At 64.9% G+C, this 56,675-nt stretch carries 53 protein-coding genes and 1 pseudogene; 25 read left to right on the top strand and 29 right to left on the bottom strand.

The genetic code is table 11. From position 1 onward, the window contains the following. Positions 1-134 precede the first annotated feature (134 nt). On the top strand, positions 135-1,640 hold the full coding sequence (locus tag ASF32_RS18765; protein ID WP_056431855.1) for an exopolysaccharide biosynthesis polyprenyl glycosylphosphotransferase: 1,506 nt from the start codon (positions 135-137) through the stop codon (positions 1,638-1,640). Between the two features lie 18 nt (positions 1,641-1,658). Here the strand turns inward: ASF32_RS18765 and ASF32_RS18760 are convergent, their stop codons facing one another. Beyond that, positions 1,659-2,153 (bottom strand): Fur family transcriptional regulator, encoded by a 495-nt coding sequence (locus tag ASF32_RS18760; RefSeq protein WP_056431852.1) that lies wholly within the window; start codon positions 2,151-2,153, stop codon positions 1,659-1,661. A gap of 134 nt (positions 2,154-2,287) precedes the next feature. Here ASF32_RS18760 and ASF32_RS26925 point away from each other — a divergent pair, with 134 nt between their 5' ends. Genes ASF32_RS26925 through ASF32_RS18750 form a run of 3 tightly spaced genes read left to right on the top strand, consistent with a single transcriptional unit; the run spans position 2,288 to position 4,148 of the window. After that, positions 2,288-2,419, top strand: a complete 132-nt coding sequence (locus ASF32_RS26925) for a hypothetical protein (protein WP_280136573.1) — start codon at positions 2,288-2,290, stop codon at positions 2,417-2,419. 2 nt (positions 2,420-2,421) lie between these two features. Beyond that, positions 2,422-3,285: an ABC transporter ATP-binding protein gene (locus ASF32_RS18755; RefSeq protein ID WP_056431849.1), complete on the top strand. Its 864-nt coding sequence runs from the start codon at positions 2,422-2,424 to the stop codon at positions 3,283-3,285. Between the two features lie 38 nt (positions 3,286-3,323). Beyond that, on the top strand, positions 3,324-4,148 hold the full coding sequence (locus tag ASF32_RS18750; protein WP_192216006.1) for a metal ABC transporter permease: 825 nt from the start codon (positions 3,324-3,326) through the stop codon (positions 4,146-4,148). A gap of 56 nt (positions 4,149-4,204) precedes the next feature. On the opposite strand, the gene ASF32_RS18745 is transcribed toward ASF32_RS18750, so the two are convergent. Continuing rightward, the gene (locus ASF32_RS18745; protein WP_280136572.1) at positions 4,205-4,807 is read right to left on the bottom strand and encodes an exopolysaccharide biosynthesis protein; all 603 of its coding nucleotides are present in this window, start codon (positions 4,805-4,807) and stop codon (positions 4,205-4,207) included. Positions 4,808-5,201: 394 nt separating this feature from the next. On the opposite strand from ASF32_RS18745, the gene bcsS reads away from it, so the two are divergent. Further along, positions 5,202-5,897, top strand: a complete 696-nt coding sequence (gene bcsS, locus ASF32_RS18740) for a cellulose biosynthesis protein BcsS (protein ID WP_200919188.1) — start codon at positions 5,202-5,204, stop codon at positions 5,895-5,897. 3 nt (positions 5,898-5,900) lie between these two features. On the opposite strand, the gene ASF32_RS18735 is transcribed toward bcsS, so the two are convergent. Next, positions 5,901-7,451 carry a cryptochrome/photolyase family protein gene (locus tag ASF32_RS18735; protein ID WP_056431839.1) on the bottom strand — a complete coding sequence of 517 codons (1,551 nt, stop codon included), beginning with the start codon at positions 7,449-7,451 and terminating at the stop codon, positions 5,901-5,903. After that, positions 7,448-8,182, bottom strand: coding sequence for an SDR family oxidoreductase (locus ASF32_RS18730; protein ID WP_056432393.1), 735 nt, complete (start codon positions 8,180-8,182; stop codon positions 7,448-7,450). Before ASF32_RS18730 ends, ASF32_RS18735 begins: the two co-directional genes overlap by 4 nt. A gap of 114 nt (positions 8,183-8,296) precedes the next feature. Here ASF32_RS18730 and ASF32_RS18725 point away from each other — a divergent pair, with 114 nt between their 5' ends. Together ASF32_RS18725 and ASF32_RS24815 are read left to right on the top strand one after the other, a co-directional pair. Beyond that, positions 8,297-9,163 (top strand): formyltransferase family protein, encoded by an 867-nt coding sequence (locus ASF32_RS18725; RefSeq protein WP_056431836.1) that lies wholly within the window; start codon positions 8,297-8,299, stop codon positions 9,161-9,163. 12 nt (positions 9,164-9,175) lie between these two features. After that, positions 9,176-9,337, top strand: coding sequence for a DUF2256 domain-containing protein (locus tag ASF32_RS24815; protein WP_200919186.1), 162 nt, complete (start codon positions 9,176-9,178; stop codon positions 9,335-9,337). On the opposite strand, the gene ASF32_RS18720 is transcribed toward ASF32_RS24815, so the two are convergent. Genes ASF32_RS18720 through ASF32_RS18705 form a run of 4 tightly spaced genes read right to left on the bottom strand, consistent with a single transcriptional unit; the run spans position 9,338 to position 12,010 of the window. Beyond that, positions 9,338-9,931, bottom strand: a complete 594-nt coding sequence (locus tag ASF32_RS18720) for a nucleotidyltransferase family protein (protein ID WP_056431833.1) — start codon at positions 9,929-9,931, stop codon at positions 9,338-9,340. Further along, on the bottom strand, positions 9,924-10,964 hold the full coding sequence (locus tag ASF32_RS18715) for a molybdopterin-binding protein (protein WP_056431831.1): 1,041 nt from the start codon (positions 10,962-10,964) through the stop codon (positions 9,924-9,926). The genes ASF32_RS18720 and ASF32_RS18715 overlap by 8 nt, the downstream gene beginning before the upstream one ends. Further along, entirely contained in the window at positions 10,961-11,677 is a 717-nt protein-coding gene (locus tag ASF32_RS18710) for an XdhC family protein (protein WP_056431828.1), read from the bottom strand. Before ASF32_RS18710 ends, ASF32_RS18715 begins: the two co-directional genes overlap by 4 nt. A gap of 9 nt (positions 11,678-11,686) precedes the next feature. Next, positions 11,687-12,010: an XdhC family protein gene (locus ASF32_RS18705; RefSeq protein WP_056432390.1), complete on the bottom strand. Its 324-nt coding sequence runs from the start codon at positions 12,008-12,010 to the stop codon at positions 11,687-11,689. Positions 12,011-12,275: 265 nt separating this feature from the next. Here ASF32_RS18705 and ASF32_RS18700 point away from each other — a divergent pair, with 265 nt between their 5' ends. Next, a complete protein-coding gene (locus tag ASF32_RS18700) occupies positions 12,276-13,421 on the top strand; it encodes a branched-chain amino acid ABC transporter substrate-binding protein (protein WP_056431825.1) in 1,146 nt (381 codons plus the stop codon). Between the two features lie 323 nt (positions 13,422-13,744). Then, entirely contained in the window at positions 13,745-14,017 is a 273-nt protein-coding gene (infA, locus tag ASF32_RS18695) for a translation initiation factor IF-1 (RefSeq protein WP_018045296.1), read from the top strand. Between the two features lie 175 nt (positions 14,018-14,192). Here the strand turns inward: infA and parC are convergent, their stop codons facing one another. Beyond that, positions 14,193-16,445, bottom strand: a complete 2,253-nt coding sequence (gene parC / locus ASF32_RS18690; protein WP_056431822.1) for a DNA topoisomerase IV subunit A — start codon at positions 16,443-16,445, stop codon at positions 14,193-14,195. Between the two features lie 53 nt (positions 16,446-16,498). Then, a complete protein-coding gene (gene recO, locus ASF32_RS18685) occupies positions 16,499-17,239 on the bottom strand; it encodes a DNA repair protein RecO (protein ID WP_056431819.1) in 741 nt (246 codons plus the stop codon). Positions 17,240-17,453: 214 nt separating this feature from the next. Here recO and ASF32_RS18680 point away from each other — a divergent pair, with 214 nt between their 5' ends. The 4 genes from ASF32_RS18680 (at position 17,454) to putA (ending at position 23,427) form a co-directional block, all read left to right on the top strand. Continuing rightward, positions 17,454-17,822, top strand: a complete 369-nt coding sequence (locus ASF32_RS18680; protein WP_244477898.1) for a hypothetical protein — start codon at positions 17,454-17,456, stop codon at positions 17,820-17,822. Between the two features lie 69 nt (positions 17,823-17,891). Beyond that, positions 17,892-18,689 carry a hypothetical protein gene (locus ASF32_RS18675; RefSeq protein ID WP_056431812.1) on the top strand — a complete coding sequence of 266 codons (798 nt, stop codon included), beginning with the start codon at positions 17,892-17,894 and terminating at the stop codon, positions 18,687-18,689. A 59-nt stretch (positions 18,690-18,748) separates the two neighbouring features. Continuing rightward, positions 18,749-19,462 carry a gamma-glutamylcyclotransferase gene (locus tag ASF32_RS18670; RefSeq protein WP_056431809.1) on the top strand — a complete coding sequence of 238 codons (714 nt, stop codon included), beginning with the start codon at positions 18,749-18,751 and terminating at the stop codon, positions 19,460-19,462. 221 nt (positions 19,463-19,683) lie between these two features. Further along, positions 19,684-23,427, top strand: a complete 3,744-nt coding sequence (putA, locus tag ASF32_RS18665) for a bifunctional proline dehydrogenase/L-glutamate gamma-semialdehyde dehydrogenase PutA (protein ID WP_082469893.1) — start codon at positions 19,684-19,686, stop codon at positions 23,425-23,427. A 167-nt stretch (positions 23,428-23,594) separates the two neighbouring features. On the opposite strand, the gene ASF32_RS18660 is transcribed toward putA, so the two are convergent. The 3 genes from ASF32_RS18660 to ASF32_RS18650 form a co-directional block, all read right to left on the bottom strand. Next, positions 23,595-24,029 (bottom strand): MEKHLA domain-containing protein, encoded by a 435-nt coding sequence (locus tag ASF32_RS18660; RefSeq protein WP_056431803.1) that lies wholly within the window; start codon positions 24,027-24,029, stop codon positions 23,595-23,597. Between the two features lie 14 nt (positions 24,030-24,043). Next, the gene (locus tag ASF32_RS18655) at positions 24,044-24,403 is read right to left on the bottom strand and encodes a hypothetical protein (protein WP_056431800.1); all 360 of its coding nucleotides are present in this window, start codon (positions 24,401-24,403) and stop codon (positions 24,044-24,046) included. Positions 24,404-24,582: 179 nt separating this feature from the next. Further along, a complete protein-coding gene (locus ASF32_RS18650; RefSeq protein ID WP_056431797.1) occupies positions 24,583-25,353 on the bottom strand; it encodes an SDR family oxidoreductase in 771 nt (256 codons plus the stop codon). A 99-nt stretch (positions 25,354-25,452) separates the two neighbouring features. On the opposite strand from ASF32_RS18650, the gene ASF32_RS18645 reads away from it, so the two are divergent. After that, positions 25,453-25,842 (top strand): helix-turn-helix domain-containing protein, encoded by a 390-nt coding sequence (locus tag ASF32_RS18645; protein WP_056431794.1) that lies wholly within the window; start codon positions 25,453-25,455, stop codon positions 25,840-25,842. A 5-nt stretch (positions 25,843-25,847) separates the two neighbouring features. Here ASF32_RS18645 and dnaE read toward each other — a convergent pair whose 3' ends face one another. Further along, complete coding sequence (gene dnaE / locus ASF32_RS18640; protein WP_056431789.1) at positions 25,848-29,357, bottom strand: DNA polymerase III subunit alpha; 3,510 nt, start codon at positions 29,355-29,357, stop codon at positions 25,848-25,850. Between the two features lie 109 nt (positions 29,358-29,466). Next, positions 29,467-31,329 carry an ABC transporter transmembrane domain-containing protein gene (locus tag ASF32_RS18635; RefSeq protein WP_056431786.1) on the bottom strand — a complete coding sequence of 621 codons (1,863 nt, stop codon included), beginning with the start codon at positions 31,327-31,329 and terminating at the stop codon, positions 29,467-29,469. 188 nt (positions 31,330-31,517) lie between these two features. Here ASF32_RS18635 and rpmE point away from each other — a divergent pair, with 188 nt between their 5' ends. Next, entirely contained in the window at positions 31,518-31,772 is a 255-nt protein-coding gene (gene rpmE, locus ASF32_RS18630) for a 50S ribosomal protein L31 (protein ID WP_018045309.1), read from the top strand. 120 nt (positions 31,773-31,892) lie between these two features. On the opposite strand, the gene ASF32_RS18625 is transcribed toward rpmE, so the two are convergent. Together ASF32_RS18625 and ASF32_RS25605 are read right to left on the bottom strand one after the other, a co-directional pair. Then, positions 31,893-32,420 (bottom strand): DUF1465 family protein, encoded by a 528-nt coding sequence (locus ASF32_RS18625; protein WP_056431783.1) that lies wholly within the window; start codon positions 32,418-32,420, stop codon positions 31,893-31,895. A 124-nt stretch (positions 32,421-32,544) separates the two neighbouring features. Continuing rightward, positions 32,545-32,856, bottom strand: coding sequence for a hypothetical protein (locus ASF32_RS25605; RefSeq protein ID WP_156467896.1), 312 nt, complete (start codon positions 32,854-32,856; stop codon positions 32,545-32,547). A gap of 103 nt (positions 32,857-32,959) precedes the next feature. Between ASF32_RS25605 and rpmH the strand changes: the two genes are divergently transcribed. From rpmH to ASF32_RS18600, 5 genes are all read left to right on the top strand, one after another. Then, a complete protein-coding gene (gene rpmH, locus ASF32_RS18620) occupies positions 32,960-33,094 on the top strand; it encodes a 50S ribosomal protein L34 (protein WP_018045311.1) in 135 nt (44 codons plus the stop codon). Positions 33,095-33,161: 67 nt separating this feature from the next. Further along, a complete protein-coding gene (rnpA, locus tag ASF32_RS18615; protein ID WP_056431779.1) occupies positions 33,162-33,806 on the top strand; it encodes a ribonuclease P protein component in 645 nt (214 codons plus the stop codon). Next, positions 33,799-35,643 carry a membrane protein insertase YidC gene (yidC, locus tag ASF32_RS18610; RefSeq protein WP_056431776.1) on the top strand — a complete coding sequence of 615 codons (1,845 nt, stop codon included), beginning with the start codon at positions 33,799-33,801 and terminating at the stop codon, positions 35,641-35,643. Before rnpA ends, yidC begins: the two co-directional genes overlap by 8 nt. A 192-nt stretch (positions 35,644-35,835) precedes the next feature. After that, complete coding sequence (gene yihA / locus ASF32_RS18605) at positions 35,836-36,486, top strand: ribosome biogenesis GTP-binding protein YihA/YsxC (protein ID WP_056432386.1); 651 nt, start codon at positions 35,836-35,838, stop codon at positions 36,484-36,486. Further along, complete coding sequence (locus ASF32_RS18600) at positions 36,483-36,896, top strand: DUF423 domain-containing protein (RefSeq protein ID WP_056431773.1); 414 nt, start codon at positions 36,483-36,485, stop codon at positions 36,894-36,896. Before yihA ends, ASF32_RS18600 begins: the two co-directional genes overlap by 4 nt. Before the next feature lie 147 nt (positions 36,897-37,043). Here ASF32_RS18600 and ASF32_RS18595 read toward each other — a convergent pair whose 3' ends face one another. Continuing rightward, complete coding sequence (locus ASF32_RS18595) at positions 37,044-38,051, bottom strand: calcium-binding protein (RefSeq protein ID WP_082469889.1); 1,008 nt, start codon at positions 38,049-38,051, stop codon at positions 37,044-37,046. Between the two features lie 527 nt (positions 38,052-38,578). Between ASF32_RS18595 and ASF32_RS18590 the strand changes: the two genes are divergently transcribed. Continuing rightward, positions 38,579-39,166, top strand: coding sequence for a hypothetical protein (locus ASF32_RS18590; protein ID WP_056431768.1), 588 nt, complete (start codon positions 38,579-38,581; stop codon positions 39,164-39,166). Positions 39,167-39,267: 101 nt separating this feature from the next. Here the strand turns inward: ASF32_RS18590 and ASF32_RS18585 are convergent, their stop codons facing one another. Beyond that, positions 39,268-40,749: a TIGR00366 family protein gene (locus ASF32_RS18585; protein ID WP_056431765.1), complete on the bottom strand. Its 1,482-nt coding sequence runs from the start codon at positions 40,747-40,749 to the stop codon at positions 39,268-39,270. Between the two features lie 201 nt (positions 40,750-40,950). On the opposite strand from ASF32_RS18585, the gene ASF32_RS18580 reads away from it, so the two are divergent. Continuing rightward, a complete protein-coding gene (locus ASF32_RS18580; RefSeq protein WP_244477876.1) occupies positions 40,951-41,295 on the top strand; it encodes a hypothetical protein in 345 nt (114 codons plus the stop codon). Positions 41,296-41,423: 128 nt separating this feature from the next. Here the strand turns inward: ASF32_RS18580 and clpB are convergent, their stop codons facing one another. Further along, complete coding sequence (gene clpB, locus ASF32_RS18575) at positions 41,424-44,054, bottom strand: ATP-dependent chaperone ClpB (RefSeq protein WP_056431759.1); 2,631 nt, start codon at positions 44,052-44,054, stop codon at positions 41,424-41,426. Between the two features lie 201 nt (positions 44,055-44,255). Here clpB and ASF32_RS18570 point away from each other — a divergent pair, with 201 nt between their 5' ends. After that, positions 44,256-45,062 (top strand): MOSC N-terminal beta barrel domain-containing protein, encoded by an 807-nt coding sequence (locus ASF32_RS18570; RefSeq protein WP_056431757.1) that lies wholly within the window; start codon positions 44,256-44,258, stop codon positions 45,060-45,062. A gap of 30 nt (positions 45,063-45,092) precedes the next feature. On the opposite strand, the gene ASF32_RS18565 is transcribed toward ASF32_RS18570, so the two are convergent. Further along, a complete protein-coding gene (locus ASF32_RS18565) occupies positions 45,093-45,368 on the bottom strand; it encodes a hypothetical protein (protein WP_056431754.1) in 276 nt (91 codons plus the stop codon). A 196-nt stretch (positions 45,369-45,564) separates the two neighbouring features. Further along, complete coding sequence (locus tag ASF32_RS18560) at positions 45,565-45,828, bottom strand: hypothetical protein (protein ID WP_056431752.1); 264 nt, start codon at positions 45,826-45,828, stop codon at positions 45,565-45,567. Positions 45,829-46,052: 224 nt separating this feature from the next. On the opposite strand from ASF32_RS18560, the gene argB reads away from it, so the two are divergent. After that, on the top strand, positions 46,053-46,964 hold the full coding sequence (argB, locus tag ASF32_RS18555; RefSeq protein ID WP_056431748.1) for an acetylglutamate kinase: 912 nt from the start codon (positions 46,053-46,055) through the stop codon (positions 46,962-46,964). A gap of 75 nt (positions 46,965-47,039) precedes the next feature. On the opposite strand, the gene ASF32_RS18550 is transcribed toward argB, so the two are convergent. Continuing rightward, positions 47,040-47,636 carry a hypothetical protein gene (locus ASF32_RS18550; RefSeq protein ID WP_244477875.1) on the bottom strand — a complete coding sequence of 199 codons (597 nt, stop codon included), beginning with the start codon at positions 47,634-47,636 and terminating at the stop codon, positions 47,040-47,042. A gap of 630 nt (positions 47,637-48,266) precedes the next feature. Here ASF32_RS18550 and ASF32_RS24810 point away from each other — a divergent pair. Then, a complete protein-coding gene (locus ASF32_RS24810; RefSeq protein ID WP_082490471.1) occupies positions 48,267-49,544 on the top strand; it encodes a site-specific integrase in 1,278 nt (425 codons plus the stop codon). A gap of 715 nt (positions 49,545-50,259) precedes the next feature. Here ASF32_RS24810 and ASF32_RS25600 read toward each other — a convergent pair. The 6 genes and pseudogenes from ASF32_RS25600 to istA form a co-directional block, all read right to left on the bottom strand. Next, positions 50,260-50,691, bottom strand: coding sequence for a hypothetical protein (locus ASF32_RS25600; protein ID WP_156467895.1), 432 nt, complete (start codon positions 50,689-50,691; stop codon positions 50,260-50,262). Between the two features lie 16 nt (positions 50,692-50,707). Further along, positions 50,708-51,352, bottom strand: coding sequence for a hypothetical protein (locus ASF32_RS18535; protein ID WP_156467894.1), 645 nt, complete (start codon positions 51,350-51,352; stop codon positions 50,708-50,710). Positions 51,353-51,383: 31 nt separating this feature from the next. Then, on the bottom strand, positions 51,384-52,118 hold the full coding sequence (locus tag ASF32_RS25595) for a hypothetical protein (RefSeq protein ID WP_156467893.1): 735 nt from the start codon (positions 52,116-52,118) through the stop codon (positions 51,384-51,386). Continuing rightward, on the bottom strand, positions 52,106-53,629 hold the full coding sequence (locus ASF32_RS25590; protein WP_156467892.1) for a hypothetical protein: 1,524 nt from the start codon (positions 53,627-53,629) through the stop codon (positions 52,106-52,108). The genes ASF32_RS25595 and ASF32_RS25590 overlap by 13 nt, the downstream gene beginning before the upstream one ends. A 699-nt stretch (positions 53,630-54,328) precedes the next feature. Further along, positions 54,329-55,063 (bottom strand): IS21-like element helper ATPase IstB, encoded by a 735-nt coding sequence (istB, locus tag ASF32_RS18530; RefSeq protein ID WP_280136571.1) that lies wholly within the window; start codon positions 55,061-55,063, stop codon positions 54,329-54,331. 8 nt (positions 55,064-55,071) lie between these two features. After that, positions 55,072-56,559: pseudogene (istA, locus tag ASF32_RS18525) on the bottom strand (IS21 family transposase); the annotation flags it as partial. Positions 56,560-56,675 lie beyond the last annotated feature (116 nt).

Raw genomic sequence — 56,675 nt, 5'->3', positions numbered from 1 at the left:
CGGGCGAGGCGGCAGTTCCGGCACGACGCCACCGGGTCCGAGCTTTGCGGACCTGGCAGAGATAAGGTTGGCCGGACGGGATACTGACCCGTTCTGGCACGATCCTGGTCTCCCTTCGGTACACGGCGTCCCAGATGTTCCAGCAACGTCTTCCCGAAATCTACGAGAGCCTGCCGTCGGCTCAGAGCGCCCGGCGTGATGCCTGGGCGGCGGTCCTTCCGCGACGGTGGGGAGGTACGCTCCGGTTCGGCCTGTCCATGGCGTTAGCCGCCTCCGACCTCGCGGCGATCATCGTCACCGCCTATCTCGTGGAGGCGATCTACTACGAGTTCGCGTTCGACCAGCAGATCACCACGGGAATGACCGGGAGCTTCCAGCTGGGGGCCCTGGTGGCCGTCTTCGTACTTCTGACCAATCTCGTTCGCGACGAGTACAGGATCGAGACTCAGCTCACCCAAGGCCCCCATCGCCGCCGCATGGCGAGCCTCTGGCTGGCCGCCTGGGCGATCGTTCTCGTCGTCGGTTTCGCGACCAAGACCACGACCGAGTTCTCGCGCGCCACGGCCATCGGTTTCTTCCTGGCCGGTCTGCCGGCCCTCTACCTGTCCCGTCTCGTCGTCGTGGGCCTGATCCGGCAGACCACGAGCCCGAGCTCACCGTCGATCAATCGCATCCATCTCGTCGGCTTCGAAGATGACATCGCCAGCTTCCACGCCAATAACGACGCAGAAGCCCTGAACCTGCGCGTGGTCGGAACCAGCTACCTGCGGCGGGTCGATCCACGCGAGGACGCCTCGGTGCGCCAGAGCCAGATGGCGGAGGATCTCGACCTCGCGGTGTCGGTGGTGCGCTTCCTGCGGCCCGACGACGTCTTCATTCTGGTTCCCTGGACGGATGCGGCGGATATCGAGCGTTGCACCGAGGCGTTCCTGCGCGTGCCGGCCGCCCTTCACCTACGTCCCGGCTCGGTGATGGACCGTTTCCCTGATCTCAAGCTCGCGCGGGTCGGGCGGCTGTCGGGCATCAATATCGGGCGCCGGCCGCTCAGCTTCACCGAGATCGCTTTGAAACGCGGCCTCGACATGGTCCTCGCCGCCATCGCGCTGCTCCTGCTCGCACCGCTGCTGGCGTCCATTGCCCTGCTGATTAAGCTCGACAGCCCCGGGCCGGTCTTCTTTCGCCAGCGCCGCTACGGCTTCAACCAGCAGGCGTTCGGCGTGTTCAAGTTCCGCAGTATGAAGACGGAGCAGAACGCCATCTTCCGACAGGCGACCCGCCACGATTCACGGATCACCCGGATCGGCGCCATCCTTCGCCGGACGAACCTCGATGAATTGCCCCAGCTCATCAATGTCCTGATGGGGGAGATGTCCCTGGTGGGTCCGCGTCCTCACGCCCTCGCCCACGATCGCAGCTTCGAGCGGCGGATCGCCCAATATGCCCGTCGCCACAACGTGATGCCCGGCATCACCGGCTGGGCACAGGTGAACGGTCTGCGCGGCGAGACCCTGACCGATCTCGACATGGAGCGGCGTGTGAACCACGACCTGCATTACATCGACAATTGGTCGGTCTGGCTCGACATCCAGATCATGATCCAGACGGTCGTCTCGCGCAGGGCCTATCGCAACGCCCGCTGAGCCCCATGCATCGGGTCGCTATGGGCTCGGCTCACGACCGGAGCAGGAACCGCACTCGCCCTCGACTTCGAGGATTCGGCTCGACGGCTTGAAGCCGGCCTTCGCCAACGTCCTGTCGAGTTGGTCATCCACTTCCGGCGAGGTCGTCTCGTCGATGCTGCCGCAGGTCCGGCAGATTAGGAAGACGAGCCCGGCACCGTCCCCGTGCTGGTGGCCGCAGGAGACGAAAGCGTTGCGGCTGGCGATGCGGTGGACGAGGCCGTTCTCGGTGAGAAAATCGAGGGCACGGTACACCGAGACCGCGGCGACCCGGCGCCCCTGCCCGCTGAGACGCTCCGCGATGTCATAGGCGCCGAGCGGCTTCGCCTCGGACGCCACCGCCTCGAGGACGTCCCGCCGCAGCCGCGTGAATTGCAGGTCGCGCTCGGCGCAGAGACGCTCCGCCCGTGCGAGCGTGTCTGTGGCATTGCCGCAGCAGGCGGCATGCTCGTGGACGGCACTATGGTCGTGCACGCCATCCTCCCCTGATCGCCGGTCGATATGGTCCGGCACGTTGAACTGATGCGATGTTACAGTGTATCAGCACCAGAGATAGTTCGCCGCCCCCGTTCGGACAAATCTGGCCCTTTCCTGGTACCCGAACCGCTGTGACGCGTCCTCCCCAGATCAAACCCTCCCCCCGTCGTTCCCTGTTCCAGGCCGGGGCCGCCTCGCGACTGGTCCTCGCCGCGATCCTGTCCGGGCTGGTCTGGGGGGCGATCGTCTGGGCCATGGGATAACGATGACACACGCCCCCGCTCCGCCCGGCGCCATCGCCTTGCGTGGTTTGACGCTCGGCTACGATCGCCATCCCGCCGTGCATCATCTGGACGGGATTATTCCCGCCGGAGCCCTTCTCGCGCTTGTCGGTCCCAACGGCGCGGGAAAATCGACCCTGCTCAAGGGGATCGTCGGTGAAATCCGCTGCCTCGACGGACGGATCGACCGGCCCGGTGGTGTTGATGCCATCGCCTACCTGCCCCAGGCCGGCGAGATCGACCGCAGCTTTCCGTTGAGCGTCCTCGATCTGGTGGCGATGGGACGCTGGCGGCGCCTCGGCTTCTGGCGCAGCGCGCTCCCTGACCGCCGGACGCTGGTCAGCGCCCTCTCGGCCGTGGGCCTCCTCGGCTTCGAGGACCGGCTGATCGGCACCCTGTCCGGCGGTCAGTTCCAGCGCGCCCTGTTCGCGCGGCTCATCGTCCAAGACGCTCGCATCATCCTCCTCGACGAGCCGTTCACCGGGATCGACGGGCGCACCACGGCCGATCTGATCGCCCTGATCCGCGGATGGCATGGGGAGGGACGCACCATCGTCGCGGCCCTGCACGACTTGCATCAGGTCAAGGCACATTTTCCGACGACGCTGCTACTGGCCCGCGAGCCGGTGGCCTGGGGCGAGACCGGAACGGTGCTGACCCGGGAGAACCTCGCGCGCGCGCAGGCCCTGTCCGAGGCCTGGGACGAGGACGCCGCCATATGCGGGCGCGGCGACGGGCATCACCATGCACCACCCCCTTCCGAAGGCGGGGACCTGCATGATCACGCTCACGATCATCCTCATGGTCACGCGCACGATCATCGTCACGACCACGGACACGCCGCGTGATCGATCTCCTGTTCGGTCCCTTCATCGAGTTCGGCTTCATGCGCCGGGCGCTGGCCGGCTGCTTCGCCCTCTCTCTGTCGGCCCCACCGGTGGGGGTCTTCCTCATGCTGCGGCGCATGAGCCTGATGAGCGACGCCATGAGCCACGCGATCCTGCCGGGGGCGGCGGTGGGCTTCCTCGTTGCCGGCCTGTCCCTGCCGGCCATGACCATCGGGGGCCTCGCCGCCGGTCTGTTCGTGGCGCTGCTCGCCGGCATCGTCACCCGGACGACCTCGATCAAGGAAGATGCGAGTCTCGCCGCCTTCTACCTGATCTCCCTGGCGGCCGGCGTGCTGCTCGTCTCTCTGCGCGGATCGCAGATCGATCTCCTGCACATCCTGTTCGGGACGGTCCTGGCCCTCGACGATCCGGCGCTCATGCTCCTCGGCGGGATCGCCACGGTGACGCTGTTCGCCCTCGCCGCGCTCTACCGCCCCCTCGTCATGGAATGTGTCGACCCGCTGTTCCTGCGCACGGTCAGCCGTGCCGGCGGGCCGGTGCATTACGCCTTCCTCGGCCTCGTGGTGATGAACCTGGTGGGGGGCTTCCAGGCCCTCGGTACGCTGCTCGCGGTGGGACTGATGCTGCTGCCGGCGATCACCGCGCGGTTCTGGGCGGCCGACCTGTCGGGCCTGATCCCCATGGCGATGGTGGTGGCGATGGTGTCGAGCTTTGCCGGACTCACCGCCTCGTATCGCGCCGACCTGCCCACAGGGCCTGCGATCGTGCTGGCGGCGGGAAGTCTCTACCTCATCTCGCTCCTGTTCGGACCGAGGGGCGGCCTCGTCTGGCGCTTGTTCAAGCCGCGCCACCTCGAAGGCTAGCACCGGACCTCCCTGGTCCCGACCATGGGTCGGGGTCAGGGATACCTGGTCAAAGTCTACACGCTGAAGAGGCTCATGAGGCCCGAGACGATAGCGTAGACGAAGCCGGCGTTCAGAAGCACGCCGACGGCACCGACGCCGAGACCCATGACGACCAGCAGGCCATCCCGCTCGACGAGGCCAAGGCCGACGAGGCAAATGGCCAGACCGAGGGGGATCTGTCCCACAAGAGGCGCTGCCACGACCAGCGCCAGGGACAGGGTGAGGAGGATCAGCCCCACCGTCCGCATGCCGAGGCCGGTCTCGAACAGGCTCATACGCGGACGCGACCAGCGTTCCAGGCGCCGCAGCAGCGGCACCGCGCGCTTGGCGGCACGCTCAACGTCGCTCCGGGCGATCGAGCGGCTCAGGAGCGCGCGGGGCAGCCAAGGCGACGACATCCCCGCCGTGATCTGAACGGCCACGAGCAACAGCAGCAGGCCGCAGACCAGGGGGATCGGCGGGGGCATCGGCAGGCAATTTGGCAGGCCGAGGATGACGATGAGCAGGGCGAAGGCACGGTCCTTCAGCACCGCGACGATGTCGCCGATGGTCAAGCGATCCGTCTCCTGTGCCGCGAGCACCGTGAGAACTTCGGACGTTCGAGCAGCTGGTGACAAGAAACTCGGCCTTTGGCGACGGTCCTGCCGCGGGCTCTATCCTAGTCCCCGCCCGACGCCAACCGAATCAGCTTTGACCTCCATGCGGCATCGCGGGTCCACCATTGCCGATACGGACGGAACATACCGGCAGATCGAACACGGACGCCCCACAACCTAAAATCAAGCAAACAAATCCTGAAGTTTTATCAAATAGAACAAAAGCAAAACGGCGCCTGTTCCCGAATCGTATTGGGCGGTCTATGCGCACGACCCACAGTCCAATATTCACGAACCAGTACAACTTCTCATAGGATGTCGTACATTTGTCCTCCGGTAATACGGAGGGAGAAGGGACGTGGGACGACCGGCCAGATCGACGAGACGGTCACTGCATTCGGCTCATCCGATACTCATGTGCTGCGCCGCACTCTGCTGTGGCCTCGTCTCGAACCCGGCTCAATCGGAAGAGGGCTCGATCTCGGCACTGATCTTCGGCAGCCTCGATGCCGGAGCATCCCCCTTCATCACGGCGGGCGCGAAGATCACGTTCGACGGGCGCGATCGGGACGGTTTCGCTATCCTCGCAAGCGGCGGCGCAGGGGCGAGGGCCGAACGCGGCCCGACGATACGGGGCATTTCCACGGATCAGACGCGCCTTACGGCGCTCGGAGCTGTGCTCGCCGGATACCAATGGTTCCGCGATTGGGGCGTGGTCGCCGCTTTCGCTGGTCCGGAGGGAAGCATCGAAGTGGAGCGGAACGTCGTCGGCACGCTGGTTCTGCCCGACCGCTACGGCATCAGGCTGCACGGGGAGGTCTGGGCGCGGCCGACGCAAACCACTCTTCTCACCGCCACTGCGATCCTCGGCTCGACGCGCCAGAGCGCCTGGGGCCGGCTCGCCTGGGGTCATGGCCTGTGGGGGACCTATCTCGGCCCGGAGGCTACCGTCTATCTGGATGGAAGCGGCTACTCGAAGTTCGGGATCGGTGTCCACGCCACCGACTTTCGCATCGGCGACGTGAGTTTCCGCGCCTCGCTCGGCTACCAGACCGAAACCGATGGCGGGGGAAGCCCCTATGTCACCCTGGCCGTCTGGCAGCCCTGGTGAGATTCAGGGCGGGGCGGGACGCATCTCCGGGCCGGCCAGGAAGCGGGCCGCATCAGTCGTGATCTCCTCCCGTCGCTGCTCGCCCAATCCGTCGAGGGTACGGTAGGGCATCGCCATCCTCGGGTTCCCCGCCAGGCGGTCTGCATTTTCAATGAGGAAGTTCCAGTAGAGGTAGTTGAACGGGCAGGCGCTGTCGCCGGACTTGGCAGCGACGTCGTAGGTGCAGCCCCGGCAGTAATCCGACATCCGGTTGATGTAGGCACCCGAGGCCGCATACGGTTTCGAGCCCATGACGCCGCCATCCGCCCACAGGACCATGCCGTGGACGTTGGGCAACTCCACCCATTCGTAGGCATCGGCATAGACCACGAGATACCATTCCTCCACCTGCGCCGGTTCGATCCCGGCCAGCAGGGCGAAATTGCCAGTCACCATCAGCCGCTGGATGTGATGGGCGTAGGCATGGGCCCGCGTCTCGGCGACGCATTGCGCAAGGCAGTTCATGCGCGTCTTGCCCGACCAGTAGAACCAGGGCAGATCACGCTTGGCGCCGAGGGTGTTGGTCTCGGCATAGGCCGGCATCCTGGCCCAGTAGAGCCCCCGGACGTATTCGCGCCATCCGAGGATCTGGCGGATGAAGCCCTCGACGCAGTTGAGCGGCGCTGCTCCCTCGTCATAGGCGCGGGCCGCTTCCCGGCAGACCTCCCCCGCCGTGAGCAGGCCCGCATTCAGTGCCGGCGAGATCAGCGCATGGTAGAGAAACGGCGCGCCCGACTTCATCGCATCCTGGTAGTCGCCGAAACGCGGAAGACACTCGGCCAGGAAGTGCTTCAGAGCGACGACGGCGTCGGCGCGGGTGACGGGCCAGCGGAAGGCATCGAGATCGCCGAAATGCCCGGCGAACCTGTCCGCGACCAGGGCGATGACCTCGGACGTGATCGCATCGGGCGCGAAGCCCGGGCGTTCCGGGGGGCGGTGCCCGCGTGGCAATTTCTTCCGGTTGTCGTGGTCGAAGTTCCACTGGCCGCCGATCGGCTCGCCGTCCTTCATCAGGAGGCCAGTGCGCTTTCTCATGCCGCGATAGAACGTCTCCATCCGTAGGGCGTGCCGTCCCTCGGCCCAGCGCGCGAAATCCGAGCGCGGACAGAGGAAACGGTTGTCCTCGCGAAGCTCGACGGGCATCGGCAGGTCATCACGCCATCCCTGCATCATCTCCCAGACGCGCCACTCGCCGGGCTCGGTGACGACGATCCTGTCGGGTTCGTGCCGCGCGACCGCTCGCTGGAGTTCTCCGGTGAACGAGCCGGTATTGCCCGGCGCATCGAGGCGCACATAGTCGACGGTGATGCCCTCGGCCTCCAGATCGGCCGCGAAATGGCGCATCGCCGAGAACAGGAAAGCGATCTTCTGCTTGTGGTGCCGGACATAGGTCGCCTCCTCCCACACCTCGACCATGAGAACGATGTCGGAGTGCGGGTCGAGATCGGTGAGCGAGGAAACGCGGCGGTGGAGCTGATCACCGAGGACGAAGCGGAGCGTGCGTTGGTGGGTCACCCCTTCGTACGCAGGGCCGAGCGACCGCCATCCGCGCCGATGATCTGGCCGGTGATCCACCCGGCTTCCGCCGAGACGAGGAAGGCGGCGAGCGCACCGATATCGTCCGGCGTGCCCAGGCGCTGGAGGGCGTGCATGGATGCGATCCCGGCGGCCAGCGTCTCGTTGCCGGTGATCGCGGCGGCGAGCGGCGTGCGCGTCAGCGAGGGGGCGACGACGTTGATCCGGATCTGAGGGCTGAGTTCGGCGGCGAGGGACAGGGCGAGACCCTCGACCGCCCCCTTCGCCATGGCGACCGAGGCATGGGCCGGAAAGCCCTGTGCCACCGCCACGGTGGAGAACAGGACGACGCCGGCTCCTGTCTCGCCCGCACCAGCTTTCAGCGCCGGCGCCGCGGCCTGGAGAGCGAGAAGAGCGCCGAGGGCGTTGAGCTTGAAATCCGTTACCGCGTCGTCGACGGTCAGCTTGGCCAGCGGCTTCAGGTTGATCGTCCCGACCGCGTAGACGAGGCCTGCGAGCGAACCGCCCGCTTCCTGCGTCACCGTGGTGAAATGGGCGGGGTCAGTGACGTCGCCGGCCGTGAAGGTCGTGTCTCCCAGACGGGCGGCGGCGTCTTCGAGGCGCTGGGGATCCCGTGCCGCGAGATGCAGCGGGATACCGCGCTTACGCAGGGCCTGCGCCGTGGCCATGCCGATGCCGCCGGTTCCGCCGTAGATCACAACCCGGTTCATGACCGCTCCCATTCCCTGCCGGATCGGTTAGGTAAGGCGGATCATGCTGCCGTGGAGCCTGTGAGGCCCCATCCGTAGAGTCGCACGTCTCGCAACCACGCCCCGGGGATGTTCATGAAGTTTGCCTTCGCCGGCATCGATTTCCTCGGAGGCGTTTTCGAAGCGCTGGTGGAAGCCGGATGGACTCCGATCAAGCTGTTCACCCGGCCCTGCGACGGGCTCTACGATCACAACGAGGCGGTCGTGGCCCAGAGCCGCCGACATCGCATCCCGATGCAGCTTTCCCGGATCAAGCTCGCGGATCTCGATGCCCTGACGCAGACCCACGGGACGGACTGGGCCTTGGTGGTGGCCGGTTACCCCTGGCTTATCAAGGGCTGGCGCAACCGGGCCGCCTACGCCCTGAACTTCCATCCCTCGCCCCTGCCGGTGGGGCGCGGCCCCTATCCCCTGTTCAAGGCGATCACCGATGCACGCGACAGCTGGGGCGTGACGGCGCATGTGCTGGCCGAGGAGGGGTTCGATACCGGCGACATTCTCGCGCAGGAGACCTTCGCGATGGCGCCGCAGGAGACCCACGAGACCCTGTTGGCCCGATGCCAGATCGCCGCCCGGCGGCTCGCCTCGGGACCGATTGCGCGTGACCTGCCGGCGCGCTGGCAGGCAGCCCAGCCCCAGGGCGAAGGCTCCTATTGGGCCCGTGCCACCGATGCGGACAGGACCCTCGATTTCCGCACCGACGTCGAGGCGATCCTGCGGCGGATGCGGGCCTTCGGCACCATCGAGACCATTGCGCGGCTGGGCGACAACTCCATCTTCGTGGCGGCGGCGGAGGGCTGGCGCGAGCCGCACCGCCATGCGCCGGGAACGATCGTTCACCGCTACCGCCGCCACGTAGTGATCGCCGCGCGCGACGGCTTCATCCAGATCACCCGCTGGAGCCCGGTCGCCGTCGCGGATGTCGGGCAACTCGGGCGATAGGACGAAATTCCCATGTCGCGCATGCGCAAGAAGGCGGATCTGCCCACCAAGGTCTGCGCCGCCTGCGGCAAGCCCTTCGCCTGGCGCAAGAAATGGGAACGTGTCTGGGACGAGGTCCGCTACTGTTCCGACCGGTGCCGGAACGAGGCGAAGCGGTCGGGCAAGGCCTCCTGATCAAGCACCGGCGGCAGCGATCAGGGCCGTCTGCGTATCGATGTCGAAGGTGACGGCGGCATCCATCTCCCATTCGACGACGTCCGTCCGCGCCGCGAGGAGACGGCCGGCACCCTGGTCACCGGTGAGCGAGGCCAGGTCGGGTGCGAGGAGCGCGCGATTCAACAGAACCGGGTTTCCGCGCACGCCGCGATGGACCGGGACAATGGCGGCGGGCACCGGATCGGCAGCCAGGAAAGCGGCGGCCAGGGTGGCGAGGTGGGACGGCCGGACACGCGGCATGTCCCCCAGCATGACGATGATTCCATCGGGACCCGGCAGGGCGTCGAGACCGCACCGCAGGGAGGTCGACAGCCCGTCCGCATAGGCCGGGTTGTCGATGAACCGCAGGTCGAGGCCGGCAAGTGCCTGCCGGATTGCTGCGCCATGCGCGCCAATTACGACCGCCACGGGCCCGAGTTTCGCCGCGACCGCTGACTCGGCCGCGTGGCGCACGAGTGGCTTGCCGTCGAGGGTGCCGAGCATCTTCGACGCTTGGCCGAAACGCGTCCCCCGCCCGGCGGCGAGGAGGAGGATGCCGATCCGATCAGGCATCGTCCGTCATGCCCTCGTCCAGCGCGCTTTCCTCGCCTGATCTAGGCTGCGGACGGGACACGATCTCCATGAGCAGGCCTCCGACACCGAGCCCGACGATATCGGCCCGGCTGACGACGAGGCCGGCGAGAAGGCGGTGGAGAATCCAGTCGAACCCATTCTCGGCGGGCGAGCGCGCGCATCCCGGCGCACCGATGACCGGGACGTCGCCGATACGGCCGACCAGAAGCAGGTTGCCGGGATCGACGGGCATGCCGAAATGCTCCACCTCACCGCCCGCCGCCTCGATACCGGCGGGGATGACGTCGCGCCGGTCGGCGATGGCCGAAGCGCCGAACACCACGACGAGATCGGCCTCGTCGCGGGCGATGGTCTGGCGAAGGGCGGCGGCCATGGCGCCAGCCTCGTGCGACACCCGGATATCCGAGACGATCCCGGCCCCGGTCGGCGCCAGCCGGCGCTCGAGGTTGAGCAGGGTCTTGGCGATGGTGGTCTCCTTCAGCCCCGGCAACAGGGTCGAGACGACGCCGACCCGGCGACGGCGATAGGGGATGACCGTCAGTGCCTCGGGCGTCGCGATCCCACACGCGCGCTCAAGGGCGGAAGCCGAGACGGCGTAGGGGATGATCTTGACCGTCGCCACCATCTCGCCGGGGATGACAGGCCGGAAAGGAGGCAGGGTCGCCAGCGTGATCGCCGCGTCCACCCCGTTCACGGCGTCGATGACGGCGCGGTCGATCATCAGAAGGCCCGGCACCTCCGCGTGGAGATTGCAGCGTCCCGTGAAAGCGGGACTTGCCGAAAGGCCAGCCCCCGCGACCCGGCCGGCGAGGCGGGCGGCGGCCTCGTCCTCGCCGACATCGCCCGCCTCCAGGGTCACCGCCACCACACTGTCGAGGCCGGCCTCACCGAGACGGCGCGCATCCTCACTCCCGATCGGCCGCCCCTTGCGGACGATCACATCGTCGGCCCGCAGAGTATGGGCCGCGATGAGCCCCGCGGCTTGCGAGATCGCGACCGAACCGAACTTCAAGCGGGAACTCCGGGCTTGGTAGCGCGCGGATCGGCGCCGCGCAGGGTGGAGACGACCTGCGCCAGGATCGAGACGGCGATCTCGGCCGGGCTCACGGCGCCGATGTCGAGGCCGATCGGCGCCTCGATCCGCCCGATCTGTTCCGACGAGAACCCCGCCTGCGACAAGCGTTCGACCCGCGCGGCATGGGTCTTCCGCGAGCCGAGGGCACCCACATAGAAGCACTCGGCCTTCAGGGCGGCGATCAGCGCGGGATCGTCGATCTTCGGATCGTGGGTCAGGGCGGCGACGGCACAATAGCGGTCGAGGGGCGGCACGGGTCCGGCCAGGGCTTCGTCCGGCCAGAGCGGCACAAGGGAAACCTCAGGAAAACGCTCGGGGGTGGCGAAGGCCGTTCGCGGGTCGATGACGCTCACCGAAAGGTCGATCGCCGCCGCCATCAGGCACAAAGCCTGACTGATATGCACTGCCCCGATGAGGACGAGCCGGACCTTGGGAGCCTGGACTGTGAGGAAGAGCTGCCGCCCCTCCACCTCGACGAGGCCGCTCTTCCCCGAGGCGAGGCGCCGCGCCAGGATGTCGGCGAGGGGATCGGCCGGGATCTCGGCCTCGCGGACCACACGCTGGCTGCCGTCATCGAGATCGGTGATGAGCAGCGCGGCGCGGCGCGCGGCGCGCTCGACATTGAGGGCACGGAGAGAATCGAGTTGCATGGCGCCGCTTCAGTCGATGCGTTCGACGAAGACGCGGATGCGCCCGCCGCAGGACAATCCCACCCGCCAGGCGGTCTCGTCGGCAACGCCGAACTCGATCACCCGCGGCCGTCCATCGGAGATGGCATCCAGTGCCTCGGTGATGACGGCCCCCTCGACGCAGCCGCCAGAGACCGAGCCGAGGAAGTTTCCGCCCTCGTCGACGACGAGGTGGCTGCCGACCGGGCGAGGCGCGGAGCCCCAGGTCTCGACGACGGTGGCAAGCGCCACGCCGCGCCCGCTACGGCGCCACGACTCGGCCGCGTTGAGGATATCGGTTTCGGTGGAGAGCATGGGACACTCCGCGCGCTGCGCGTCTTCGAGCATGACGGCACTCACGCAACGCCGCCTCGGGGAGATAAGCTCCGGCGCGGATGGCACAATGCGGAGGCGAAGCCCATGCCATGCCTGCCGGACGTCCCATCTCCGAAACGTGCGGACAAGCACGGAGGAGGCGTCTCGTCGCCGGGGCGCACGCGCGCTTCAGGCCGCGCCAAATCCGCTGGCGCGCGCTATGAAGATCGGGCCCTCTACTCGCCAATCCTCCGGGCCCCGTTCCATGAGACCCTTTCTCCCCTCGGCCGCCGTAGCGATCCTCGCTGTGCTTGCCCTCTCACCCTCCGGCGCCGTGGCGCAGAGCGCCGCGCAGGCGCCGATCCGGATCGGGCTCTCGCTTCCCCTGACCGGGCCTGACGCCGCCTTCGGGCAGGGCCTCCGGGCCGGGGCCGAACAAGCGGTGGCGGATCTCAACCGCGCGACGGGAGCCTCGGGCCGGAAGCTCGCTCTCGTCGTTGCCGACGATGCCGGCGACGGCAAGCAGGGGCTGGCCGTCGCGCGGAAATTCGCCGCCGATCGCGTGCCCCTCGTCATCGGGCCGCTCAATGCCGCCGTGGCCGCATCGGCGCTGCCGGTCTACGAGGAAGCGGGGATCGTCGCTGTGACGGTCGGCATCGCCTGGCCCGCCTTGACCACGCGTGGGGCCTGGAACGTCTTCCGCCTCGGTGGTAGCGATGCGGAGCAGGGGCCGATCGCGGCGGGCTATCTCCTCGAGCGTTTCAGAGGGCGGCGTATCGGCCTCGTCCATGACAGGAGCACGTTCGGTCGGGGTCTCGTCGACGACGTCGCTCGCAGTCTCAAAACGAATGGACAGGCGGAGACTGCCTTCGAAAGCCTCGGCCGCGGCGACAAGGATCTCTCCGCCCTCGTCGCCCGCCTGAAGCGCGCCCGGATCGAGGTCGTTTATTTCGGTGGCCTTGCGCCGGAAGCGGGGCTGCTGATCCGTTCCCTGCGCGAAGCGGGTCTGGCCATTCCCCTCGTCGGCAGCGATGGACTGCTCGACAAGGAGTTCGCCGCCGGGGCCGGTCCCGGCGCCGAGGGGACCGTGATGACCCTTGCCCCCGAACCGCGAAAGCTGCCGGAGCCCAAGGGAGCGGCGGCCAAGCCGAGGAGTCCGGAGACCGACATGGTCGCGGCGCAGGGCTATGCGGCGGTCGAGATCCTCAGACAGGCCGTCGAGCAAACCAAATCGAATGAGGGCCGCAAAGTCGCGGCGTTCCTCCATGGCGGTGCGCCGCTGAAGACCGCCCTTGGCGAGGTCTCATTCGACGATAAAGGCCAGACCAAAGCGCCCGGCTACCAGCTGCAGGTGTGGAAGAAGACCCCCGACGGCCGTATCGACTACGCCGGCAATGTCGTGACGCCCTGATCCGGGCGAAAAGTGGCGCCTTGCCGCCAACCCGATGAGGCAGCTGTCGCCTCGGATTGGGACGAGCCGAGAGGATGACCGGGCAGTTGAAGCACCAACGAAGATTTCCCGGTCTCAGGACAGGATGTGCTTTTCTGTCGACGGGATACCGTTCACGGCGGTAAAAGCTTGCTTACGGAACGCGCGAACATTATGTCTCGCCGACGCTCGCCGGTGTTGCGCATCCGATGGGATCGGACCCGCCGCCCGCAGCGTTTTGCCGAACGGCTATGTTTTTGGTGTCCCGGAATGCCCCGTTCTGGCGTTCCGGCTGGAGAGTGTGGATGGCGAAAGAAGAGTTGATGCAGTTCGACGGTCTCGTGATCGAGATCCTGCCGGACGCACGCTACCGCGTGCAGCTCGACCAGGGCCACGAGATCGTGGCCTACACGGCCGGCAAGATGAAGAAGAACCGCATCAAGACTCTGGCGGGCGACCGTGTCACCGTCGAGATGTCGCCCTACGATCTCGAGAAGGGCCGCCTCGTGTTCCGTCACAAGGACGAGCGTTCCTCCGGTCCGCGCCCGCCGATCCGCGGCCAGTTCCGCCGCCGCTGAGCCTTACGAAAAGGCGGCCCCTGCTTCGAATATGCCGGGCCACCCGTAGGCGAAGCTATCTCCCCGAAGGTGCCGTCTCGTTTTACGAGATCGCTCCTACGGTCTTGGTCCCGGGGATCCGCTGAGCGGTCCCGGAACACCCGAGACCCCACAGAATCTCGCCCCTCCCGGACGCCTACCTCCCGAACCGCTCGAATTTCGGGAAGCTGCGGGTCATCAGAGTGCCGGCCTCGGCCCGGTGGCCCATCCACTTCTCCAGCAGTGCCGCGTTGGCGAGCCGCTCCTGACCGGCACTGTCGCGCCAGGGCAGGCCCTCGGCCAGGGTGAAGACATGGGCGTCGGTGAGCGTGCTCTGGCGGCAACGCTGCAGGCGCACCCCCTTGCCGCGCGACAGTTCCGGCAATTCCGACAACGGGAAGACCAGCAATAGCCGGTCGGCACTGCAGACGGCGACATGATCGCCGCTGCTGGCAGGCACGAGCAGCATGGCCTGGGCCGGCTCATCGAGCCCCATGATGCCCTTGCCCTTGCGGGTATTGGCCACCAGCGCGTCGGCGGGGGCCAGGAAACCGCGCCCATCCGAGCCCGCGATCAGGAGCTTGCCACCTGGCTGATACGGCAGGGCGGCGACGATCTCGGCGCCGTCGTCGAAATCCACCATCAAGCGGATCGGGTCACCGAAGCCGCGTCCGCCCGGAAGCTTCGCCGCTTCCAGGGTGAACACCTTGCCGTTAGAGGCCAGGACCAGGATCTTGGCCGTGGTCTCGCTGAGGAACGAGATCTTGAGCGCGTCATCGCCCTTGAAGGCGACGCCCGACAGATCGGCCACATGCCCCTTGAGGGCGCGGATCCAGCCCTTGGCCGAGACGATGACGGTGATCGGCTCGCGCTCCACCATGGCGGACGTGAAATCGATCCCTGCGGTGTCGGGCGGGTTCTCCAGGGTGGTGCGACGGGCTCCGATCTTGGTCTCGGGCCCGAAGGTCTTCTTCACCGCCCGGATCTGCTTGGTGATGTCCGACCATTGCATCTTTTCGGAGCCGAGCAGTTCCTCGATCCCGTCCTTCTCCTTGGTCAGCGTATCGAGTTCGCGCTTGAGCTCCATCTCCTCCAGCTTGCGCAACGAGCGCAGGCGCGTGTCGAGGATGGCGTTGGCCTGGAGTTCGGTGAGTTCGAACCGCTTCATCAGGGACGGTTTCGGCTCGTCCTCCTCGCGGATGATGCGGATCACCTCGTCGAGATCGAGATAGACGATGAGAAGGCCGCCGAGAATTTCGAGGCGGCGTTCGATCTGCCCGAGGCGGTGGCGCGAGCGGCGTTGGAGGACGACGCGGCGATGGTCGAGCCATTCGCGCAGGGCCTCGGCCAGCCCGATCACGCGCGGGACGAGACCGCCCACCAGGACGTTCATGTTGAGGGGAATGCGGGCTTCGAGTTCGGTGAGCCGGAACACGGATTCCATGAGGATCACCGGGTCGACGCTGCGCGAGCGCGGCTCCAGCACGACACGGACGTCTTCCGCCGATTCGTCGCGCACGTCCGCCAGCAGTGGCAGCTTCTTCTCCTGCAGCAACTCGGCCAGCTTCTCGATGAGCCGTGCCTTGGGAATGCCGTAGGGGATCTCGGTGACGACGATGTTCCAGGTGCCGCGCCCGGTATCCTCCTTCGCCCAACGCGCCCGCACGCGAAAACCGCCGCGCCCGGTACGGTAGGCCTCGGCGATCGACTCGGCACTGTCGATCAGAATGCCGCCGGTGGGAAAATCGGGCCCTTTCACGAAGGTGAGGAGCTGGGCCGACGTCGCCTCGCGATGGCCGATGAGATAGAGCGCCGCGTCGCAGAGTTCGGCCGCGTTGTGCGGCGGGATCGAGGTGGCCATGCCCACCGCGATGCCCTGGGAGCCGTTGGCGAGCAGGTTCGGGAAGGCCGCCGGCAGGACGATGGGCTCGTCCTTCTCCCCATTGTAGGACGGCCGGAAATCGACCGTGTCCTCGTCGATCCCGTCGAGGAGCAGGCGCGCCACCTCCGTCAGCCGCGCCTCGGTGTAGCGGTAGGCGGCGGGGCCATCTCCGTCGATATTGCCGAAATTGCCCTGGCCATCCACCAGCGGATAGCGCTGCGCGAAATCCTGTGAGAGGCGCACCAGCGCATCGTAGATCGCCTGGTCGCCGTGGGGATGGAAATCGCCCATCACGTCGCCGACGATCTTCGCGCATTTCTTGAACGCCGTGTTGGGGTCCAGGCGCAGGAGCCGCATGCCGTAGAGGATGCGCCGATGCACCGGCTTGAGGCCGTCGCGGGCATCGGGCAACGCGCGGTTCATGATGGTGGAAAGCGCATAGGCGAAGTAGCGCTCTTCGAGCGCCGACTTCAGTTCGACGCTCTCGATACCGTCGGATCCCGACGGTGGATCGAAGGGCTGGCCCATGACGAACTCCCGGGCCGGACATGGCCCATATCAGAACATAACGAGAACAGAACTTAATTGCTCTGCCTCCCCAACGCAACGAATCGCGCACGCTCCGCCGGAGGGGCGATGGCGCGGGGTCCCCAGATGTGCTGGTCGAGGAAATACCCCGTCAAGGTAAATCCATTGGCTACATCCCTCTCGTCCGGCGAGATGGAACCGCCCCGGCCCTTCTCCCGCTCGAGAAGGAAGCCCGGCAGCGCCAGCAGCCTGTCCCGGAAGGGCTCCCCGGCCGAGGCGCTGACAGCCCGCCCGGTCCTCGGCGAGACGTAGATCAGCGCATCGTTGCCACCCGTGGCCGCGCAGGCGGTGAGATCGAGGCCGAAGCCGAGCTCGGCCAGGATCGCGAGTTCGAACCGTACCATCAGGAGGGGGGCGATCACCCGGTCATCGAGATGGGCGATGAGCACGCGGGCCGCCTCGTAGAGAGCGGAATGGGAATCGCGCTCGGGCAGCAGACGCAGGAGCGCCGCCATATGGGTCACTCCGTAGAGGGCGAGCCCCGAGCCCATGAGCCGCGCCGCCGAGGATTCCAAAGGTTCCACCGCGAAGGCGCCGAGGCTCTCGTCGAGACGCGCGCGCCAGGTGAGGCGAACGTGGTTGCCGGTCTGGAGCACCGGCTGCATCCGCCGCGAACGCCCCCCATGGACGAGGCCGAGATGGCGGCCGTGGCACGCGGTCATGACTTCGAGGACGATTCCCGTCTCGCCCTGCTTGCGCAGCCCCAGCACCACGCCGTCATCGGTCCATTGCATGGCCCTCTCATTAAGGCGTGGCGGATGCGTTGGAAACGGGCCGACGGCATCGAGAAACGCGCTGGATTGTGGTGATCCATATATTCCCGCAGGGCGTGTCAAACGCTACGCTTCGGGGTCCGCCGTTAGGTGCTCCCCTCGCATGGTACTCTCCCGACATGGCATCGCCGGAAACGGCCCGTTGCTGCCGCGATCCATGGTCACTGTCGCGGCGATGGCATTCCTCGCCCTCACGCTCGCTGGATGCGGGCGACGCGAACCGGCTCCGGCTGCCCTTGCCAGCTTCACCATGCGCGAGCGGGTGGCTGCCCTGGCCCTTCGCCAGAGCGGCTTCGGTTCGATCTCGGTGATCCCGGTCCGTTTCGAGCATAGCCGCATCGCGGGACCGTTCCAGGACGATGGACGCACGCTCTACTGTGTGTCCGCCAGGATGATGGGCCGCCGCTTCCTCAAGGGTGAAAAAGCCAAGGTCGTCATTCGGGAGGAGGCCGGCAAGCTCAGCATCCTCGAGGATGTCGAGGAGGTCTGCGAGGGCCACCGGACGGAGCCGTTCAAGGAGCTGGAGGCGCTGGGGAACAGATAAGGATGTATGTTCTCCGGCAATGGCCGATGCAGTAACACGCGAGAAAATACCTGAAAGAACGATCTAGAAATGAAAGCCAAGCACGGCCTCCGGTTTCTAATCCTGCTGTTACTCTCCGTCCCCTCGCTAACGGCGGGAAACATCGTCGCCGTGGCACATACCCCTTACATGACGCAGACGGAGCGATTGACGCTGCCCGATGGCGAGCAGGGTGAAATCAGGCTCCTTCACGGAGATGGAATCCTCTTTTCTGATTCTGTTCGTCTTCTCGTTCTCGATGGCCGGGGGCGACCGTTAGCGCGCAGCGGCAAGTACTCCCTGATCTCCCTGATTTGCGACGGCACACCAAGATCCTGCCGAGGCTACGTCCACGATACAGCAGGGGTTCTGACGATTGATCCGTCTTCGTTCAGGTCGGCAGACACGACATTGCCGAGCGCGAGCGTCGAAGGCGACGACTTCATGTGGAGCATGGAATCGGGGAACGAGAGTTGGGGATTCGCGGCACGCATGGCGTCGCCCAGCGAGATCGTGTTTCGCGAGTCTGCATTCATCATGGAGCATCCGTATCTCCATGGCTCAGTGATGGGCCTTGGATGCCTCACGGCAGTCCTGGCATTCGTGGGCACCTGGCGTCCGACACATCGCAGCCGCTGGCTACACACTCTCTGGGCTTTCAGCATCCTGTTGCGCGCTATGACTGCGGCACTGGTTCTTTATCTGATATTCGCTCTTTTCGTCGTCATTCCACTCAGCCTTGTGTCGACGCTGCTAAGCTTCACCGTCGGTATTGCTATCGTCCTGGGAATACGAAAACATTGGGGTCGATCCGCATTGATCGTACCGGTTAGCAGCGTCCCGCCCTGAACGCATACGATCAAGGTGGCGGCTTGCTCCGACCGGCCGGTGATGCTCCGATACCAACCATGCGGCATCGCCCCCTTTCGCTGACCCTCGACCTCATCGCCCGTGCCCATCCGACTTCGGTCGCCGACGATGCGAGCGCCCTGCATCTCATCAGCGATCTCGACCTCGCGCCCGGCCTCGACAGGATGCTCCGGCACCGGCCGACGGAGGACGGGCTCTGGGTGTTCGGCTACGGTTCACTGATCTGGCAGCCGGAATTCGCCGTGGCCGAGCGGTGCGTCGGCACGGTGAGAGGCTATCACCGGCGCTTTTGCCTGCTGCAGCGGCGGTTTCGCGGGAGCCGCGAACGGCCGGGCCTCGTCCTTGCCCTCGACCGGGGCGGCATCTGCCGCGGAATCGTGTTTCGCCTGAGGGGATCGGATCCGGCCGCGACCCTGATGCCGGTCTGGCGCCGGGAGATGCGCGGCGGAGGCTATGCGGGACGCTGGGTCGTCGTCGAAACCGCGGCCGGGCCGGTCACCGCCCTGACCTTCGTCGTCAACCGCGCCAGCGACCGCTACACCGGGCGCCTCGCGGAGGAGGAGATCGCCGACCGGATCGCCACCGGCGCAGGGCATCTCGGCCCGAGTGCGGAATATCTGTTCCGCACGGCACAGGCCTGCGCGGATGCCGGCATTCTCGACGACCATCTCTGGCGGTTGCAGCATCTCGTGGCCGAGCGCCTGGAGGCCGCATATCGACAGCAAGCGGAGCTGCGCGTCGCCACGCGGTAACGGGTCCCTCCTTCCCGCATCGCTGATTTCGAGGTGGAAGAGAGGGCCGGCGACCCGCCCGGAAACTACGCAGGTGCGGCCTCGTTGGTCTGCATCGGCAAGGTCGCTCCGCACAGGTGTGCACGGGCGAATTCCGGTGCATCTTCCTTCGAGGAGATGCCGGATATCGGTGATCGCCCGGGGGCAGCAGCGGGAAGGCTTCGACCCATGAGCCTCATACCATGAGCAAATGCCCACCTCCGACGCCGCTGCCGCCCGATCGTAGGCTGGCTTTCTCTGAATTCGAGGGTCCCGCCGCGCCGCTCGGAGCGCTCCGAGCCAGGGTCCGCGCCGCCCATCGCCGTTCCGAATCCCAATGCGTCGCCTCCTTGATGGCGGAAGTGCATCAAAGTCCGTCGGAGGATGCCGCGGCGACGCATCTGGCCGGGCGCCTCGTCGCGGCCTTGCGCGAGAAAGGCGCCCGCGGGCCCGTCGAGCAGCTGATGCGCGAGTTCAGCCTGTCGAGCGCCGAAGGCGTCGCCCTGATGTGCCTCGCCGAAGCACTTCTGCGCATTCCGGATACGGCGAGCCGCGACGCCCTCATCCGCGACAAGATCGGACATGGCGATTGGCGGTCGCATCTCGGCCATCCCACCTCGCTGTTCGCCGGTGCAGCCGCGTGGAGCCTCGCGCTGACGGGGCGGGTGGTCGGCGTCGAGGACGAGGCCGGCCTGACGGCGGCGCTGACGGGCGTCCTACGTCGGGCGGGCCAGCCGGCCATCCGCATGGGTGTCGATCTGGCGATGCGGATGCTCGGCGGCCAGTTCGTCACCGGCCGCAGCATCGCCGAAGCGCTCCGCAACAGCCGGCCGAAGGAGGAGAAAGGCTTCCGCTATTCCTATGACATGCTCGGCGAGGCGGCAGTGAATGCAGCGGATGCCGCCCGCTATCTAGCGGATTATGCCGGCGCCATCGCGGCGATCGGTGTGGCCTCGGCCGGGCGCGGGCCTCTCGATGGGCCGGGCATCTCGGTCAAGCTCTCAGCGCTGCACCCGCGCTATGCCCGCGCCCAGCGCGACCGGGTGATGGACGAGTTGCTGCCGAGGCTGACGGACCTCGCCCTCGCGGCCAGCCGCCATGATATCGGGTTCAACATCGATGCCGAGGAGGCCGACCGGCTCGACCTCTCCCTCGATCTCCTCGAAGCCCTGGCGTCGGACGAGCGTCTTGCCGGCTGGGACGGGCTTGGCTTCGTCGTACAGGCCTATCAGAAGCGCGCGCTCCCCGTGCTGGACGTCGTCATCGACCTCGCGCGGCGGAGCGGACACCGCCTCATGGTCCGCCTCGTCAAGGGCGCATACTGGGATTCGGAGATCAAGCGCGCCCAGGTCGATGGGCTCGACGGTTTCCCGGTCTTCACCCGGAAGCTCCATACCGATGTGTCGTACCTCGCCTGCGCGCGCCGGCTTCTGGCGGCCGGGGACGCGGTATTCCCGCAATTCGCGACCCACAATGCCCGCACGCTCGCCGACATCGTCGCCATGGCGGGGGAAGATTTCCAGCCCGGCGACTACGAGTTCCAGTGCCTGCACGGCATGGGCGAGGCGCTCTACGAGGAGGTGGTCGGCGGCGCGATCCTCGACCGGCCGTGCCGGATCTATGCGCCGGTGGGCTCGCACGACACGTTGCTCGCCTATCTCGTCCGGCGCCTGCTGGAGAACGGAGCAAACTCCTCCTTCGTCAACCGGATCGCCGATCCCGCCGTGTCGGCCGGCGACCTCGTCGCCAACCCGCTGGAGCTGGCCCGCCGGGTCGTACCGCCGGGATCGGGCCATCCGGGGATCGCCCTGCCGCGCGATCTCTTCGGCCCGAGCCGCTTGAATGCGCGCGGCCTCGACCTGACCGACGAGGACGTGCTCGCGTCCCTCGGCGCGAGCCTGCGGGCGGGTGCGGGGACACCCCGCCTGTGTCGGCCCGTTCCGACGGATGGGTATGACGGCACGAAACGCGCCGTGCTCAACCCCGCCGACCGGAACGACATCGTCGGCCACGTGATCGAGGCGGAGGCGGAGATCGTCGACGCCGCCATCGCGCGTGCGACATCAGCCTCCCGCGCCTGGGCGACGACGGCGCCATCGCGGCGGGCGGGTATCCTGAACGCGGCGGCGGACCGGATCGAGGCGCGACGCGACGCGTTCCTCGGGTTGCTGATCCGGGAAGCCGGCAAGACCCTCGCCGATGCCGTCGGCGAGATCCGCGAGGCGGTGGATTTCCTGCGCTATTACGCAGCGCAGGCAGCGGGATTCGATCCCGCGACTCATCCGCCCCTTGGCGTCGTCGCCTGTATCAGCCCCTGGAACTTCCCCCTCGCCATCTTCATCGGGCAGGTCGGAGCCGCGCTCGCCGCCGGCAATGCCGTCCTCGCCAAGCCGGCCGAGGAAACGCCCCTGGTGGCCGGGCTCGCCGTGGAGATCCTGATCGAGGCGGGAATTCCGGACGGCATACTCGGTCTCCTGCCGGGTGACGGTGCGATCGGCGCGCGCCTCGTGGCCGATCCTCGGGTCCAGGGCGTGCTCTTCACCGGCTCGACCGATGTCGCCAAGGCGATCCAGGCCGAACTGGCCGGGCGGCTCGGACCGGATGGACGGCCGATTCCGTTCGTGGCCGAGACGGGTGGCCAGAACGCCATGGTGGTCGATTCCTCCGCCCTGCCGGAGCAGGTCGTCGCCGATGTGGTGATGTCGGCCTTCAATTCCGCCGGCCAGCGCTGCTCGGCGCTCCGTGTGCTCTGCCTCCAGGAGGAGGTCGCCGACCGCATCCTCGCCATGCTCGAAGGCGCCATGGCGGAACTGACGATCGGCAATCCCGACCGGCTCGCCACCGATATCGGGCCGGTCATCAGCGAGGCTGCGCGGGAGGCGATCGAAGAACATGTGGCGCGGATGCGGGAGCGCGGCCACGCCGTGCATCGGGTCGCGCTGCCGCCCTCCCGCGCGACCGGCCATTTCGTTTCCCCGACCCTGATCGCCATCGACAGTCTCGACGACCTGTCCGGCGAGGTCTTCGGCCCCATCCTCCACGTCCTGCGTATCAGGCGCGACGATCTCGGCCGGATCGTCGATGCCATCGCCGGGACCGGCTACGGCCTGACCTTCGGCGTCCATAGCCGGATCGACGCTACCGTCTCGCGCCTCATGGACCGGGTCCGTGCAGGCAACGTCTACGTCAACCGCAACCTCATCGGGGCCGTCGTCGGCCTTCAGCCCTTCGGCGGCGAAGGCCTGTCGGGGACGGGACCGAAGGCCGGCGGCCCGCTCTATCTCCGCCGCCTCCTGGCTTCGGCGCCAGCGAAGACCGGCCTCGTCCGGCGGCCCGCCGCCATGCCCGAGGCGCTGGCGTCCCTGCGCGACGCCCTGTCGGCGGCAGGCCGCGAGACGGACGCGGCGCGCTGCGACGCCTATGCCGAACGGAGCCTCCTCGGGCTCGACATCGGCCTGCCCGGCCCGGTGGGCGAGAGCAACCGCTACAGCCTGCATCCGCGCGGCACGGTGCTCTGCTTTCCGGCCAGCGAGACCGGGCTGTTCGCGCAGATCGCCGCCTGCCTCGCCACTGGCAACGCGATCCGGCTTCAGATGCCTGCCGCCTTGCGACCTGCGCTCGATATGCTGCCCGGCGCCCTGCGGCGCCAGATCGACATCTCGGCCAAGGCGGAGGCGATGGGCTGCGCGGCGATCCTGGTGGAGGGCGGAGCGGATGCGACCCTCGCGGCGACGCGGAGAGCCGCCGCGCTGCCGGGCGCCATCCTCCCAGTCCTTGCCGTGTCGCCGGACGAACTGGAGAAAGGAGCCGACGATTACTCGTTGGAATGGCTTCTTCGGGAGCGCAGCGTCAGCATCAACACCGCGGCGGCAGGCGGCAATGCCGCCCTCATGACCCTCGGCGAGGATAGCGATGCGATCACGGTCCCGCCCACCACCTCATCCTGAAGTGCCGAAGCGCAGCGAAGGCCTCGAAGGAGCTCCCCAGCTCGCGTAGCGGGTTCTGGAGCCCTCCTTCGAGGCGGCTATCGCAGTGCCTCAGGACGAGGTCGTGGAAGGGAAGAAAAACGTCACGCTCTCCGCTCGTCGGTACCTGTCGAACCAAGGAAACCCTCTCAGACAGAAAAGGTCGCGGCCTGTCCGTGCAGCAGACCGGTCTCATCCACGAGTTGCCAGACGATGGCGTCGCGGATCGGGAAGCGGGTTCCGTCCTTGCGGATGCGGATGCCGGCATAATTGGCGACGAACCCGTCGCGGGTGACGGCATCGAGCAGGCGCTGACGCTCGGCCCGCTCCGGGGCCTCGGCCGAGAAGCGAGAGGGCAACCCGATGAGCTCGTCCTTCTCGTAGCCGAAGATGCGCAGAGCGGTCAGATTCGCATAGATGAAACGCGGGTCCTCTGCCCCATCATGAGCCAGGACCGCGAAGGGGGCCTCGGCATGGAGCCAAGCCGCGTCGCCCCCAGACTCGGGCACCAGCGACCGGCCGACGGCACGACGGAAACTCCCGGTCAGGAGCGTATGGAAACCGGGATCGTTGCAGACATCCACGTCAGGCACCTGTGTCAGCGGGAGGCCGAGGGCCGCTCGAACCGGGCATAGGCGGCCAGGACGAGATAAGCGACGACGCTGCCGAACGCGGCGGCGACTGCCTTCACGAGGAAATCGCTCAACCGCGCATGGCGGGTCGACGACAATTCCTGGCCGAATTCGAGGAGGCCGGCCACCGCCATTCCGGTCATGAGCCCGAGATACCAGCGCTTGGGATAGGCCAGGATCAAGAGGAAGCCGAACAGGGCGTATGCGCTCATCCGCTCGACATTCGCCGAGGCGACGACCGGCCGGAGCCCGATCGGCGACAGCGTCACGAAGACCAGGATCGCGAGGATGACGAAGACCGACAGGCGCAAGAGAGTTCTCGTCATCGAAGCGTGCCACCGAACCGCGACGCCAGCTTGCGTCATGCCGGGTCTTGTTGGGCAAGCACCGGGTCCAGCCTGATCTCGACCATGCTGAAGGTATTATTAAGACGCGGTTACGCGGCGGATGTTTCCCGCCGCGTCTTTCCGACCGGCAAGCCGGCTCGCATGGCCGCTGCGGAGCGTCAGTGCTGCTCCGCGCGCGCCTTGTTGGCGAAGTCGTTCACGGTAGCCAAGGCCTGGTCGAACCGCTTCTCGCTTTCCGCGAAGCGCAGGAATCCCACGCGTTCCACCAGGATTTCCGGCGGAGTCGGCTGCGTCGCGAAGATCGTCATCACCTCGTCCATGAATTCCCCGAGGGGCATGTATCCCTCCCGCGTCGACTGGCCGGGCGTGAGTTCCGTCTGCACGGCGGGCGGCACGAGCTCGATGACCTCGACCCTGCCCTTAAGGGCGTCCCGCAGGCTGACCGTGTAGGAATGGATCGCCGCCTTCGTCGCCGAATAGGTCGGGGTCGAGACCAGCGGCACGAAGGCGAGGCCCGACGAGACGTTGACGACCGCCGCGTCCGGCTGAGCGGAGAGATGGTCGATCAGCGCGTTGGTGAGGCGGATTGGCCCCAGCAGGTTGGTGGTCACCATCGCCTCGGCATCCGCCAGATCACGGGACCGGGTGAGATCCTCGAACAGCATGATCCCGGCATTGTTGATCAGGACGTTCAGGTCGGGATGGGCGGCGATCACCGTCGCGGCGAAAGCGTCTATCCCGGCTTTGTCCTCGACATCGAGCACATAGCCGACCATGCTGGGATTGGCCTCCGTGACCGCATCGAGCCGATCACGGCGGCGGCCGGCGATGATCACTGTGTTGCCCTGGGCCTGGAAACGCTCCGCCAATTCGCGGCCGATCCCCGATGCGCCGCCGGTGATGAGAATGGTGTTGCCGCTCGTCTTCATGGGACATCCCTCCTGGTTGTCCCAAACAGATGCCGCTCCTACTCTCCGATGGGTAGAAGGCACCAAAAAGATTTGTACTTACCAAAAGGAGAGCGTGACATGGCGGCCCCGCCCCCACCCGCCGACGCGGATCCGCGCGTCGAGGCGCTGGTCCACGACCTGATCGGCCGCGTCGCCGACAAATGGACGATGCTGGTCCTCGAAATCCTGGAGGAAAGGGGCGAGCTTCGTTTCACCGAACTCAGCCGCTCGATCGGCACGATCAGCCAGAAGATGCTGACTCAGACCCTCCGCCATATGGAGCGGGACGGATTGGTGATCCGCACCGTGCATCCGGTGGTGCCGCCCAAAGTCGAGTACCGGCTGACGGAACTCGGCCAGAGCCTCGGCGCCGCCTTCTGCGGCGTGTGGATCTGGGCCGAGCAGAACCTCGCGGCGGTGGAGAAGGCGCGCGAGACGTTCGACGGGCCCCTCCCCTCGGAAGGCTGACTCCGTCAGTTCACTTCGACCTGCACCACACCGGGCACTGCCCGCAGGGCACCGGCGATCTGCGGCGTCGCCTGGTAGCGGCCGGGGAGCTTGACCTCGACCTCCCGGTCGCCGCCGTCGAGGAGGAGGATCAGTGAGACCTCGCCCTCGCCGCGCACCTGCAGGCGCTGCTGCACGCTGACGATGGGGCGCTCGTCGCGCAGATAGACGCGCATGCCCTTCTGGTGGCGTGCCACCGCCTCGTCGAGAGGCTCGGCGGTGACGATGCGCGCGCGCACATCCTCGCCTTCGAGATTGGCCTGGATCTGGAGCACAAGCGGGCGGCCGGGCTCCAGGATCTCGCGGTACTGGCCGAGGCCTTCCTGGAAGATGATCGCCTCGAAATGCCCGGTCTGGTCCGAGAGCGTGACGATGCCGAGCTTGTTGCCGGATTTGGTGCGGCGCTCCGACCGGTCGAGGACGGACGCGGCGACCTTGCCGACGCTCGAGGTGCCGGCGCGGACCGAGCGGCAGAACTCGGCCCAGCTCTGGACGCGCAGCTTCTCCAGCAGGCCGGCATATTCGTCGAGCGGATGGCCCGAGAGGAAGAAGCCGATGGCCTCGTATTCCTTCTTCAGCTTCTCGGCCATGGGCCAGGGCTCGTAGGCGGGCACCCGCAGGGTCACGTCGGCCGAAGCGATGCCGCCGAACATGTCGACGATGCCCGTATTGGCCGCCTCCGCCGCCCCTTGCGCCAGCTTCATCATCGGCTCGACGGCGGCGCAGGCCCGCGCGCGGTCGACCTCGATGCAATCCATGGCGCCGGCCGCCACGAGATTCTCCAGGGTGCGCTTGTTGATGAGGCGCGGGTTGAGCCGGCGCGCCAGGCAGGCGAGGTCCTTGAACGGCGTGTCGCCGCGTGCCTCCACCACGGCCTCGACGGCGGCCCGGCCCACGCCCTTGATGGCGGCGAGCGCATAGCCGATGCGCCCGTCATGGACCTCGAAATTGACCCCCGAGGTGTTGATCGAGGGCGGGTCCACCGGGATGCCGAGGCGCTGGGCGTCCTGGCGGAACTCGGCGAGCTTGTCGGTGACGTCGATGTCGAGCTGCATCGCGGCGGCCAGGAACTCCACCGGGTAGTTCGCCTTGAGATAGGCCGTCTGGTAGGTCAGCAGCGCGTAGGCGGCGGCGTGCGATTTGTTGAAGCCGTAATCGGCGAATTTCGCCAGCAGGTCGAAGATCTCGTTGGCCTTGGCCTCGGTGAGGCCGCGCTCCACCGAGCCCTTCACGAAACGGTCGCGCTGGGCGTCCATCTCGGCCTTGATCTTCTTGCCCATGGCGCGGCGGAGCATGTCGGCGTCGCCGAGCGAGTAGCCGGCCAGAAGCTTGGCCACCTCCATCACCTGCTCCTGGTAGACGATGATGCCGAAGGTCTCCTTGAGGATCGGCTCCAGCTTCTCGTGCGGGTACCAGCTCGCCTCGTTGCCGGCATCGCGGCCGAGCTTGCGCTCGCAATAGACCGGGATGTTGGCCATGGGGCCGGGCCGGTAGAGCGCCACGAGGGCGATGATGTCCTCGAACCGGTCGGCCTGCATCTCGACCAGCGCCTTGCGCATGCCGGCGGATTCCACCTGGAACACGCCCACCGTCTCGCCGCGCTTCATCGGCGTATAGGTCGCCGCGTCGTCGAGAGGCAGCGAGGCGAGATCGACGATGATGCCGCGCTGCGCCAAAAGGTCGGTGCAGCAGCGCAGCATGGTCAGGGTCTTGAGGCCGAGGAAGTCGAACTTCACGAGGCCCGCCGCCTCCACCCATTTCATATTGAACTGGGTCACCCGCATCCCGGTCTTCGGGTCGCGGTAGAGCGGCACGAGCTGTTCCAGCGGCCGGTCGCCGATGACCACGCCCGCCGCGTGGGTCGAGGCGTGGCGGTGCAGGCCCTCGAGCTTCTTGGCGATCTGCATCAGCCGGGCGACGACGGGCTCCTCCTCCATCGCCGCCTGAAGCTTGGGCTCGCCCTCGATGGCCTGGACCAGGGTGACGGGGTTGGCCGGGTTCTGCGGCACCAGCTTCGTCAGCTTGTCGACCTGCCCGTAGGGCATTTCGAGGACGCGGCCGACGTCGCGCAGCACACCGCGCGCCTGCAGCGTACCGAAGGTGATGATCTGCGCGACCTGCTCGTGGCCGTAGCGTTCCTGCACGTACTGGATCACACGCTCACGGCCATCGACGCAGAAATCGATGTCGAAATCCGGCATCGAGACGCGCTCGGGGTTGAGGAAGCGCTCGAACAGCAGACCGAAGCGCAGCGGATCGAGATCAGTGATCAGGAGCGCGTAGGCGACGAGGGAGCCGGCACCCGAACCACGGCCCGGCCCCACCGGGATGTCGTGGTCCTTGGCCCATTTGATGAAGTCCGACACGATGAGGAAGTAGCCGGGGAACTTCATCTTCACGATGACGTCGAGCTCGAAGGCGAGACGATCGCGATAGACCTGTTCGGTCATGCCCTCGCAGGGGCCGTGCTGGGCCAGACGCAGTTCGAGTCCGGCCTCGGCCTGGCGGCGCAGTTCGGACGGCTCGTCGAGGGCGATCTCCTCGGCGACATCCGGCGAGACCGCCTCCACGGGCAGCGCGTCGAGAGCGGCAACGACGCCGAAATTCGGCAGGATCGGCTTGCGGGTGCGCACCCGATAGGTGCAGCGCATGGCGATTTCCACGGTGGCGGACAGGGCATCCGGCAGGTCGTGGAAGAGCTTGGCCATTTCGGCGCGGGTCTTGAAGCCGTGGCGCGGAGTGAGCTTGCGGCGGCGCTCGTCCGAAACGAGTCGCCCCTCGGCGATGGCGAGCAGCGCGTCGTGGGCGTCGTAATCATCGGGCTTGGCGAAGAACGGTTCGTTGGTGGCCACGATCGAGAGGCCGTTGGAATCGGCGAGCCGGATCAGCTCGCGCTCCACCATGCGCTCGTCATCGAGCCCGTGGCGCAGGATCTCCACGTAGAGCCGGTCCTCGCCGAAAGCCTGTTTCAGCTGGGCGAGGCGGGCGGCGGCGAGCTCGACACGTCCGCCGCGCAGGGCCGTATCGAGGGGGCCGGTGGTGCCACCCGTCAGAGCGATGAGGCCTTCCGCGTTCTCCGCCAGTGCCTCTACGGTGAGACGGGGCGCATCGCCCAGGGGGCCGTCGAAATAGGCACGGCTCGCCAGGCGCAGGAGGTTGCCGTAGCCGGCCTCGCTCTGCGCCAGCACGACGACGTTGGAGGTGGTGATCTGCGACAGCCGCGCCATCGGATCCGGCGCCTCGAAAACCACCGAGAGTTGCATGCCGGCGATGGGCTGGATGCCCGTTCCGGCGGCCTTCTCGGAAAATTCCAGCGCCCCGAACAGGTTGTTGGTGTCGGTGAGCGCCAGCGCCGGCTGCCGGTCGGCGGCGGCCGCCTTGACGATGTCGCCGACCTTCAGCGCCCCTTCGAGCAGCGAGAAGGACGAGTGGACATGGAGGTGGACGAAACCGGGATCTTTGAGGATGCGCGCCATGGCTCAACCCATCCCGAGTCGCGGTTCACGGTCCATTACCATTACCACATCCGGCGCATTTGCCTGTGGAGAGGGCCTTTCCCGCAACGCCCCCTCCCCCCATTGCCGCCTATTCGGCCGGCAGGGCGAACCGCTTCGTCTTCGGTTCTTTCCCCCGCGCCGTCTCATCGAGGGCGTCGGTGAATTGCAGGGCGGCCAGCTGCGCGTAGAGCGCCCCCTGCGCCAGCAAGCTCTCATGCGTTCCCGTCTCGACGATCCTGCCGCCGTCGAGGACGAGGATGCGGTCGGCAGCGCGGATCGTTGCCAGCCGATGGGCGATGACCAGGGTCGTGCGCCCCCGCATGAGCGTATCGAGCGCGGTCTGCACCGCGCGCTCGCTCTCGGCATCGAGGGCCGAGGTCGCTTCGTCGAGGAGCAGGATCGGCGCGTCCTTGAGAATGGCGCGGGCAATGGCGACACGCTGGCGCTGACCGCCGGACAGCGTGACGCCGCGCTCGCCGACCTGCGTGTCGTAGCCCTGCGGCAGGGCGCGGATGAAGCCATCCGCATGGGCGAGTTCCGCCGCGCGATGAACCTCGGCCTCGCTCGCCCGTGGGCGACCGTAGCGGATGTTCTCGATCACCGAGCCGGAGAAGACAGTGGGATCCTGCGGCACGAGGGACATGCGCTCGCGCAGGGCATCCGGATCGACGCTCGCGATGTCGATTCCATCGACGCGCACGATGCCGGATTGCGGATCGTAGAAGCGCAGCAGTGCCTGCAGCACCGTGGTCTTGCCCGCCCCCGAAGGGCCCACGAGGGCGACGCGCTCCCCATGCGCCACCTGGAAGCTTATCCCGTCGAGGGAGGGATGCTCCGGCCGGGTCGGATAGGTCAGGCGGACCGATTCGAAGGCCACTTCGCCGCGCGGCGGCACCGGCAGGAGTTTCGGCTCGGCGGGTGCGCGGATCGCGGGCTCGGCGGCCAGAATCTCGCCAAGGCGTTCGGCGGCTCCGGCGGCCTGCGCGAGTTCGCCGTAGACCTCTGAAAGCTGCCCCAGGGCGCTCGCGCCGAACACTGCGTAGAGCACGAATTGCGAGAGCTGGCCCGCCGTCATCGTACCGGCCAGCACCCCTTGGGCGCCGTACCACATGACCCCGACGACGCTGGCGGAGATGAGGAAGATCGCGACGCCGGTGAGCAGGGCGCGCGCCTTCACGGAGTCACGGGCGGCCGAATAGGCATTCTCGGAAGCCTGCCCGAAATGCTCCGCCGTGGCGCGACCCATGCCGAAGGCCTGCATGGTGCGAATCGCCCCGATCGCCTCCGCCGCATAGGCCGAGGCGTCGGCCAGCCGGTCCTGCGCGGCGCGGGAACGCCGCCGCACGCCGCGTCCGGACAGGATCAGCGGGAACACGATGAGCGGGATCGCCACGAGAACCAGGATCGACAGTTTGGGACTGGTGATGACCATCATCACCACCGCGCCGACGAACAGGAAGGCGTTTCGCAGCAGGATCGAGATGGAGACCCCGAACACGGCCTTGACCTGGGTCGCGTCGGCGGTGAGCCGAGAGACGATCTCGCCCGATTGCGTGCGGTCGAAGAAAGCGGGATCGAGGATGGTGAGGCGGGCGAAGACCGCGCTGCGCAGGTCCGCGACCACGCGCTCACCCAGCGTCACCACGGTGTAGTACCGGGCGGCACTCGACAGGGCGAGCACCGACACCACGCCGATCAGAGCCATGAAGTAAGCGTCGATGACGCTGTGGCCTTCGGGCGAGAAGCCGTGGTCGATCACCCGGCGCAGGGCGATGGGCACCACGAGGGTCGCAACCGAGGCCGAAAGCAGCGACAGGAACGCCGCGAGGATGCGACCGCGATAAACCAAGGCGAAGGGAATCAGCGGCCTCAGCGACCCGAGAGGAGCTTTGCCGCGACCGTTGCCGCCCGGGCCTTCGCCCTGTGAATTCTTTTTACGCCCGCGAGCCATCGTGCCTCGTCATCATCCCCGACACAGAATCGGTTTCAAGAAAATAGCGGTCCCGGCGATCTCCCGCGCCCGACCGCTTGTTCGGAAGAAGCACGTGGGGTATAGGCCCGCCTTCATCCGATTGCGCGTGATCTAAGGCCGCGGGCCGCCAGGCGGGCCGGTCGGCGTGGCTATTCAAGGATTTCGTCATGGCAAAGAGTGCGGCCGACAAGGCCAAGGGTACCGAACATCCCGACTACCATTTCATCAAGGTCGTGATGACCGATGGGTCCGACTACATGACCCGGTCGACCTACGGCAAGGAGGGCGACACCCTCAACCTCGACATCGACCCGAATACGCACCCGGCCTGGACTGGCGGCGAGCAGAAGATGCTCGATCGCGGCGGCCGTGTTTCTCGGTTCAACTCGCGCTTCGGCGCCCTGTCCTTCGGCAAGAAGTGATTCGAGCGAACTGACCGCCGCGACCGGTTGGTGGCGGCGGAGGGTTTTGGAAACGCGAAAGGGCGGCGCCATCGAGGCGCCGCCCTTTCGCGTTTCAGGCCATCGAAGCCCAACCCTGTTTCAGTGGGCGGTACCGAAGGCGCTCCGCAGCAGACCCTGCTGCGCGGCAACGGGGCTTTCCCCGAAGACCGGGGTCGGGCGGTCGTCGGAGATGAGGCCGTCGAGATGCAGGATGCGGGCGTGGAGCCGGCGCGAGCGGACGGTGAGGTCCTGAAGGCGGGCCGGGAGAGTGACGAAGGTCTCGGCGCGGAAGGTCTCCGGTGTCGCGAGACGGACGCGGGTCTTCTCCTGGAGGGCCTGGGCGGGGGTGATTTCGCCCTCCGACACGGCACGCTGCACCAGCAGCCACGACGCGATCTGCATCAACCGGGTGGTCAGGCGCATGCTCTCGCTGGCATAGGACAGGGTGCTGTCGCGCGACAGCAGACGCGATTCCTCGCGCCCATCGCCATCGAGATAGGCCGCGGCCTCTTCGACCATGGTCATGCCTTCGCGGAACAGGACTCGAAAGGCCTCGGAATTCACATACGTGTCGCCGAAGTTGACCCAGTCCCGCTCGTCGCGAAAGGTGACATCCAACTCGTTCATCCTGCCTCCTGTGCCGCTACCGGACCGCTTTGTCCCGATCTGAGACACGATCAGTGCGTTCGCGACCAGAGGCGCAACACTAGCGCCGAACGTGCCGCCCCGCGCCGTTGACCGGAGATTAACGTTAATGAGCCGGACTGGTGCCGATGAAACCGCATTTGGCGACGTCGTTCCGCGAATCGGCGGAACGAAAAAAAAAGCCGCCCGGAGGGGCGGCTTTGGTGAAGTCGACAGAGGCATCAAAACAGCGGCAGACCGAAATCTGCCCCACATCCGGAGAACCGGACATGATTTCTTCATAGGCTGAAAAGGTTAACGCCCGGCTAAGGGCGGACACGGTCCGGCGACAGAACGGGGGCTGGGAAATGCCCGCGCCAGAATTGACTTCGCCCCCCCTCTCCGCCATAAGCCGCGCCATCGCGTTGCCGCGCCCCATGTGGGCGCTCTTCGCGCTTGCAGACACATTTCAGGGCGAGTGAAGATGTCGGTGGGGCTCCTGCAGCCAGCCGGATCGATCCTCGGCCATCGGAGATCGCGCCATGAAGAGAACCTATCAGCCCAGCAAGCTCGTGCGTAAGCGTCGTCACGGCTTCCGCGCTCGCATGGCGACGGCCGGCGGCCGCAAGGTCATCGCTGCCCGCCGCTCGCACGGTCGCAAGAAGCTCTCGGCCTGATTTCTAGGCGCCCCGGCGGCGTAGTCCGCTGGGGTAGGCCTTGATCAACCCGAGGCTTGCCCAAGCGATGACCTCGCCCCTTGGCCGCAGGATCGAACCGGCAGTGTCGACGATCGGACGGCTGAAGCGGAGACCGGACTTTCTCGCTGCTGCGGGAGGGCGCCGTTTTCACACCGAGCTCATGAGTGCCCAAGGCCGGCTGCGTCATGCGGCCGGCACGCCTGTGCCTGCTACCTCGGAGAGCGCAGCGGTCGATGGACTTCGCATCGGCTTCACGATCACCAAGCGGGTCGGTCACGCGACGGAGCGCAACCGCATCCGCCGCCGCTTGCGCGATGCCGTGAAGCGCGCAGCAGCCGAGTTGCCGTCCGCCGAGGCCGATATCGTGCTCGTGGCCCGTCGCCCCGCTCTGCATGCGCCTTTCGACACGCTGGTCGCCGATCTGCGCCGTTCCGTTGGCGCGGTGATCAAGCCGAGTGACGGCAGGCAGCAGGGCCAGAAGAACCGCCCCGGACGTGGGAAAGGTCGCTCCGGCGCGGCCAACCCGGCCGATGCCGTGAAAGGCCCGGTTCGCGGCGACCCGACACCATCCTGCCATCATGCGGCCGATGTGCCCCTGCAGCACGAGGCGCCGTCGATGCCTCGCGCGGCGAGCGGAGCCTTCGACGCCTCCCCTCCTTCGAACACACGCGACGGATCTCTCGATGGGTAATGACAAGACGAACATGATCGTCGCGATCGCCTTGTCGCTGGCGGTCCTGCTCGGGTGGAACTACTTCATCGCCGCCCCCCGCGTGGAGCAGCAGCGTCAGGCCGAGCTTCAGAACAAGGCTGCTGCCCAGGCCGCCAACCCGACCGGCGCTCCCTCGGCAAGCCCGGCGGAAGGCGGTCCCTCGGCTCCCGTTCCGGGCACCCTGCCGAACGCGGCCGTATCGGTGGAGAGCCGCGAGGCAGCCCTGGCCCGTTCCCCGCGCGTGGCCATCGACACCCCGGCCCTGGCCGGTTCGATCGCCCTGAAGGGTGGCCGCGTCGATGACGTCTCGCTCAAGGGCTACCACGAGACCGTCAGCGATTCGAGCCCGCGCATCGTGCTGCTCTCGCCCACCGGTAGCGCGAACCCGTATTACGCGGAATTCGGCTGGGTCGGTCAGAACACAGGCCCCCTCCCCACGGGCGACACTGTGTGGACCGCCGATGCCGCCGCGCTGACGCCGGCAAAGCCTCTGAGCCTCACCTACGACAACGGCGCAGGCCTGCTGTTCAAGCGCGTCATCGCCGTCGACGACAAGTTCATGTTCACGATCCGTGACGAGGTCGAGAACAAGGGGGCGAACGCCGTCACGCTGTATCCGTATGGGCTGGTCTCGCGCTGGGGCAAGCCGACGACGCAGGGCTATTACGTGCTGCATGAGGGCATGATCGGCGTCCTCGGCGCCGACGGCCTGCAGGAATACACCTATGACCACGTTGCGAAGGAGCCGGCGCTCGGCAATGCCGGCACGAAGGGCAAGGCCTGGGCGAACGTGAGCGGCGGCTTCGTCGGCATCACCGACAAGTACTGGGCCGCGGCCACGATCCCGGACCAGGCCACCCCCTATACCGGCAGCTTCACCGAACGCACCGACGGCGCCACCAAGGTCTATCAGGCCAGCGTGCGCGGCGATGGCCGCAGCGTCGACCCGGGCGCGACCGTGACGTCGACCCAGCAGCTCTTCGCCGGTGCCAAGGAAGTCAACACGATCAACGGCTACCAGAAGGATCTCGGCATCAAGCAGTTCGATCTGATGATCGACTGGGGCTGGTTCCACTTCATCACCAAGCCAATGTTCCGCGCGTTGGACTTCTTCTTCCATCTGTTCGGCAATTTCGGCGTGTCGATCCTGGTGGTGACCTTCTGCCTGAAGCTGCTGTTCCTGCCGATCGCCAACAAGTCGTACCAGTCCATGGCCAAGATGAAGGCCGTGCAGCCGGAGATGGCCTCGATCCGCGAGCGCTACGGCGACGACAAGATGAAGCAGCAACAGGCGATGATGGAGCTGTACAAGAAGGAGAAGATCAACCCGGTCGCCGGCTGCTGGCCGGTGCTGATCCAGATCCCGGTCTTCTTCGCGCTCTACAAGGTCCTGTTCATCACCATCGAGATGCGGCATGCGCCGTTCTTCGGCTGGATCCAGGATCTCGCCGCTCCCGATCCGACGAACATCCTGAACCTGTTCGGGCTCCTGCCCTTCGCCGCCCCGGACTTCATCCATCTCGGCATCTGGCCGATCGTGATGGGCATCACGATGTTCATCCAGATGAAGATGAACCCCGCGCCGCCGGACCCGGTCCAGGCGCAGATCTTCACCTTCATGCCCATCGTGTTCACCTTCATGCTCGGCTCGTTCCCGGCCGGCCTGGTGATCTACTGGGCCTGGAACAACACCCTCTCGGTCATCCAGCAATACGTCATCATGCGCCGCAACGGCGTGAAGGTGGAGTTGTGGGACAACCTCGGCGGGATGTTCAAGAAGAAGCCCGCCGACAAGAACGCACCGGCCAAGAGCTAGGCTTCGCGTTCTTCCCAACGAGACCACCCCGGCTCCTCATCCCGAGACGCCGGAGCGAAGCGGAGGCCTCGAAAGAGGCCTCCAGGACCCGACGCGGTTTCTGGACGCCTCCTTCGAGGCCGCTTCGCGGCACCTCAGGATGAGGTCGATGGTGGGACACGTCACGTTTCCCTCTCTCAGCCGGAGACCATGATGACCGAGCCCGAAGCCGACGCAGCCCTCCTCGAATCCGGCCGCCTGCTGTTCGCGGGAGTAGCTGATTTCCTGTCCTCCGCGCCGAACGTCGCCGCGCTGCCGCCGATGAAGGGCGTCGAGATCGCCTTTGCCGGGCGCTCCAATGTCGGCAAGTCGAGCCTCGTCAACGCACTGACCGGCCGCAATACCCTGGCGCGGACGTCGCATACGCCGGGCCGGACGCAGCAACTCAACTTCTTCGATATCGGCGGGCGACTGACCCTGGTGGACATGCCCGGCTACGGCTACGCGGCCGTGGAGAAGACCAAGGTCGAGGCCTGGACCGACTTGATCCACGACTACCTCAAGGGTCGCGCCAATCTCGCCCGCGTCTTCATGTTGATCGATTCCCGCCATGGATTGAAGAGCATCGATACCGACGTGCTCGACGGGCTCGACAAGGCCGCCGTGAGCTATCAGATCGTCCTGACCAAGGGCGATGCCCTGAAGAAGGCCGAAGTCGATGCGCGCATTGCCGGCATCCGCTCCGCCATCGCCAAGCGCCCGGCGGCCTACCCTGAGATCCTGATCACATCCAGCCGCGACGACCGTGGCGTGCCGGAACTACGGGCGAGCGTCGCCCGGATCCTGGCCGAGCGCGGCGCATGACCGGCTTCGACCGTGCCCTCCTTGCTCTCGGCGCGCTCGCCGGCCTGCTCGGCGTCGCCGCTAGCGCGGCCGCGGCCCATATCCCCGGAGCCGACAGCCTGAAGACGGCGGCGCAGTTTCTGCTGTTCCACGCGCCCGCCATCATCGCACTCGTGGCCCTGACGGCCACCGGGCTCACTCACCGCCTCACGACCCGGGTCGCCGCTGCCGCCCTGGTGATCGGACTCGCGCTATTCTCCGGTGATCTGTCCTTGCGTGCCCTGAAGGGCATTCCGCTCTTTCCGATGGCCGCGCCGACTGGCGGCGTCATCCTCATGGCCGGCTGGCTGGTCGCGGCATTGGCCGCTTTCGTTCCGGCGCGGACCCGACAGGGTCCACTTGGCCAGCACACGCCCGCAATTCGATCCTAGCGACACCTCGACCCTGGGCGCGTTCGTCCAAAGTCGAGGGGCGGATCGGAGTGGCACCCGGTCCTTGCAGTGCCTCGAGAAAGTTCCGGTTCACATACGGCTCTCGTTCCGAACCCTAGAGCAGAACGGACGTTCTACGGGTGGGACTCAGACGAACAGGAAATCGGTCGCGTGCAGATCCGCGACCTGCAGGCCGGCGAGCCTGATGCTGCCCTCGTCATACTGAATGACGACGCCGGCGCTGGTGTTCTCGGCGTGAGAGACCACGGCGGCAAAGGAGCCCAGCACATCCTTCTCCAGGCGAATGACGTCGGGCGAGCCCGATCCGGGGCTGAAGTCGGTGATGACGTCCTTGCCTGTGAGCCGATCGAAAACGAAGGTATCGCGGCCGGCGCCGCCGGTCAGTCTGTCGTTGCCGGTCCCGCCGATCAGCATGTCATTGCCGTCATCGCCTAGGAGCGAGTCGTTGCCGGCGTCGCCGAACAGGATGTCGGCGCTTGACCCGCCGTTCAGTACGTCCTTCCCCTCGCCCCCGAACAGCTTGTCCGACGAGCCATCCCCCGAAAGGACATCGTCGCCGCTGGCGCCCACGACCCGGTCCACCCCGTCCCCACCCTGAAGCGTGTCGTTGCCGGCACCGCCATTGAGTTGGTCGTCCCCGATGTTGCCGCTCAGGAGATTGTTGGCGGCATCACCCGTAAGTTTATCGTTCTGGTCGGTCCCACTGACATTCTCGACGCCGGAGACGGTTTGCTTGCCTTCTTCACCGCCGACGATGAAGTAAGACTTCTGGCTCAGATTGACGTTGGCGGCTCGGTCGAAAGCAAAGAACGCGAGGGTATCGGTACCCGACTGGCCATAAACGTCGTCGATGAACAAGTCGTAGCGCATGACGAACCGGTCGTCGCCAGATCCGCCGTAGAGCGTGTCGACGCCGTTATCTCCGATCAGCAGATCGTTGCCACCGCCGCCATAGAGGGTGTCGCTGCCGATATAATTCGTTGCCGAATCGGAGTCGCCAAAAATGGTATCATCCCCGCCTCGACCGTAGATCACATCGTTACCACTGTAGCCGAGAATATAGTCTTTCTCGTCAGTCACACCCGTGGTGTAATCTATGAGATCAGCCTGACCCGTGCCCATTACATACGCCATGACGTTCCTTTCCTTCGCATTCTCCAACGAGGATCGATTTGCATGACTAGCCTAGCCTTTTGCAGGCAGACAGGCAATAACGGAATATACACTTGATTTATAGAAGTATTTATCAGACATCTGGTCTTTGTTTGCAGTTTTCAACGCCCTCGACGCCTTATCCCTGATGGCCTCCTTCACGGGATCGAGGTGTTCGCCCAATGAGGGGACGGCGCGGAATCATCCTTTGGGAGTGCCCAACCCCGATAGGCGGGGCATGAAATCTCGGCGCTCAGACGAGAGGATCAGTCATCACCGGCAGGGTGAAGTCGGCAATATTGAATGCTCCACGCCATAGGCCGGGCATCCGAATGGATCGGGACGACAGGCTACAGCGAGATCCCGTTCACCCGCGTTACCACCGCCCTGATCACGGAGCGGCGCTGACGCACCGGTTCGCCGTGACCGCCTTCTAGATCACCGTCGCCATCGGCCTGCAGGGGTGATGGTATACGCTCTCTCACCCCCCGCGCCGGAGGGAGGATCGCTTGCTGAAACCCTGGATTCTGTTCGCCGCCTGCCTCGCGGCCTTCCCCGCGAGCGCCGCGCCGATCGAGGAGAACGAGCCGTTGGTGATGCGGATCATCTTCGAGGATTGCCTCGGTTATATCCGCCACGGCCGCACGCCGTTCCAGGGGCTCGCGACGCGGCCCGCCTCGCGTGAGGCGATCGACACCATCCCGCGCCGCGCGCCGGACCGGGAGAAGGCAGTGGAGCTTTTATCGCCGCGCTACGTCGCATCCTGGGGGCAGGACAATAACGGCAGGCACTGCCTCATCCGTACGGTCTGGAACGCCGAGCCCGACGTCCGGCCAATACGCCTCGGCGTGCGAAGTGAGGGCTTCCTCCAGCGCGTCGATGCGCGCGCCCGCGCCGAGGGTCTGACGAGCAGCGGTATGGCGGATGCGTTCACGCCGATATCCGTCAGCTCCTGGTCCGAGAGCGAAACCGGCCATGACAGCGGTCCGCTGCGGCCGGTCAGTTTCTCGCTCGTGGCCTCGGCCGCCGACGAGGCCGGGGGCCTCGCCGATGCCGGCGTGATCGCCATGGGCGGTCCGCCGCAGGGACGCCCTTGAAAGCCCGACCGTTGCCCATTCGGCGGATCGGAATCTTTGATCAGGACGATCGGCGGGCTCGCGCCACGTAGTCGGGTCAGGCCCGAGAAACAGGCCGGCCCCTACGGCATCACCGGAGGGTGGTAGGTGAGCGTGAAGGCCAGCGCCCAGAGCAGGAACAGCACCAGCGGCAGATGGATGATGAGCTGCAGGAAGCTGAACCCGACGATGTCGCGGGCCTTGAGGCCGAGGATGCCGAGAAGCGGCAGCATCCAGAATGGGTTGATCAGGTTCGGCAGCGCCTCGGCGGCGTTGTAGATCATCACCGCCCAGCCGAGATGGACCTGCAACTCGTTGGCCGCCTGCATCACGTAGGGCGCTTCCAGCAGCCATTTGCCGCCGCCCGACGGCACGAAGAAGCCGAGCACCGCCGAATAGACACCCATGGAAATCGGGAAGCTGCCCGTGGTGTTCAGCGCCACGAACGCGTGAGTGATGACGTCCGAGACCGAGGTGCCGCCCGCGTTCTTCGCATTGGTCAGCATGGCGCTGATCGCCGCGTAGAGAGGGAACTGGATCAGCACGCCGGCGGTGGCCGGCACCGCCTTCGCCACCGAGGCGAGGAAGTTCCGCGGCCGCCAATGCAGCAGCAGGCCGAGGGTGAGGAAGAGCAGGTTGTAGGTGTTGAGGTTGGAGATCGCGGTGATCCAGGATTGGCGCGCGAATTCCTGGTAGAGCCAGCCGGCGGCGATGATGACGAGGAGCAGGGTCAGGATCGGCGAATGCTCCAGCCATTCCGAAGGCTGCTGCGGCCGGGACTCGTCCGGCTTGTCGCGCGAGACGTCGAGGCCGAGATCGTCGGCCGTCACGGCGGTGGCGGGCTGCGGCGCCGAGACATAGGCGATGATGATCGAGATCACGAAGAGGATCAGGGCGATCAGCATCGACTGCCAGAGGAAGATCGTCTCGCTGAACGGGATCACGCCGGTGATCGGCAGCAGGCTCGGCGGCAGGCTCTTCGGATTGGCCTGGAGCTGGGCGGCCGATGAGCTGAGCCCCATGGCCCAGGTGGCGCCGAGCCCGAGATAGGCCGCGGCACCGGCGGCCCGGTAATCCATGCGAAGTTCGGTGCGGCGGGCGAGAGCGCGGGCGAGAAGGCCGCCGAAGATCAGGCTGAGGCCCCAGCTCAGGAACGACGACAGCATCGTCGCCGCCGCCACGAAGCCGACCGCGCCCCGGCCGGTCTTCGGCACGAGGGCGAGCCGGTCGATCAGCCGCTGAACCGGCGGCGCCGTCGCGACCACGTAGCCGCCGATGGTGACGAAGGCCATCTGCATGGTGAAGGGGATCAGGCTCCAGAACCCGTCACCGAAGCTCTTGGCCACCGTCATCGCGGGCGCGCCGTTGGCCAGCGCCCCGAGGGCCACGATGACCACCGCGATGGCCACGAAGATGAACGCGTCGGGAAACCAGCGCTCGGCCCAGACGGTGAAGCGGATGCCGAGGCGGGACAGGGCACCATCGGTGGCGACTTCGCCGACGGGGCGGCCGGTTCCCGGTTTGGACGGAACCGGATCGCGGGATTCTGGACTGGGTGCCGACATCTGAAATCCCGCCGTGATCGGGCCTGGTCCACCAAGCCGATGCCGTGCATGTTGCCCAAACATGGAGCGGGCTCAAGCCCGGCTTTTTGGCTTGTCACCAAGGTAAAGTCGGCGGGGATGGGTCGCCTTCAACCTTCCTTCAGTACCGCTCGTCCCACTATGCGCCGCGATCCTTCCAGGGGATGACGTGTGACACGGCCAGTGAGCAAATCCGTCCAGGAGATCATTCGCGACCGTCGCCCCAATGCGGATGCGCCGTTCCGTGATCTCACCGATGGAATGGAAACCGGCCCTTCTGACAACGGAAGGAGGGCCGACGGCTCGCAACTGGCCTGGCTGTTCGGCATCCTTGCCAGCGCCGCGGCGATTGCCGGTGCTGTGCTCGTCGTCCTGGCGGCGCCACCTGTGTTCGACTGCCGAAACCGGGCCGAACAGGGCTTCTTCGTAGGACAGACCTATGGTGGCTGCGTAGCAAGTGAGGTTTCGACGCGGTGGAACCTGCTCGAACAGCGCGTGAAGCTGGCACTGCGCGGCTCGGGTCGCTGAACTGCGCTTTCTTCCCCGTGCCAGGAACCCTGTCTATTCAGAAGTTATCCGAGAGGTGATGGCGACTGCCATGAGATCGGCTTCCGGCGGAGGCGGTCCCCGCCGGAAGCATGGAAGCGAACCTCGCCTCAGTTGAGCGTGGCGCTCGCCGGACGCCGCTCCGGTAAAGCGGGATCGTCGCCGATCATCAGGCCGGATGGGCCGAGCCGGACCGGCACCGCCTCGCCGTCATGGATGCGGCCCGCGAGCAGTTGCTCGGCCAGCCGGTCCTGCACCGCCTTCTGGATGACGCGCTTGAGCGGACGCGCCCCGTAGGCCGGGTCGTAGCCCTTGTCGGCCAGCCAGTCGCGGGCATCGGGCTCCACGTCGAGGGCGATCTTGCGCTCGTCGAGGAGGGTCTGGAGGCGCCCGAGCTGGATATCGACGATCGCCCCCATCTCGGACCGCCGGAGACGGTGGAACAGGATGATCTCGTCGATCCGATTGAGGAATTCCGGCCGGAAATGATGGCGGACCACGCCCATCACCTCCTCGCGGACCTCATCCGTATCCTGCCCCTCCGTCTGCGCCACCAGATATTCCGACCCGAGATTCGAGGTCATGATCAGCAGCGTGTTGCGGAAGTCCACCGTCCGCCCCTGACCGTCCGTCAGGCGTCCGTCGTCGAGAACCTGCAACAGGACGTTGAACACGTCCGGATGCGCCTTCTCGATCTCGTCGAACAGCACGACCTGATACGGCCGGCGCCGCACGGCCTCGGTGAGCGCACCGCCCTCCTCGTAGCCGACATAGCCCGGGGGCGCGCCGATCAGCCGGGCGACGGAATGCTTCTCCATGTATTCAGACATGTCGATGCGCACGAGGGCCGTGTCGTCGTCGAACAGGAAGCCGGCCAACGCCTTGGTCAGCTCGGTCTTGCCGACGCCCGTCGGCCCGAGGAACATGAACGAGCCGATCGGCCGGTTCGGATCCTGCAGGCCGGCGCGGGCACGCCGCACGGCGGTGGCCACCGCCTCGACGGCTTCCCGCTGGCCGATGACGCGCTTGCCCAGTTCGGCCTCCATGCCAAGAAGCTTCTCGCGCTCGCCCTCCAGCATCTTGTCCACGGGCACGCCGGTCCAACGTGAGACGACGCCCGCGATATGGGCCGGCGTCACCGCCTCCTCGACCATACCGTCGCGGGCGACAGCGCTTTCGGCCGCGGCCTCGTTCTCGGCGAGTTCCCGCTCCAGCCCAGGGATCACGCCGTATGCGAGCTCGCCCGCGCGCTGGTACTGGCCCTGGCGCTGGGCCGAGGCGAGTTCGTTGCGCGCCTCGTCGAGCTTCTTCTTGAGCTCGGCCGCCGCACCCAGCTTGTCCTTCTCGGCCTTCCAGCGAGAGGTGATCGCGGCCGACTGCTCTTCGAGATCGGCCAGTTCCTTCTCCAGCCGCACCAGACGGTCGCGGGAGGCGGAATCGGTCTCCTTCTTCAGCGCCTCGCCCTCGATTTTGAGGCGGACCACCTCACGGTCGATGTTGTCGAGCTCCTCCGGCTTCGAATCCACCTGCATGCGCAGGCGCGACCCAGCTTCGTCCATCAGGTCGATGGCCTTGTCCGGCAGGAAGCGGTCGGTGATGTAGCGGTTCGACAGAGTCGCGGCCGCCACGAGGGCCGCGTCCTGAATGCGCACGCCGTGGTGCTGCTCGTACTTCTCCTTGATGCCGCGCAGGATCGAGACCGTGTCCTCGACGGTGGGCTCGGACACGAAGACGGGCTGGAAGCGGCGCGCGAGGGCCGCGTCCTTCTCCACATGCTTGCGGTATTCGTCGAGCGTGGTCGCGCCGACGCAATGCAGCTCGCCGCGCGCCAGAGCGGGCTTGAGCAGGTTCGAGGCGTCCATCGCCCCGTCCGCCTTGCCGGCCCCCACCAGCGTGTGCATCTCGTCGATGAACAGGATGATGCCGCCGGCGGCCGAAGTGACCTCGGAGAGCACGCCCTTCAGCCGCTCCTCGAACTCGCCGCGATATTTCGCGCCGGCGATCAGCGCGCCCATGTCGAGGGCGAGCAGGCTCTTGTCCTTCAGGCTCTCCGGCACGTCGCCATCGACGATGCGCAGGGCCAGCCCCTCGACGATGGCGGTCTTGCCGACGCCGGGTTCGCCGATCAGAACCGGGTTGTTCTTGGTGCGCCGGGACAGGACCTGGATGGTGCGGCGGATCTCCTCGTCGCGGCCGATCACCGGGTCGAGCTTGCCCTCCCGGGCGGCCTCGGTGAGGTCACGGGCATATTTCTTGAGGGCGTCATAGGCGTTCTCGGCCGTGGCATTGTCCGCCGTGCGGCCCTTGCGGAGCGCGTTGATGGCGGCGTTCAGCGACGCGGCGGTGACGCCGGCGGCGGCGAGCGCACGGCCGGATTCGGTGTCCTTCTCCACGGCGAGGGCGAGCAGCAGGCGCTCGACGGTGACGTAGGAATCACCCGCCTTCTGGGCGGCCTTCTCGGCGGTGTCGAACAGGCGCACGAGTTCTCGCGTCGCCTGGGGCTGCGCGGAATTACCCGAAACCTTGGGCTGCTTGGCCAACCACTGCTCGACCTGGGCGAGCGCCACGCGGGACTGTCCGCCGGCGCGGTCGATAAGGCCTGCGCAAAGCCCCTCGGGATCGTCGAGGAGCACCTTCAGGAGGTGGCCGGGCTGCAATTGCGGGTGGCCTTCGCGAAGGGCCAGGGATTGCGCGGCCTGGACGAAGCCGCGGGCGCGTTCGGTATAGATCTCGAAATTCATGTCTTTCCTCTCCCCCGTGCCGACGATCCACCGCCCGCCAAGCGGCGCGGCCCCGTCGAGACGTCGCTCCCCGACCGAATGGTCCGTGGAACACCGGCGCCGCGAGGGCCGCCGATGTTCACGATGTAGTGTTGCATATGAGCACCACAAGACCCGATCACGGACTTGCGCTTCAGGAAAGCTTCGGGCGAAGCTGGCGCGATGAATCTCCTGCCGACGACCCCAAGCGAACTGCACCTCGAGGCGCTTCATCGCTATCCGGTGAAGGGTCTGTCGCCAGAGCGTCTGGACGCGGCGACGCTACGGGCCGGAGCCTATTTTCCCGGCGATCGACTCTTCGCCATCGAGAACGGGCCGTCCGGGTTCGATCCGGCGGCCCCCAAGCACCAGCCCAAGATCAAGTTTCTGATGCTAATGCGCAACGAGGGACTGGCGCGTCTCGCGACGCGCTATGACGCGGACAGCTCGATCCTGACAATCTCTCAAGACGGGCGCTGCGCCGTCGAGGCGGACGTGTCGGTTCCAGAGGGGCGCGAGGCGGTGGAAGCGTTCTTCGCAAGGGAATTCGCCGACGCCCTGCGCGGGCCGCCGAAGTTGCTCACCGCGCCGGAAGGCTTCCGCTTCACGGATTCGGCGCGCGGCTTCGTCTCGCTCCTCAACCTCGCCAGCGTGGCGGCGACCGAGGACATGGTGGGAGCGCCCGTCGATCCGTTGCGCTTCCGCGCGAACCTTCACCTTTCCGGGCTCGCGCCGTTTGCCGAACTCGATCTGGTCGGACGCGTCCTAGGGTCGAAAGGCGGCGTCCGCCTGCAAGTCTCGAAGCGGACGGAGCGCTGTGCGGCGACGAATGTCGACCCGGCGACAGGACTCCGCGACCTCGCGATCCCAAAGGCCCTCTCGACGCAACTCGGCCATACCGATTGCGGTGTCTATGCCGAGGTGCTCAGCGGCGGCCGCCTCGAACAGGGCGAGACGCTCCTGCTCGAGCCGTGCGAAGTCAGGCCATAATCGCACCTGGGTTCCCGCCGCTGGGCAAGGTCAGATCGGGTGGCGCGGGACGAGCACGATGGCTGCGGCGTAGCCCGCCCGGCGCAGGCCGCGAAGATCGGCATGGCGCCGCTCGCAGGTCACCCTGACGTAGCGCTTCTCACCCTCCTCACTCCAGGTGGAAGCAGCCATGGTCTGGCCGTGGATCATGCATTCCATCGGCGTGTGCGCAGGTGACACGATGATGTCGAGGGCGGTGGTGCGGGAGCAATCCTGCGCCGCGATCATGCTGGAGCAAACGAGGGCGACGGCTAACAATTCTGACATGACGGACCCCTTTTTCGGTTCGGCGAATAAGGTCCGCGGTGTTGCTCAGGCGTCGAGCGGCCGCGTGATTGTTGCCTGAGCGTTCCTCGTCGTTTTTCATTGGACTTGGTCTAGCATGACAGATGCCAAACCTGTCGCAAGGTGGCCTCGGCCCCGGCCGAACATGGCTCTCATGCACGGCGCGAAGACTTCGGCTTCATGCGCGAAGCGATACATTGTCGGCCCGCGATCGGCGGGTGACGAGGCGGTCCTCGTTACGAGGTACGAGCCAGGTCGGCTCGGGCTCGGCGCGGGGCAGGATGCTGGCGACGGCATCGAGATCGACGACGTAGCTGTCGGTCAGTCTGCGCCAGACTTCTGCGGGAGAGGCGGTGTCCTTCCCGATCTGGGCGAGGGCGGCGGTCAGATTCCGAAGGCCGGTGAGGGTCGGACGGGCGACGGTGGTATCCGCGGCGAGCATCGGAGGGAGCGTCCTGTGCAATCTTCCAAAGGATCACAGGACAGGGTTAACGCACGGTTATGCCCCCCTTGGTGCTGGCCGTCCTCACCACCGATCCGCCTTTCACGATGGGACCATTTTTCCGAGCTTTGGCGGCTATGGCGCTTCGCAGTGCGACATCGCTGCGCTAGAAGCGCGTCGTCGCGCATCCCGATCCGGCGCCGTAGCGAGGACAGTGCCTCACGATGAAAGAATCTCTGGCAAAAGACGCCCTCCCGAACGTGCATGTGCGCGCGGAAGTTCTGGTCCAGGCCCTGCCCCACATGCAGCGCTACGATCAGGAGATCGTCGTCATCAAATATGGCGGCCACGCCATGGGCGACCGCGCCGCGGCGGAAGATTTCGCCGAGGATATCGTGCTCCTCGAGCAATCCGGCCTGAAGCCCATCGTGGTTCATGGCGGCGGCCCGCAGATCGGGCGCATGCTCGGCCGGCTCGGCATCGAGTCGGAGTTCCGTGGAGGCCTGCGCGTCACCGACGAGGCGACCGTCGAGGTGGTCGAAATGGTGCTCGCCGGCTCGATCAACAAACAGATCGTCGGCTGGATCTCGGCCGAGGGCGGTCGCGCCATCGGCCTCTGCGGCAAGGACGGCAACATGGTCCGCGCCCGCAAGGCGACGCGCACCGTGATCGACCCGGAGAGCCAGACCGAGAAGGAGATCGATCTCGGCCTCGTGGGCGAGCCGGAGCATGTGGAACGCGGCGTCCTCGACGCGGTGTTGAAGGCGGAACTGATCCCGGTCCTCGCTCCGGTCGCATTCGGCGCCGACGGCCAGACCTACAACGTCAATGCCGATACGTTCGCCGGGGCCATCGCCGGAGCCCTGCGGGCCAAGCGCCTGCTGCTCCTCACCGACGTGCCGGGAGTGCTCGACAAGGACAAGAAGCTCCTCACCGACCTCACCCTGGAGGATTGCCGCCGCCTCATCGCCGACGGCACCATCACGGGCGGGATGATCCCGAAGATCGAGACCTGTATCTACGCGCTGGAACAGGGCGTCGAGGCGGTCGTGATCCTCGACGGCAAGGTGAGCCATGCCGTGCTGCTCGAACTCTTCACCGACCACGGCGCCGGTACGCTGATCCGCCGGGCCTGAGCACAAAGCCCCGGGACGTAACCCCTACGTCCCGGGGCGCGGCATCCTCGCGGCCGCCGGGATCTAAAAACGTCATCATTTCTCGGCCTCGCCGGGATCCGGCACACCGGCCTTGGCCCAGAACGCGGCCGTCGCCTTACGATAAGCCCTGGTGAGGGCCGGTCCTTCCGCGCCCGCCGGACCAATCTCGTCCCAGATCTGCTGGCACAAGGTGGCCTGGACCGTGAAGCGGCTGGGATCCTCGGTCTTGGAGGCAGCGATCAACGCGCCGACGATCTTGCGCATGCGTTCGGCATTCTGAGCGAAAACCTCCTCGCCTTCAGCCACGCGGCGGCTCGCTGTTTCGGCCTTCGCAGCGCGACGTTCGGCGGAAACCGTATCCTTCGTCACATCCGCCTCGTTGGGCCGGTACGCAGCCTCAACCTCCTTGAGAGCGGCGCGGCCACGCAGGATCATAGGCTTGGCATCGGCCCGACCCCGGCAAGAGGCGCGCAGTTCGACCAGGAGACGCTTGGCCATGCCCACCATCTTGCGCGACGGTGGGGACGCGGAGGCTGCAACGGCTGCCCTTTCCAAGGCGGCGATGATCGAATCCGCGTCGGCCGGGGGCCGCTCGCTGGCAACGTCGGCGCCGGAAATCGCCAGTGCCTTATGGTCCGGCTCAAAGCTCACAATGAAACCCTCTCGATCGATCTAGGGCGCCGCGCGTGCAACCGTTCGCACCGCCGCTTCCATGTCCGAAGCCGCCCTGTCGAGAAACCCGCGGCACCGCCGCGCACCACATTCAGCCTTCACTCAAGCAGCCTGGCTGCCGCAACGGGGCGTAGCCCTATCCCCTGGGCCGCGACAGCGTCAAGGCAGCGCCAAGAGTGGTCGGACCGCCTGCCTTTTTCAAACATGCCCCTCGCCGACGCGTGATCAAAGGCGAAGATGCGAATGCTGCCGTCTCCGGCACCGAGCTGTGCACGGCCACGTGAAGGCTGTTGGAAGACGTGAATCGGTGGGTAGAAATGAAGCTGTCGCGCCCGAAAGTCGTTCAACCAGCAACGAAGCCTAGTCGCGGGAGACGCAGCACGAACGCTGGGTTTTTTCAGGAAAATGGTGCTGCTGGACAGGATTGAACTGTCGACCTCCTCATTACCAATGAGGTGGAACGAGCATTCCGGAGGTAGCTGCAGATTGCTGGTGATCGCTATCTCATTGATTTATATCATGGTAATGTAGCTTCGGGTTTTCGGGCGTTTGCGTCGGTTTACCCGACGGTGGTCACCCCGTGGTCACCAAAAGCTCGAGTGACCACCAATGACGGACATCTCCCCGACTAAACTTACGAAGCGGAGCGTTGATGCAGCGCAGCCCACAGCGAATCGCTACGTCGTGTGGGACTCAGAGCTGAAAGGGTTTGGCCTGCGGGTCGAGCCCTCTGGGTCAAAAAGCTATCTCGTCCGTTACCGTGCGGGCCAAGGTGGGCGTGCTGCCGCAAAAAGATTCTTGAGCATTGGGCGTCATGGAACTCTGACGCCGGATGAAGCTCGCCGGAAGGCGAAGGAGGTCCTCGGAGCTGCGGCGAGAGGCGAAGACCCCGCTGACGATCGAGCGCGGTTTCGTGCGGCCCCGACGGTTGCTGAGATCGCTAAGGCGTTCTTGACCGAACACCTGAAAACGAAACGAAAGCCGAGCACCTTGGCGAACTACCGCCGAGCTTTCGATCTTCACATCCTCCCCAGCCTCGGCCGCAAGAAAGGTGAGGAGGTTACCCGAGCTGATGTCGCACGTTTGCACCATGAAATGCAGAGCCGCCCAGCCATGGCGAATTATGCCTCCGCGGTGCTCAGCTCGATGTACACCTGGGCAGCGAAGCGCCACTTCGTCCCCGAAGAGTTCAATCCTGCGACGAAGGTAGGAAAGTACCGCGAGAAACAGCGTGAGCGGTTTCTTACTGCCGAGGAACTGGGACGGCTCGGTCAGGCCATCCGGAAGGCTGAAACGGAGGGAGTGACTTGGGAGCCTCGGGCGACCAAGAAGGCTAAGCATGCTCCACGGCCTGAAAACCGGCGGGTCACAATCAACGCGCATACGGCAGCGGCGTTACGGCTGCTGCTGTTCACTGGCGCCCGGCTTCGTGAAATCCTGCACCTGCGCTGGGAACACTTCGACGTCGGGCGTGGCTTGCTGCTTCTTCCAGACAGCAAAACCGGGAAAAAGACGATTGTTCTGGGCGCTGCAGCTCTTCAGGTGCTTGCTAGCGTTCCACCCATCGGTGCCTTTGTTATCGCCGGCGAAGGAGCGGGAACCGCTGGCGAGAAGCCCCGTTCAGATTTGAAGCGGCCGTGGGAGCTAGTTGCAACGGAAGCCGGACTTGTTGGCGTTCGTCTACACGATCTCCGGCATTCGTTCGCCAGCGTCGGAGCGGGTAGCGGTCTAGGCCTACCAATCATTGGTAAGCTCCTTGGTCACTCTCAAGCCGCTACTACGCACCGATATGCTCACTTGGATTCTGATCCGCTACGCCGAGCAGCCGATGAGATCAGCGAACGGATCGTCCATGCCATGGGCGGTTCAGGGCCTGCTACGCCATGAAACTGCCGATAAGGCAGGCGCATTTAATATCACCCGTGAATATCTTCTGAGTTATCTAACCTATTCAATTGCAATATCAAGCACAATACGGACAATAACAGCTTTGAGATTAAGTTTAATCATAATATACTAAAAAGCACGATCAATACGAGTGAGCTCCATGTCATTTTTTGCAGTTATTACGCCGCCAGCTAAACAGACATAGATTTGGTATTTTGTTAAACATCGAGGTGTCAGAATGCCAACGGCATTTATGCTTACAAATAAAAGGTAAATACAGTTGGTATTCTCAATGCTCGCCATATGTGGACTAAGGTTAGCTGGCGCTACACTCCGGCCCCGGCTAAAAAGCGATTTATGGCGCTCGTTTCCCTCGTTGAATATACATTCGGCAATTGCGATTAACAGCTTAACAACACGAAGAGGGTATCCAATTATTTGACATGCTGGCCAAACCTCAACATAAATTAAAACAAGATCAGCCACTAGACACCGTTATTAAGACGAGCTCCTGAACGACTTTGGTGTCTTGTAGGCGCCGAAGAGAAAACCAGATGTATAGCAAACCCTTCCTTTTCGACCAAACATTAGCTCAAGCAAATCTTTGGTTGATCGAGTCCGAACCTTAACACATGCATTAACAAAAGTGATAACGTCCTAAACATATAAATTCAAATGAAAATTGAATTTATAAGATATGATTATTGCGGAGAACTTATCTACTATCGCTACAGATTTTCATAAGAGTGTTATCCGAAATCATACCAAGTTTCTCAATGATGGACTCACGACTATTAACCATTTTTTCTCGAAGCTGGAATGTCTTTACCCGTTGACTGTTAGCATCCGATCTACGCTCTTCAAGAAGTTGTCGTTCCTGTGAATGCTCGCACAGCGGCCTCCATTTACAATCCTCCAATCGTTCATTGACCAGTTCGAGATCGTTCTCAGCAGTAGCAGCTAGTTTTTCGGAGGCACGAATACCGACCTCTGCCATCGACAAAGCTGAACATAATGCAGCAACGTCGCCGGGAGGTTTATCCAGCAGATTAGACTGCGCGACACCCGGCGAAGCTGTGACGATAGAGGCGATCAAACCAGTTGAGAGGATGAATAGAATTCTGTCAAAAATTGTATTCACCGACATTTTGGATGAGGATCAATCAGAAACTGGGCGACTTCAACTTGTTGTTCTTCTCCTCTGCAACCTTAACCGCCTCCGACAAGGAGTCTCCGAGGTTACTGAGATTCCTAAGAGCTGCTTCCATCTCAGATTTTGCCTTCGAGACGTTTTCCCCGGCAATGATATCTTCGATATATTTTCGATCCTTCTTCAAACGGTTAAGCAAACTTCCCGCACGATCAGCCTCCTTAAGTATATCTTGGCGAAGTTGTCGCACATTGTCTGCTTGAGCTTTCCAGCTGTCTAGTCGCTCTATCCAGCGAGGGTCATTTACCGCTTCCGTCTCCGCATTTTTCTTACGCTCATCAATATAGGACAGCAAGGAATTAACAGCCTTCATCATTTCGCTGTTGTCGCCGAAAGCATCAAGGGCACTACTTGAACTACCCATAAGATCATCTAAGAATTTTCTTGCTTGCTCCGGATCGGCGGCCTTATTAATTGCCTCTTGTAGATCCTTACTTCGCATGTTCAGTTCATCTGCCGACTTTTTTGCTGCGCCAAGAGCGTTCGTCATGCGCTGCTGAAAGTTGCTTCCCTGCGGGGCTTGAGCAAGCAGAGGGCTTGCGACTGAAACCATTAAAACGGCGATAAATCCAAATTTGGTCAGCGATTTTATCATCATGGTGTACCACGTCTCCAACTAAATGTTCAGATCACATGCCATTAGTACCGGACTGCGTTTTTGGTATTTTTTTTGTAAATCCTTCGAGCACTTTATTGAATTCATCGAGTGATTCGATTGCCATGTCGAATTGTTTTCCTCCCTCGGAGAATGCGATCCTCGGCTTGTTCGCTTGAAGCCGCCGAATTTCTTTTGCAAGGGCATCTTTCTGCTCAGAGGTCGCAGTTACTATCTCTTTTAGTCGAGCTAGACGATCTTTCTCTCTGTCTACCTCTTCAGGATAGTTCCGCTGGGCCTCCTCGATTCTCTGTTGACCAACGCTTTCGCTTCGAGCCGCCTCCTCAATAAGGCCGCCTGTACCTTCGATCCGGTCAATAAAACTCTGCTGTCCTTTGATGAATCCATCCAGTGCTTGTTCAATGCCGGACCAAGACGATTTTCCTCCACCCTGTTCACGCAAGGCACGAAATGATTCTGTAATTGATTTAGCACACGCCTCTGCAGCTTTGGTTGCTTCAGATAAACGCGAGTATTTTTTTTCCACCAGATCAGGCGCGGGCGTCGCCTCACTAGACTCGCTTCCTTTAACCAAGTTTTGAAAGTCAGAGCAGCTATTGGAGTTTGAAACCGGCGGCTTGTTCGACGGCTTGGAATTCGCTTCCTGAGCCAATACGGGCGAAAAAATAAAGCCAGGATAGGCTACAACACAAACGCCAATAATAAAAAATCTGTATAAACGGCCGCTGAAAATATTTATATGTTGCATTGTTTTATTCCCGCTTGAAGTGACATTTTTATCGATTTAAGTGTGCCCTGCGTCTCTCTATAACCACGAGCAAGTAAACCAGTTCTAATTTTCACCTGTATTAGCTCACCGTGAATTCTTAACAGCGAACCAACCGGTTCTGGCTGCCTTTGAAGCTTCTCAATCTCTTTTTCAACTTTTGAAATCTGTTCATCTAAGCAGCTTGAGAGTTTCTCAATATGAGAATCTTCCTCAGTTTTTTTGCCGATCATTGGCATCTTATCTATCTCATATCTAATTGCATCAAGCCTCTTCGTGTCACAAAATTTTTCAGTGCTAACTTTCTGTGCTTCTTCTGCGGATTTCCAAACTTCTTTCCAACGCTCAGTTTTCTGCTGGGCCGCCTCTATGCTTGCTTTCACAAGATTGTATCTCTGAGGAAATTCTACGGATCTAGCAGGGCACACCTTGGATATCTGTATAGGCTGCAGCGCAGCCTCTGTATTGTCCGTTGAACTTGAGGATGTGCCAGCGGTAGCGGATGGCAGTACTTTATTTTCTTCTTTCACGGTTGTTGCAGGTGGTACTACGCCTGCGTTGCTTTGTACGGTATCCTTTGTGGGCTGTGTTTGTCCTATCGCCTGGTCCGGGGCCACATTAGGGGAGCGCTTCTGCTCGATGGGGTCGAGCTTTGATGGATCGACTGCCAAGAAGCGCAGATGCCCGCGACCGGTGTTGTCGCGGCTTGCATTCCATACAAAGCCAGGCCCACCAGCGAGGCGGAATAACGGAGTATTGTATTTAAAGGAAAGCTTGCGGTCGGCATGAAATCCCATAACGATGCTTTGGCCCTTCAAACCACTTTGAAGTTCTACTCTGGCATCATCGTCGAGCGGTAAAAGTTTCAGTCCTCCCCACCTGGCGAGAACGATCGTTTCCCCTACTCCTCCGCCGTTAATCCGCTTAACGTCCGCCATATCTACGTAAAGACGAGATAGCCGTTTGATCTCGGCATCTATATCAGTCGGCCCAAAGTACGCTGGCATAAAGGACCGCTCGATGTACACGATACGGCCCTCGGCATCATGCAATATGCTGGTAGAGAGCGCATAATCTCCACGATCTGACTGTTCGACCGAGGAACGTTTGCACCATGTGATATTTCTGAATTGGTGGGAAGGATAACATTCATATTGGCGATATACTGCGCTATCAAAGCTCAGACGTTCTCCGAGGCCTAGGCCCGCCACCATGTATACAGCCGACACCTTAGGTTGTAATTCGTTAACCTTCGTTGCCGGCAAAGCCCGCCGGCCAAGCTCACTGAATGGGGCCGGTGACGACTGTTCATTTTGATATGGGTATGGGTGCTCTTCTTTAATTTTTGAAACCTCCGCGCCAATTGCGCTTCTGAATATGTCTGGCCCAAAAAATTGTGCCTCCGCTGCACAATGCGGTCCGGCGAAGCCCAGCGCACATACAGTAGTTAATAGGTACCTAAGATTTTTTGTCATGAACTCGTTCAGCGCCATGGCTTCCTATAAGCAACTTAGCCGCGGCTTGTCCCGAGCGGAGGCACGTCGGTCACCGGACTTCGAATCCTCGGTTTCGTTCATCATTAACACATGCCCATAGTGTCATGCGATCAGATGTTTGATCCTAGCCCTAGTGGTGAAGTTTTAAACTGAAGTTGCAGGCCCCAGCGGACCCGGCCTTGCAGATGGCCAGGAAGAAAGCGAGCTCAAGCAGCAGCGCCGACGCCTAGGTCGGCCTCAAGGCGGCGGCCACCGCCGATTTTGATCTCCGTGGCACCGGTCTTGGGTCGAGATCGTCTAAGCTCGGCCGCGATACCAGGGTCATATAACAGCAGGAGCGGAACCGCCGGCGAGGGCTCTCAGGTGACCGTAACGGGAACGAACGCGGGGCATGCTCGTCTGCTCCCCGTCGGCCTTTTCGAGGCTAGTGTTACCAAGTTGACTGTCAAACAGCGTTGAACATTGACCCTGGATCGGCGTCGAACTTTGACCCCCTGGATGGGTATGGCGGGACGCCCCTGATCAGCCCGGCGAAGCGGGNTGTCAAACAGCGTTGAACATTGACCCTGGATCGGCGTCGAACTTTGACCCCCTGGATGGGTATGGCGGGACGCCCCTGATCAGCCCGGCGAAGCGGGTCGGGGTGGCGCAGCCGGGCTKATCAGGGGTCCAGCAGGCGCGACGTGCGTGCCGGCCTCAGGCGCGGTTCTTGAAGCGCCAGCTCTCGTTGCCGGTCTCGACGATCTCGCAATGGTGGGTGAGCCGGTCGAGCAGCGCCGTGGTCATCTTGGCGTCGCCAGCGAACACGCTTGGCCATTCCCCGAAGGCGAGGTTGGTGGTGACCACGATCGAGGTGGTCTCGTAGAGCTTGCTGATGAGGTGGAACAGCAGCTGGCCGCCCGACTGCGCGAACGGCAGGTAGCCGAGCTCGTCGAGGACCACGAGGTCGAGTCGGGCGAGGTGGTCGGCGATGCGGCCCTGCCGGCCCGCCCGCGCCTCGGCTTCGAGCCGGTTGACGAGGTCGACGACGTTGTAGAATCGGCCCCGCGCGCCATCCCAGATGCAGGCCCGTGCGATGGCGATGGCGAGGTGGGTCTTGCCGGTCCCGGTCCCGCCGACGAGCACGACGTTGCGCTGGTGAGCCAGGAACTCACCGCCGGAGAGCGCGCGTACCAAACCCTCGTTGATCGGGGTGCCGTCGAAGGCGAACTCGGCGATGTCCTTGGCCAGGGGCAGCTTGGCGATCGTCATTTGGTAGCGGATCGAGCGTGCCTGCTTCTCGGAGATCTCGGCCTGGAGCAGGTCGCCGACGATCTGCTGCGGTTCGTGGGTGCGCTTGAGCGCGACCTTGATGATCTCGTCGTAGGCCGCCTTCATCCCGAAGAGCTTCAGCTCGCCCATGGTGGCGAGGATGTTCTGGCGTTCCATCATGGGGGGCTCCTCAGGCTGTCGTAGCGGGCGCAATCCGCGACCGGCTCGTGGCGCAGCCGCAGGCTCTCGGGGGTCAGGATGGTGACGGGCGGGGTCGGCTCGCGCTGCCGGGCGAGGATGTTGAGGACGACGTCGGCCGAGTGCACGCCTTCGCGTAGGGCCTCGGCACAGGCCGCCTCGACGGCCGGCAACCCGTCGGCGAGCACGGCGGTGAGGATCTCAACCATCTGACGGTCCCCTCCGGCACTGCCGGCGAGCTTGCGTCGGACCCGGTCAAGGGCGGGAGGCAGGACCCAGTCCTTGAACGGTGCACCGTTCCGGAGCGCGCCGGGCTTGCGGGCGAGCACGGGGACATAGTGCCAGGGATCGAACACGGTCTGATCCCGCCCGAAGGCGCGCTCGTGCTCGGCGACGACGCGCCCGTCTTGCCGGATCTCGACGCGCTCGGCGTAGGCCCGTACCTCGACCGGCCGACCGATGGCCGAGGCGGCGACCGAGTAGCGGTTGTTGTCGAAGCGCACGAGGCAGGTCGTGGACACCGAAGCGGTGACGGCGTGGAAGCCGTCGAAGCGGCCAGCATAGGGAACGAGGGCTGTCCGCTCGGCCTCGAACCGCTCCCAGACGGTGCGCTCGCGCTCCTCGGGATGGGGATGGGCCTTGGCGTAGGCGATCACCCCATCGAGCAGGAGCGCGTTCAGCTCCTCGTAGCTCTTCACCCGGACACGCGGGGTGAAGAAGCGCTCGCGCACCAGCCCGACCTGGTTCTCGACCTGCCCCTTCTCCCAGCCCGAAGCCGGCGTACAGGCGACCGGATCGACGAGGTAGTGCGAGCACATCTGCAGGAAGCGGCGATTGTAGGCGCGCTCGCGCCCGACGAAGATCGTCTCCACCGCGGTCTTCATGTTGTCGTAGATGCCGCGCTGGCAGGTGCCTTGGAAGAACGCGAACGCCCGGTCATGGGCGTCGAACACCATCTCCTGGCTCTCGCGCGGATAGGCTCGCACGAACAGCATGCGCGAGTGGCACAGCCGGACGTGGGCGACCTTGACCGTGACGGTCGTGCCGCCGATCAGCACGATCTCGTGGCTCCAGTCGAACTGGTAGGCCTCGCCCGGGGCGAACGACAGCGGTACGAACGCCTGGGCCGTGACCGAGGCGCGCTCGCGCTTCCAGGTTTTGGCATAGCGCCGAACGGCATCGTAGCCGCCCTCGTAGCCGAGCCCGCGCAGCGCCTCGTAGATCCGGATCAGCGTCAGCCGCTCGCGGGCGGACCTGCCGGCGTTGGTGGTCAGCATCCGATCGAGATCGTCGCGCCACGGCCCGAGCTTGGGCAGCGGCTGCACCTCACGCTCGTAGGCGAAGGCGGTGGCTCCCGACCGGACGACCTTCCGGACCGTGTTGCGGGAGACGTGCAGGTCGCGGACGATGTCCTTGATCGCGCGGCCGCGGTTGAAGAACTCGCGCCGGATGCGCGCAATCGTGTCCACGCCCTTCATCCCCCTACACCACCCTCCGGTCGTACCGGAGAGCAGTCTGCGAGAACGAGGTTAGGGGGTCAGAATTGGACGCCGATCCCCCGCCTCACGGGGTCAAAGTTGCACGCCGAAACACA

This window comes from Methylobacterium sp. Leaf91 (genome assembly GCF_001422815.1).
Classification (GTDB): domain Bacteria; phylum Pseudomonadota; class Alphaproteobacteria; order Rhizobiales; family Beijerinckiaceae; genus Methylobacterium.
This window is presented reverse-complemented; position numbering and strand designations above follow the sequence as displayed.

Coding starts and splice junctions, on each gene's coding strand:
- ASF32_RS25600 (WP_156467895.1), bottom strand. CDS start 50,691: ATGTCGGTGAATACAATTTTTGACAGAATTCTATTCATCCTCTCAACT.
- bcsS (WP_200919188.1), top strand. CDS start 5,202: ATGTGCTGCGCCGCACTCTGCTGTGGCCTCGTCTCGAACCCGGCTCAA.
- ASF32_RS18750 (WP_192216006.1), top strand. CDS start 3,324: ATGCGCCGGGCGCTGGCCGGCTGCTTCGCCCTCTCTCTGTCGGCCCCA.
- ASF32_RS18585 (WP_056431765.1), bottom strand. CDS start 40,749: ATGTCGGCACCCAGTCCAGAATCCCGCGATCCGGTTCCGTCCAAACCG.
- ASF32_RS18600 (WP_056431773.1), top strand. CDS start 36,483: ATGACCGGCTTCGACCGTGCCCTCCTTGCTCTCGGCGCGCTCGCCGGC.
- ASF32_RS18655 (WP_056431800.1), bottom strand. CDS start 24,403: ATGACGAGAACTCTCTTGCGCCTGTCGGTCTTCGTCATCCTCGCGATC.
- ASF32_RS18535 (WP_156467894.1), bottom strand. CDS start 51,352: ATGATGATAAAATCGCTGACCAAATTTGGATTTATCGCCGTTTTAATG.
- clpB (WP_056431759.1), bottom strand. CDS start 44,054: ATGAATTTCGAGATCTATACCGAACGCGCCCGCGGCTTCGTCCAGGCC.
- rnpA (WP_056431779.1), top strand. CDS start 33,162: ATGACCTCGCCCCTTGGCCGCAGGATCGAACCGGCAGTGTCGACGATC.
- putA (WP_082469893.1), top strand. CDS start 19,684: ATGAGCAAATGCCCACCTCCGACGCCGCTGCCGCCCGATCGTAGGCTG.
- yihA (WP_056432386.1), top strand. CDS start 35,836: ATGACCGAGCCCGAAGCCGACGCAGCCCTCCTCGAATCCGGCCGCCTG.
- ASF32_RS18765 (WP_056431855.1), top strand. CDS start 135: ATGTTCCAGCAACGTCTTCCCGAAATCTACGAGAGCCTGCCGTCGGCT.
- ASF32_RS18705 (WP_056432390.1), bottom strand. CDS start 12,010: ATGCTCTCCACCGAAACCGATATCCTCAACGCGGCCGAGTCGTGGCGC.
- ASF32_RS18710 (WP_056431828.1), bottom strand. CDS start 11,677: ATGCAACTCGATTCTCTCCGTGCCCTCAATGTCGAGCGCGCCGCGCGC.
- ASF32_RS24815 (WP_200919186.1), top strand. CDS start 9,176: ATGTCGCGCATGCGCAAGAAGGCGGATCTGCCCACCAAGGTCTGCGCC.
- rpmE (WP_018045309.1), top strand. CDS start 31,518: ATGGCAAAGAGTGCGGCCGACAAGGCCAAGGGTACCGAACATCCCGAC.
- ASF32_RS18680 (WP_244477898.1), top strand. CDS start 17,454: ATGGCATTCCTCGCCCTCACGCTCGCTGGATGCGGGCGACGCGAACCG.
- ASF32_RS18675 (WP_056431812.1), top strand. CDS start 17,892: ATGAAAGCCAAGCACGGCCTCCGGTTTCTAATCCTGCTGTTACTCTCC.
- recO (WP_056431819.1), bottom strand. CDS start 17,239: ATGCAATGGACCGATGACGGCGTGGTGCTGGGGCTGCGCAAGCAGGGC.
- ASF32_RS18595 (WP_082469889.1), bottom strand. CDS start 38,051: ATGGCGTATGTAATGGGCACGGGTCAGGCTGATCTCATAGATTACACC.
- parC (WP_056431822.1), bottom strand. CDS start 16,445: ATGGGCCAGCCCTTCGATCCACCGTCGGGATCCGACGGTATCGAGAGC.
- ASF32_RS18720 (WP_056431833.1), bottom strand. CDS start 9,931: ATGCCTGATCGGATCGGCATCCTCCTCCTCGCCGCCGGGCGGGGGACG.
- ASF32_RS25595 (WP_156467893.1), bottom strand. CDS start 52,118: ATGCAACATATAAATATTTTCAGCGGCCGTTTATACAGATTTTTTATT.
- ASF32_RS18565 (WP_056431754.1), bottom strand. CDS start 45,368: ATGTCAGAATTGTTAGCCGTCGCCCTCGTTTGCTCCAGCATGATCGCG.
- ASF32_RS18670 (WP_056431809.1), top strand. CDS start 18,749: ATGCGGCATCGCCCCCTTTCGCTGACCCTCGACCTCATCGCCCGTGCC.
- ASF32_RS18730 (WP_056432393.1), bottom strand. CDS start 8,182: ATGAACCGGGTTGTGATCTACGGCGGAACCGGCGGCATCGGCATGGCC.
- ASF32_RS18645 (WP_056431794.1), top strand. CDS start 25,453: ATGGCGGCCCCGCCCCCACCCGCCGACGCGGATCCGCGCGTCGAGGCG.
- ASF32_RS18625 (WP_056431783.1), bottom strand. CDS start 32,420: ATGAACGAGTTGGATGTCACCTTTCGCGACGAGCGGGACTGGGTCAAC.
- ASF32_RS18650 (WP_056431797.1), bottom strand. CDS start 25,353: ATGAAGACGAGCGGCAACACCATTCTCATCACCGGCGGCGCATCGGGG.
- argB (WP_056431748.1), top strand. CDS start 46,053: ATGAAAGAATCTCTGGCAAAAGACGCCCTCCCGAACGTGCATGTGCGC.
- dnaE (WP_056431789.1), bottom strand. CDS start 29,357: ATGGCGCGCATCCTCAAAGATCCCGGTTTCGTCCACCTCCATGTCCAC.
- ASF32_RS18755 (WP_056431849.1), top strand. CDS start 2,422: ATGACACACGCCCCCGCTCCGCCCGGCGCCATCGCCTTGCGTGGTTTG.
- rpmH (WP_018045311.1), top strand. CDS start 32,960: ATGAAGAGAACCTATCAGCCCAGCAAGCTCGTGCGTAAGCGTCGTCAC.
- ASF32_RS18725 (WP_056431836.1), top strand. CDS start 8,297: ATGAAGTTTGCCTTCGCCGGCATCGATTTCCTCGGAGGCGTTTTCGAA.
- ASF32_RS18560 (WP_056431752.1), bottom strand. CDS start 45,828: ATGCTCGCCGCGGATACCACCGTCGCCCGTCCGACCCTCACCGGCCTT.
- ASF32_RS25605 (WP_156467896.1), bottom strand. CDS start 32,856: ATGGGGCGCGGCAACGCGATGGCGCGGCTTATGGCGGAGAGGGGGGGC.
- infA (WP_018045296.1), top strand. CDS start 13,745: ATGGCGAAAGAAGAGTTGATGCAGTTCGACGGTCTCGTGATCGAGATC.
- ASF32_RS18700 (WP_056431825.1), top strand. CDS start 12,276: ATGAGACCCTTTCTCCCCTCGGCCGCCGTAGCGATCCTCGCTGTGCTT.
- istB (WP_280136571.1), bottom strand. CDS start 55,063: ATGATGGAACGCCAGAACATCCTCGCCACCATGGGCGAGCTGAAGCTC.
- ASF32_RS25590 (WP_156467892.1), bottom strand. CDS start 53,629: ATGGCGCTGAACGAGTTCATGACAAAAAATCTTAGGTACCTATTAACT.
- ASF32_RS18635 (WP_056431786.1), bottom strand. CDS start 31,329: ATGGCTCGCGGGCGTAAAAAGAATTCACAGGGCGAAGGCCCGGGCGGC.
- ASF32_RS24810 (WP_082490471.1), top strand. CDS start 48,267: ATGACGGACATCTCCCCGACTAAACTTACGAAGCGGAGCGTTGATGCA.
- yidC (WP_056431776.1), top strand. CDS start 33,799: ATGGGTAATGACAAGACGAACATGATCGTCGCGATCGCCTTGTCGCTG.
- ASF32_RS18570 (WP_056431757.1), top strand. CDS start 44,256: ATGAATCTCCTGCCGACGACCCCAAGCGAACTGCACCTCGAGGCGCTT.